This window comes from Planctomycetota bacterium (assembly GCA_021414025.1).
GTDB lineage: Bacteria > Planctomycetota > Phycisphaerae > Phycisphaerales > SM1A02 > SYAC01.
This window is the reverse complement of the sequence record JAIOPG010000005.1, coordinates 1-56,054: the sequence shown is the minus strand read 5'-3', so window position 1 is coordinate 56,054 and position 56,054 is coordinate 1. Positions and strand designations below refer to the sequence as shown.

The 56,054-nt window shown below is 65.2% G+C and carries 54 protein-coding genes and 1 tRNA gene (1 of these 55 running past the window's edge); 28 read left to right on the top strand and 27 right to left on the bottom strand.

Annotated features, from left to right (window positions below):
- Positions 1-737, top strand: the 3' portion of a protein-coding gene (locus tag K8R92_06430) for a S41 family peptidase (GenBank protein MCE9619527.1). It extends 631 nt beyond the left edge of the window; 737 of the gene's 1,368 nt are visible here — the last part of the coding sequence; the start codon falls outside the window, past its left edge; its stop codon occupies positions 735-737.
- Between the two features lie 48 nt (positions 738-785).
- Here K8R92_06430 and K8R92_06425 read toward each other — a convergent pair whose 3' ends face one another.
- Together K8R92_06425 and K8R92_06420 are read right to left on the bottom strand one after the other, a co-directional pair.
- Positions 786-2,120 (bottom strand): hypothetical protein, encoded by a 1,335-nt coding sequence (locus K8R92_06425; GenBank protein ID MCE9619526.1) that lies wholly within the window; start codon positions 2,118-2,120, stop codon positions 786-788.
- Between the two features lie 53 nt (positions 2,121-2,173).
- Entirely contained in the window at positions 2,174-2,542 is a 369-nt protein-coding gene (locus tag K8R92_06420; GenBank protein MCE9619525.1) for a carboxymuconolactone decarboxylase family protein, read from the bottom strand.
- A gap of 38 nt (positions 2,543-2,580) precedes the next feature.
- On the opposite strand from K8R92_06420, the gene K8R92_06415 reads away from it, so the two are divergent.
- Complete coding sequence (locus tag K8R92_06415; protein ID MCE9619524.1) at positions 2,581-3,093, top strand: hypothetical protein; 513 nt, start codon at positions 2,581-2,583, stop codon at positions 3,091-3,093.
- Positions 3,094-3,204: 111 nt separating this feature from the next.
- Here K8R92_06415 and K8R92_06410 read toward each other — a convergent pair whose 3' ends face one another.
- Positions 3,205-3,555, bottom strand: a complete 351-nt coding sequence (locus K8R92_06410; GenBank protein ID MCE9619523.1) for a hypothetical protein — start codon at positions 3,553-3,555, stop codon at positions 3,205-3,207.
- 107 nt (positions 3,556-3,662) lie between these two features.
- On the opposite strand from K8R92_06410, the gene K8R92_06405 reads away from it, so the two are divergent.
- Both K8R92_06405 and K8R92_06400 read left to right on the top strand, forming a co-directional pair.
- The gene (locus K8R92_06405) at positions 3,663-4,430 is read left to right on the top strand and encodes a class I SAM-dependent methyltransferase (protein MCE9619522.1); all 768 of its coding nucleotides are present in this window, start codon (positions 3,663-3,665) and stop codon (positions 4,428-4,430) included.
- Entirely contained in the window at positions 4,427-5,272 is an 846-nt protein-coding gene (locus K8R92_06400; GenBank protein MCE9619521.1) for a DUF2817 domain-containing protein, read from the top strand. The genes K8R92_06405 and K8R92_06400 overlap by 4 nt, the downstream gene beginning before the upstream one ends.
- On the opposite strand, the gene K8R92_06395 is transcribed toward K8R92_06400, so the two are convergent.
- From K8R92_06395 to K8R92_06350, 10 genes are read right to left on the bottom strand one after another with little or no spacing between them, the layout of a single operon-like run.
- Positions 5,227-5,925, bottom strand: a complete 699-nt coding sequence (locus K8R92_06395) for a hypothetical protein (GenBank protein ID MCE9619520.1) — start codon at positions 5,923-5,925, stop codon at positions 5,227-5,229. The genes K8R92_06400 and K8R92_06395 overlap by 46 nt on opposite strands.
- On the bottom strand, positions 5,922-7,343 hold the full coding sequence (locus tag K8R92_06390; GenBank protein MCE9619519.1) for an alkaline phosphatase family protein: 1,422 nt from the start codon (positions 7,341-7,343) through the stop codon (positions 5,922-5,924). The genes K8R92_06395 and K8R92_06390 overlap by 4 nt, the downstream gene beginning before the upstream one ends.
- A gap of 53 nt (positions 7,344-7,396) precedes the next feature.
- Positions 7,397-8,368 carry a UbiA family prenyltransferase gene (locus tag K8R92_06385; GenBank protein ID MCE9619518.1) on the bottom strand — a complete coding sequence of 324 codons (972 nt, stop codon included), beginning with the start codon at positions 8,366-8,368 and terminating at the stop codon, positions 7,397-7,399.
- Between the two features lie 42 nt (positions 8,369-8,410).
- Positions 8,411-9,613: a metabolite traffic protein EboE gene (gene eboE, locus K8R92_06380; protein MCE9619517.1), complete on the bottom strand. Its 1,203-nt coding sequence runs from the start codon at positions 9,611-9,613 to the stop codon at positions 8,411-8,413.
- 34 nt (positions 9,614-9,647) lie between these two features.
- Positions 9,648-10,352, bottom strand: coding sequence for a TlpA family protein disulfide reductase (locus K8R92_06375; protein MCE9619516.1), 705 nt, complete (start codon positions 10,350-10,352; stop codon positions 9,648-9,650).
- A 57-nt stretch (positions 10,353-10,409) separates the two neighbouring features.
- On the bottom strand, positions 10,410-11,084 hold the full coding sequence (locus K8R92_06370; protein ID MCE9619515.1) for a gamma-glutamyl-gamma-aminobutyrate hydrolase family protein: 675 nt from the start codon (positions 11,082-11,084) through the stop codon (positions 10,410-10,412).
- Between the two features lie 55 nt (positions 11,085-11,139).
- Positions 11,140-12,705, bottom strand: coding sequence for an MFS transporter (locus tag K8R92_06365; protein MCE9619514.1), 1,566 nt, complete (start codon positions 12,703-12,705; stop codon positions 11,140-11,142).
- Positions 12,702-13,523, bottom strand: coding sequence for a TatD family hydrolase (locus K8R92_06360; protein MCE9619513.1), 822 nt, complete (start codon positions 13,521-13,523; stop codon positions 12,702-12,704). The genes K8R92_06365 and K8R92_06360 overlap by 4 nt, the downstream gene beginning before the upstream one ends.
- Before the next feature lie 26 nt (positions 13,524-13,549).
- On the bottom strand, positions 13,550-13,852 hold the full coding sequence (locus tag K8R92_06355) for a hypothetical protein (protein MCE9619512.1): 303 nt from the start codon (positions 13,850-13,852) through the stop codon (positions 13,550-13,552).
- The gene (locus K8R92_06350; GenBank protein MCE9619511.1) at positions 13,849-15,018 is read right to left on the bottom strand and encodes a 3-dehydroquinate synthase; all 1,170 of its coding nucleotides are present in this window, start codon (positions 15,016-15,018) and stop codon (positions 13,849-13,851) included. Before K8R92_06350 ends, K8R92_06355 begins: the two co-directional genes overlap by 4 nt.
- A gap of 97 nt (positions 15,019-15,115) precedes the next feature.
- Between K8R92_06350 and K8R92_06345 the strand changes: the two genes are divergently transcribed.
- The 9 genes from K8R92_06345 to K8R92_06305 all read left to right on the top strand — a co-directional run bounded on the left by K8R92_06345 (position 15,116) and on the right by K8R92_06305 (position 24,486).
- Positions 15,116-15,979, top strand: coding sequence for a hypothetical protein (locus tag K8R92_06345; protein ID MCE9619510.1), 864 nt, complete (start codon positions 15,116-15,118; stop codon positions 15,977-15,979).
- Between the two features lie 378 nt (positions 15,980-16,357).
- Complete coding sequence (locus K8R92_06340) at positions 16,358-16,906, top strand: hypothetical protein (protein MCE9619509.1); 549 nt, start codon at positions 16,358-16,360, stop codon at positions 16,904-16,906.
- Positions 16,907-17,011: 105 nt separating this feature from the next.
- The gene (locus tag K8R92_06335; GenBank protein ID MCE9619508.1) at positions 17,012-18,772 is read left to right on the top strand and encodes a glutamate mutase L; all 1,761 of its coding nucleotides are present in this window, start codon (positions 17,012-17,014) and stop codon (positions 18,770-18,772) included.
- Entirely contained in the window at positions 18,765-19,892 is a 1,128-nt protein-coding gene (locus tag K8R92_06330) for a hypothetical protein (GenBank protein MCE9619507.1), read from the top strand. The genes K8R92_06335 and K8R92_06330 overlap by 8 nt, the downstream gene beginning before the upstream one ends.
- 22 nt (positions 19,893-19,914) lie before the next feature.
- The gene (locus K8R92_06325) at positions 19,915-20,922 is read left to right on the top strand and encodes a hypothetical protein (protein ID MCE9619506.1); all 1,008 of its coding nucleotides are present in this window, start codon (positions 19,915-19,917) and stop codon (positions 20,920-20,922) included.
- A 3-nt stretch (positions 20,923-20,925) separates the two neighbouring features.
- Complete coding sequence (locus K8R92_06320) at positions 20,926-21,624, top strand: hypothetical protein (protein ID MCE9619505.1); 699 nt, start codon at positions 20,926-20,928, stop codon at positions 21,622-21,624.
- A complete protein-coding gene (locus K8R92_06315) occupies positions 21,621-22,508 on the top strand; it encodes a hypothetical protein (GenBank protein MCE9619504.1) in 888 nt (295 codons plus the stop codon). Before K8R92_06320 ends, K8R92_06315 begins: the two co-directional genes overlap by 4 nt.
- Positions 22,505-23,566 (top strand): hypothetical protein, encoded by a 1,062-nt coding sequence (locus K8R92_06310; GenBank protein ID MCE9619503.1) that lies wholly within the window; start codon positions 22,505-22,507, stop codon positions 23,564-23,566. The genes K8R92_06315 and K8R92_06310 overlap by 4 nt, the downstream gene beginning before the upstream one ends.
- A gap of 167 nt (positions 23,567-23,733) precedes the next feature.
- Positions 23,734-24,486, top strand: a complete 753-nt coding sequence (locus K8R92_06305) for a hypothetical protein (protein MCE9619502.1) — start codon at positions 23,734-23,736, stop codon at positions 24,484-24,486.
- A gap of 7 nt (positions 24,487-24,493) precedes the next feature.
- Here K8R92_06305 and pdxA read toward each other — a convergent pair whose 3' ends face one another.
- The 3 genes from pdxA to K8R92_06290 are packed head-to-tail and all read right to left on the bottom strand — an operon-like array spanning position 24,494 to position 27,184.
- Positions 24,494-25,630 (bottom strand): 4-hydroxythreonine-4-phosphate dehydrogenase PdxA, encoded by a 1,137-nt coding sequence (gene pdxA / locus K8R92_06300; protein ID MCE9619501.1) that lies wholly within the window; start codon positions 25,628-25,630, stop codon positions 24,494-24,496.
- 38 nt (positions 25,631-25,668) lie between these two features.
- A complete protein-coding gene (locus K8R92_06295) occupies positions 25,669-26,316 on the bottom strand; it encodes an RlmE family RNA methyltransferase (GenBank protein MCE9619500.1) in 648 nt (215 codons plus the stop codon).
- 31 nt (positions 26,317-26,347) lie between these two features.
- Positions 26,348-27,184 carry a hypothetical protein gene (locus K8R92_06290; protein ID MCE9619499.1) on the bottom strand — a complete coding sequence of 279 codons (837 nt, stop codon included), beginning with the start codon at positions 27,182-27,184 and terminating at the stop codon, positions 26,348-26,350.
- Between the two features lie 28 nt (positions 27,185-27,212).
- Between K8R92_06290 and K8R92_06285 the strand changes: the two genes are divergently transcribed.
- Genes K8R92_06285 through K8R92_06275 form a run of 3 tightly spaced genes read left to right on the top strand, consistent with a single transcriptional unit; the run spans position 27,213 to position 30,431 of the window.
- Positions 27,213-28,781 (top strand): hypothetical protein, encoded by a 1,569-nt coding sequence (locus K8R92_06285; protein ID MCE9619498.1) that lies wholly within the window; start codon positions 27,213-27,215, stop codon positions 28,779-28,781.
- Between the two features lie 25 nt (positions 28,782-28,806).
- Positions 28,807-29,337 (top strand): 5-(carboxyamino)imidazole ribonucleotide mutase, encoded by a 531-nt coding sequence (gene purE, locus K8R92_06280; protein MCE9619497.1) that lies wholly within the window; start codon positions 28,807-28,809, stop codon positions 29,335-29,337.
- Complete coding sequence (locus K8R92_06275; GenBank protein MCE9619496.1) at positions 29,334-30,431, top strand: 5-(carboxyamino)imidazole ribonucleotide synthase; 1,098 nt, start codon at positions 29,334-29,336, stop codon at positions 30,429-30,431. Before purE ends, K8R92_06275 begins: the two co-directional genes overlap by 4 nt.
- On the opposite strand, the gene K8R92_06270 is transcribed toward K8R92_06275, so the two are convergent.
- Positions 30,432-31,277, bottom strand: a complete 846-nt coding sequence (locus K8R92_06270) for a tyrosine recombinase XerC (GenBank protein MCE9619495.1) — start codon at positions 31,275-31,277, stop codon at positions 30,432-30,434.
- Between the two features lie 412 nt (positions 31,278-31,689).
- On the opposite strand from K8R92_06270, the gene K8R92_06265 reads away from it, so the two are divergent.
- The 4 genes from K8R92_06265 to K8R92_06250 all read left to right on the top strand — a co-directional run bounded on the left by K8R92_06265 (position 31,690) and on the right by K8R92_06250 (position 36,580).
- A tRNA-Lys gene (locus K8R92_06265) sits at positions 31,690-31,762 on the top strand.
- A gap of 167 nt (positions 31,763-31,929) precedes the next feature.
- The gene (locus K8R92_06260) at positions 31,930-35,088 is read left to right on the top strand and encodes a DEAD/DEAH box helicase (protein ID MCE9619494.1); all 3,159 of its coding nucleotides are present in this window, start codon (positions 31,930-31,932) and stop codon (positions 35,086-35,088) included.
- On the top strand, positions 35,085-35,978 hold the full coding sequence (locus K8R92_06255) for an SWIM zinc finger family protein (protein MCE9619493.1): 894 nt from the start codon (positions 35,085-35,087) through the stop codon (positions 35,976-35,978). The genes K8R92_06260 and K8R92_06255 overlap by 4 nt, the downstream gene beginning before the upstream one ends.
- Entirely contained in the window at positions 35,975-36,580 is a 606-nt protein-coding gene (locus K8R92_06250) for an inorganic pyrophosphatase (protein ID MCE9619492.1), read from the top strand. The genes K8R92_06255 and K8R92_06250 overlap by 4 nt, the downstream gene beginning before the upstream one ends.
- Here the strand turns inward: K8R92_06250 and K8R92_06245 are convergent.
- Complete coding sequence (locus K8R92_06245; GenBank protein ID MCE9619491.1) at positions 36,556-40,167, bottom strand: PDZ domain-containing protein; 3,612 nt, start codon at positions 40,165-40,167, stop codon at positions 36,556-36,558. The genes K8R92_06250 and K8R92_06245 overlap by 25 nt on opposite strands.
- Positions 40,168-40,348: 181 nt before the next feature.
- Here K8R92_06245 and K8R92_06240 point away from each other — a divergent pair, with 181 nt between their 5' ends.
- From K8R92_06240 to K8R92_06225, 4 genes are all read left to right on the top strand, one after another.
- Positions 40,349-40,621, top strand: a complete 273-nt coding sequence (locus K8R92_06240; protein ID MCE9619490.1) for a hypothetical protein — start codon at positions 40,349-40,351, stop codon at positions 40,619-40,621.
- Between the two features lie 75 nt (positions 40,622-40,696).
- The gene (locus K8R92_06235; protein ID MCE9619489.1) at positions 40,697-41,791 is read left to right on the top strand and encodes a M42 family peptidase; all 1,095 of its coding nucleotides are present in this window, start codon (positions 40,697-40,699) and stop codon (positions 41,789-41,791) included.
- 30 nt (positions 41,792-41,821) lie between these two features.
- Complete coding sequence (locus tag K8R92_06230; GenBank protein MCE9619488.1) at positions 41,822-42,484, top strand: methyltransferase domain-containing protein; 663 nt, start codon at positions 41,822-41,824, stop codon at positions 42,482-42,484.
- A 9-nt stretch (positions 42,485-42,493) separates the two neighbouring features.
- A complete protein-coding gene (locus K8R92_06225; GenBank protein MCE9619487.1) occupies positions 42,494-43,744 on the top strand; it encodes an LL-diaminopimelate aminotransferase in 1,251 nt (416 codons plus the stop codon).
- Between the two features lie 13 nt (positions 43,745-43,757).
- Here the strand turns inward: K8R92_06225 and K8R92_06220 are convergent, their stop codons facing one another.
- A complete protein-coding gene (locus K8R92_06220; protein MCE9619486.1) occupies positions 43,758-44,735 on the bottom strand; it encodes a hypothetical protein in 978 nt (325 codons plus the stop codon).
- Complete coding sequence (locus K8R92_06215) at positions 44,732-45,760, bottom strand: MoxR family ATPase (GenBank protein ID MCE9619485.1); 1,029 nt, start codon at positions 45,758-45,760, stop codon at positions 44,732-44,734. Before K8R92_06215 ends, K8R92_06220 begins: the two co-directional genes overlap by 4 nt.
- 91 nt (positions 45,761-45,851) lie before the next feature.
- Between K8R92_06215 and K8R92_06210 the strand changes: the two genes are divergently transcribed.
- The gene (locus tag K8R92_06210) at positions 45,852-46,532 is read left to right on the top strand and encodes a phosphatase PAP2 family protein (GenBank protein ID MCE9619484.1); all 681 of its coding nucleotides are present in this window, start codon (positions 45,852-45,854) and stop codon (positions 46,530-46,532) included.
- Positions 46,533-46,571: 39 nt separating this feature from the next.
- Here K8R92_06210 and K8R92_06205 read toward each other — a convergent pair whose 3' ends face one another.
- From K8R92_06205 to astB, 3 genes are all read right to left on the bottom strand, one after another.
- Positions 46,572-47,180, bottom strand: a complete 609-nt coding sequence (locus tag K8R92_06205) for an ATP-dependent Clp protease proteolytic subunit (protein ID MCE9619483.1) — start codon at positions 47,178-47,180, stop codon at positions 46,572-46,574.
- Between the two features lie 41 nt (positions 47,181-47,221).
- The gene (locus K8R92_06200) at positions 47,222-47,857 is read right to left on the bottom strand and encodes an ATP-dependent Clp protease proteolytic subunit (protein MCE9619482.1); all 636 of its coding nucleotides are present in this window, start codon (positions 47,855-47,857) and stop codon (positions 47,222-47,224) included.
- A gap of 68 nt (positions 47,858-47,925) precedes the next feature.
- Positions 47,926-49,374 (bottom strand): N-succinylarginine dihydrolase, encoded by a 1,449-nt coding sequence (astB, locus tag K8R92_06195; GenBank protein MCE9619481.1) that lies wholly within the window; start codon positions 49,372-49,374, stop codon positions 47,926-47,928.
- Between astB and holA the strand changes: the two genes are divergently transcribed.
- Together holA and K8R92_06185 are read left to right on the top strand one after the other, a co-directional pair.
- Positions 49,373-50,398, top strand: a complete 1,026-nt coding sequence (gene holA, locus K8R92_06190; protein MCE9619480.1) for a DNA polymerase III subunit delta — start codon at positions 49,373-49,375, stop codon at positions 50,396-50,398. The two genes, astB and holA, sit on opposite strands and share 2 nt — an antisense overlap.
- Positions 50,399-50,422: 24 nt before the next feature.
- Positions 50,423-52,342 carry a potassium transporter Kup gene (locus tag K8R92_06185; GenBank protein ID MCE9619479.1) on the top strand — a complete coding sequence of 640 codons (1,920 nt, stop codon included), beginning with the start codon at positions 50,423-50,425 and terminating at the stop codon, positions 52,340-52,342.
- Here the strand turns inward: K8R92_06185 and sigJ are convergent.
- Genes sigJ through K8R92_06170 form a run of 3 tightly spaced genes read right to left on the bottom strand, consistent with a single transcriptional unit; the run spans position 52,339 to position 54,135 of the window.
- Positions 52,339-53,214, bottom strand: a complete 876-nt coding sequence (gene sigJ, locus K8R92_06180; protein MCE9619478.1) for an RNA polymerase sigma factor SigJ — start codon at positions 53,212-53,214, stop codon at positions 52,339-52,341. The genes K8R92_06185 and sigJ overlap by 4 nt on opposite strands.
- Entirely contained in the window at positions 53,211-53,753 is a 543-nt protein-coding gene (locus K8R92_06175) for a hypothetical protein (protein MCE9619477.1), read from the bottom strand. Before K8R92_06175 ends, sigJ begins: the two co-directional genes overlap by 4 nt.
- A 10-nt stretch (positions 53,754-53,763) precedes the next feature.
- A complete protein-coding gene (locus K8R92_06170; protein ID MCE9619476.1) occupies positions 53,764-54,135 on the bottom strand; it encodes a hypothetical protein in 372 nt (123 codons plus the stop codon).
- A 176-nt stretch (positions 54,136-54,311) separates the two neighbouring features.
- Here K8R92_06170 and K8R92_06165 point away from each other — a divergent pair, with 176 nt between their 5' ends.
- Positions 54,312-55,274 (top strand): acetyl-CoA carboxylase carboxyltransferase subunit alpha, encoded by a 963-nt coding sequence (locus tag K8R92_06165; protein MCE9619475.1) that lies wholly within the window; start codon positions 54,312-54,314, stop codon positions 55,272-55,274.
- A 221-nt stretch (positions 55,275-55,495) separates the two neighbouring features.
- Here K8R92_06165 and K8R92_06160 read toward each other — a convergent pair.
- The coding region (locus K8R92_06160; protein MCE9619474.1) for an epoxide hydrolase at positions 55,496-56,054 on the bottom strand (559 nt) is incomplete at its 5' end.

Genomic DNA, 56,054 nt, shown 5'->3' with positions numbered 1-56,054 from the left:
CCCGGGACATGCGCGAAGTGACCCACGACAAGCACCTGGGCGTTTCCATTGCGCCGGCGAGCGACGAAGGGGAGCATTCGATGGCCCGGGAGTCCGACGACGAGGCTCGGCAGCAGAATTGGATGTTCAAGTCGTGCGAGGTGGCGCCGGGGAACATCGGCGTCCTGCGCTTCGACGCCTTCCGGCCCGACGACGAGGCCAAGAAAGTCGTCGACGCCTCCTTCGCCTTCCTCGCCCAGTGCGACGCGGTCGTCTTTGACATCCGGGCCAACGGCGGGGGCTCGCCGGTGCTGCTCAACTACATCGCCGGATATCTCTTTGACAAGCCGACCCTGCTCAACACCATGATGGATCGCACGGGATCGGTGATCGGCGAGGGTTACTCCGACGAGGAGATCGCGGGCACGCGCTTCGCCCGGGATCTGCCGGTGTTCGTGGTCACCGGTCCGCGCACCTTCTCCTGCGCGGAGGAGTTCGCCTACGACCTGCAGTCGCTCAAGCGCGCGACCATCGTCGGCCAGACCACCGGCGGCGGAGCGCATCCGGTGAAGCCGGTGCGGCTGGACGACCGCATGATCATCCGCATGCCGCATCTTCGCGCCAACAATCCGGTGACCCACACCAACTGGGAGGGCACGGGCGTGAAGCCGGATGTCGAGGCCCCCGCGAACCAGGCGCTGGAAAAAGCCCTGGAGCTGGCGCGGGCGCGAGTCGCCGCGGCCAAGAAGCCCTCCTGAGCCGAAGAATATTTTGAAGAGCCGCGCCCGGCGTGCCGTTCGGCCGGGCTAGGGGATGGAAGGCAGGCTTGCCGCAGGCACAAGCTCCAGCGCCCGCTCGAAGGCGAGATCGCGGCCGGAGAGCCAGTCGTCGCAGGACACAGGCACCAGGATGTCCGGATTGCAGGAGTCGGGCTTGTCCTTGGCGAAGGAGGGCGCATAGAGCATGTAGTTCACGCGCAGCAGGGAGTTGGGCAGCCAGTCCCAGCGGCACTCCATCCACGAGTCGGGGCGCTGGCCGGTGGGCTCACCGATGAGCGTCGCATGAGTGCGGCTCCTGAATTCCTCGGCGTTCATCCCCGCCGAGGAGAAGGTGCCGTGACCGATGAGCACCGCCAGGCGCTGGTGATCGTTCAGCCATTCGCGCTCGCGCACCCCGTCGATGAAGGGCTCGAGCAGCCCGCTGTTGCCGCCGCCGTTGCGGCGCAGATCGAAGACCACGACGCGCGGACGAAGCCGGTCGATCTCCTCGAGCGCGGCCTTGACGAATTGCGCCACGCTCTGATCCGGCGCGTTGCTGCAGGAGTCGTACCAGATGTAGAGCGCGCGACGGTCCTCAAAATATTGTGTGCCGTAGATGCGCTTCCCCGGACGGGGCAGGCGGGTGAAGCAGATGTTGCCCGGGTCCATCCCGCTGGTGATCGTGAAGGACTCGCCGCCGCGCCGCGGATACAGGAGGACCGTGGTCTCGCCGCCGCCGCGCAGGCGCACATGGAAGGGGACCGCGGTGGGATCATCGATGAGCCCGAGGCCGCTGAGGGTGTGCGCCTCGCAGAGGGGTTGCATGGAATTGAGCCGCAGGAAGGCCTCGTTCTCATGCGGCGTGACCTTGGCGATCTCCACGAGGACTTCGTCGATGCCGTGGTCGCCCACGCCGATCACGCGGGCGCCGCGGATCGCAGCATTGTCGTCGTCGGCCGCGGCAATCAGCACGCCGTCGGAGAGCCAGGCGCAGCCGATCGGCAGCCGCCCGGGAATGAGCCGGCCCCGCTCGGTGTGGACCGCGGTGTGGCCGGAGCCGATCGACGCCGCGATCTCCTGCAGGCGCACCACGATCTGGTCGTCGCGCAGATCGGGCAGATCCTTGCGCAGCGAAGCGAACTCCTCCTCGAAGCGTTCTCGCGGCAGCACCGCGTAGAGCCCCGCGTGGCGCGAGAGCAGGATCTTCTCGAAGGCGTCGATGTCCTCGCGCCACATGCGCAGCCGTTCCTCCTTTGAACCGGAGGCAATGACGGAGTCGATGGCGGGCACCGCGGTGTCGGGCAGCGCGGGTCGCGGCGGATCGAAGGCGCTGCAGCCCGCGAGGGCGAGCGTCGCGATCACGATCAGGAGGTTTCGCGGCATGGCGTGTTCCATTGGAAGCGGGAGACGTGAGTCGCGTCAACCTTGGATTTGTTTCAGCCTTGCTTCTCGGAGCCCGGGCCCGCCACCGCCGCAAGTTCGTCCAGCAGCGCCACGGCACGGCGCAGATGGGGAATGACGATGGAGCCGCCCACGATCAGACCCACGTTGAAGATCTCCCAGAGTTCCGCGTCGCTGCAGCCCAGCTCCTTGCAGCGGATGGTGTGGTAGGCGATGCAGTCGTCGCAGCGCAGCACCATGGAGGCCGCCAGCCCGGCGAGCTCCTTGGTTTTTGCATCCAGGGCGCCGGGCTCGTAGGTCTGGGTGTCCAGCGCGAAGAAGCGGTTGGTCACCAGATCTTTCTGGTCGAGGATTCGACGGTTCATTTTCTCGCGTTCGGTGCGGAATTCGGTCAGCCTGCTCATGCGCGCCTCCTTGTTGTGCGCGATGATATGTTCCGTTCATGAGCAACATTTCCACGAAGATCAAGAAGGAATTTCTCGAGCTGATTCCGCCGACGATCTTCTTCGTCGTCGCCCTCAACCTGGTGGCGTTTGTCCGATCCCTATCGCTGCATGGAACCGGTGTGCAGGTGCAATCCTGGTTCGCCATGACCGTGTCGGCGCTGCTGCTGGCCAAGACGGTGCTGATCCTCGACTTGATGCCCATTCTCAAGCGCTACCACCGGAGGCCGCTCATCTACAACATCCTGTGGAAGACATTGCTCTACCTGATCGCGGCAACCGTCATCCACTATGGCGAGGATGTGTACGGCCTTTGGGACAAGGCGGGGAGCCTGGAGGCCGCCAACCGGAAACTTCTCGACGAGATGCTCTGGCCGCAATTCTGGGCGATCCACATTTTCATGGCGGTGCTGCTGCTGATCTATTGCACGATGCGCGAGCTGGGGCGCCGGCTGGGCGCCGCCAAGATGCGCGAGATCTTTCTTGCTCCTGCTCCGGAGGCGGTCGCCTGAGAGGTGCGAACCGCGTTCGAGTGAAGCGCCTTCATCCCGGCCGCGCCGGATGAGCGCAAAAAAATCCGCCAGAGGAAGCCTCTGGCGGATTGGAATGCAATCGTGTTGGAATCAGGGGGCCTTCGGCACACCGCCGAGTGCCTTCGAGGCGTCGCCCTGCGCCTTGGCGGCCATGTCGGAGATCATCTTCTTGACCTGCTCGATGACATTGTTGACGGCCGTCTTCTGCTCGGGTGTGAGCTTTGCGTCGCCGGCGATCTTCTGGAGGTCGGCCAAGGCGCCGCTGTAGTCGGCTTTCTTGATCGCGGTAACGGCGGTGTCGGCCGCGGACTTCAGTCCGGCCTCGGCGTTGGCGAAGCTGTGCTGCAGTTGCGTGGTGTCGATGCTGCCGGATCCATCGCAGCCAAAGAGGGTGATGGAGCAGGCGGCGACGAGGGCGAGAATCAGTGCGTGCATTTTCATGTTGTGTCCTTTTGTAAGTGGTAGTCCAATGCGAACCGTGAAGAATAGCGTGTGCGGACTACACTGCGCGCAATGCACCGCCACGCGAAGTCGTCGCCGCAGACGCAATGGATCCGTTGAAATTCACCACCATCGGGCATGGCGGCATGGCGATCTGCAATCCGCTTGGCGAAGCGGCGCTTCGGGACGCGCTTGATGCGATCGTGTCGCGCCTGCCGACGGTTGGTGCACGTGCGATCGATGTCGGCTGCGGCAAGGCCGAGCTGCTGCTGCGCTTGATGGAGCGAAGAAAGATCGCCGCGATCGGCGTGGACATCAATCCTGCTTTTCTTGCGGAGGCGAGGGCACAGGCAAAGCTTCGTGGTTGCGCACTCGAACTGCGCCAGCACTCCTATGCGGAATTCCTTGCCCATCGCAATCCGGGCGACGCGCTCTTCGACGCAGTGCTCTGCATCGGCGCGAGCCACGCCGTTGGCTCGCCGCGTGAGGCGCCGGCGATCTTGGCGAAGCTGCTCAAGCCGGGCGGCTCGCTTTTGCTGGGCGAGGGCTACTGGCGCCGTGAGCCCGATCGGGAATATCTCTCCGCGCTCGGAGCGGCGCGCGACAACTTCGCCGATCACGCGGGCAACCAAAGGCTCGGCGCGGAGGCGGGACTCAAGTGCGTTCATGCTGTGGAGACATCCGTCGAGGATTTCAATCGATACGAATCAAACTATGGCGGCGCGATCGATGCCTACGTCGCCGCGCATCCGGAGGATCCCGACGGACCGGCGATGGCGGACCGAATCAAATCCTGGCGCGAGGCCTACATGCGATGGGGACGCGACACGCTCGGATTCGGCCTCTATCTTTTTGTGGTGCCGGCGAAAAAATGAAGCAATGTCCGGTCAACATCTCCGCACTTGCCCGCGTTGCGCTGGCCATGCTGGTCGTCGCGCTGGCGGGATGCGCATCGCAGCAATTCGCAAAGACATCCACTGCGAAAGACAAAGACGTCGCGCCGCAGGTGTCCGGCGAGGTCATCGGGTTTTCCGTGAAAGGCAAGCCGATCGAGTGCGTCACGCTGGGCGACGGACCCGTGACTGTGCTTCTGCTCGCGTCGATTCATGGCAGCGAACCCGCGGGGATGCCGCTGCTGAACGAGCTCGTGCTGCGACTGCGAAAGCAGCCGGAATCGCTCAAGGGTCGGCGCGTGCTGGTGATCGCGCAGGCAAATCCCGATGGCCTGGAGGCGAAGAAGCGCCACAACAATCATGGCGTCGACCTCAACCGAAACTTCCCATCCACGAATTGGGAGGAACGACATCGGCAAGGCAAGTCGCCCTCGTCGGAGCCTGAGAGCGCCGCGTTGCGGGTGTTGATCGAGTCGCGGAAACCGGATCGCATCATCAGCATTCATCAGCCGCTGGGGTGCATCGACTTCGACGGTCCCGGCGAATCGCTGGCCAGGGCGATGGCGTCGGCGTCGGGCCTGCCGGTGAAAAGACTTGGCGGCCAATCCGGCTCGCTCGGTTCATTCGCGGGCAATGACTTGGGAATTCCCGTCATCACGGTCGAGTTGCCGGGCGCGACGACGCGGCTGGACAACGAAGCGATGTGGAAGAAGTGGGGGCCGATGCTTCTGGAAGCGATTCGGCATGAGCGAGTGAGATCGAACGCGCTCGAGGAGCGTCACCGATCCTTGGGGTCGTCAGTCTGCGCACTCTCAAGCCGGTAGAGACCGATGAGAAAAGAACCGGCACGGTAGGGCTCGACGATGAATCTTCCGCGGATGGTTCCGAAGCTGATCGAGTGCTTCGCTCCGAGCCGCATGGGCGTGACCAGCTCCGCCTCGATGCAATCAAAGGGCGTCGGCGGCAGCCCGACGCAGCACCCGTCCCAACGATTCTGCATGACCAGCAGTTCGATGGTTTCCTGGCCCCACAGCGGCGGCGCCAGATATCCGCTGATCTGCACCCATGTTCCGTTGAGCATCGACAGCCGCTTGGGCGGTATGTCGCGCGGTCCGTTGAGGTCCATGGTTTCATGGGCGCTCTTGAGCAATTCCCAGGTGATGCGATAGGGATCGAGCTCGGTGCCGGAACCGAGCACGGTGTATTTGCCGTCGATTTCGAGTTGATCGCCGTTGACACGCTTGAGCTCCGTGACCGGCGCCGTTGGTGCGGAGGAAGCGGGGGTTGAAGGTTGCGCGACTGGCGTGGTCGGCGTCGCAAGCGGCGCCGTGGGTTGCGTTGTCGCGAGCGGAGTCCTCGTCTCGACCCCTTCATTCACGGATATTTCGGTATCGAATTTCTTGGCGCTGTGCGGCCAGAATGCGGCCGCCGCGCCGATTGCTATGGCAAGGACAAGAATGGAGATGAAGAGCTTCACGCGCGCGTCTCAAAGAGATGCCGCAAGATTAGGCCGGAAATGTCCCGGCACGAAATGAAATCGGATTCGGGCATCAGGGCATTTTCCGCGAGCACAACCGGTTCGAGCCCCTGAGCAACCTGCGCGCGTCCGTGGGTGCCCTTGACCAGCGACGCATCCAGCGGCGTGAGCCGCAGCGACGAGCGAAAGCCCAAGGCACGAGCCAGTTTGAATTTCGCCACGCGCAGCGCCGGGAGCGAGATCTCCGGATCGACGAGCAACTCGCAGGGGTCGAAGCCGGGCTTCTTGTGGATGTCGACGCAGCGGGCGAAGTCCGGCGCACGCGCATCATCAAGCCACCACGGATAGGCGAACCAGGCGCCGGGTTTGGCGACCAGCACCAAGTCGCCGCCGCGCGAGTGGTCAAGACTCAGTTCAGCCTGCGCCTTTCGATCGAGCACCCTCTCCACTCCTTCAAGCGAAGCGAGCACCTTCGCCGCCTCGGGAATGTACTTCGCATTCCGCACATAGACATGCGCAACCTGATGGTCGCACAAGGCGAACGCGGGAGAGGACATCGGCTCGAGCATGTCCCGGCCCAGCTCGTCGCGCACCTCCACCAGTCCAGCCTGCCGCAGCGCCCGATTGGGATGGACCTGCTGCGTCGCCGCCTCGATTCCATATTCACTCAAGACGATCGGCCGCGCCTTGCGCTCCGCGCAAGCATCCAGCAGCGCGCCGACGATCCGATCGACCTCGCGCAGCTCCTTGTTCAGCGAAGGCGCCTGCGGCCCCTCGCGCTGCAGCACATAGTCCAGATGCGGCAGATAGATCAGCGTGAGCGCGGGATCGTGGTCGCGCATCACCCGCAACGCCGCCTGCGCGATCCAGTCGCTGGAGCGGATGCCGGCCCGCGGTCCCCAGAAATCGAAGAGCGGAAAGCGGCCGAAAGCCTGTTGCAGCGACTCCCGAAGCTGCGGCGGCTCTGTGGACACATCGGGAATCTTCCGCCCATCATGCGTGTAGATCGGCCGCGGCGTGACCGACCAGTCGCAGGTGGAATTCATATTGAACCACCAGAAGAGATTGGCGGTGGTGCACTTGGCGTTGCGAGCCTTGGCCGCCTCCCACACCTTCTCGCCATGCATCAGCGCGTTGGATTGCCGCCACAGGCGCGCTTCGCCCTGCTCGCGGTCGTACCAGCCGTTGGCGACCACGCCATGATCGCGCGGCGAAAGGCCGGTGAGCATGCTCGCCTGCGAGACACAAGTGACCGCGGGAAAGTCCGGACGCAGCGGCCGCGTCCCGCCGAGCGACCTCGCCAATTCCTTCAGCCGCGGGGTGTGGGCGCCGATGTGCCGCGCCGAAAGCCCGACGACATTGATGACGACCGTGCGCGTGCAGCCGGAAGCGTGTTCAGTGGTCGCAGTCGAGGGCATGTCCGCAAGAGTAGGGAATCAACCTCGATCCAAGCGGTGAGGTCATACGTCGATCAACTGCCCGCGATGCGGCGCTGCATCAGCGTGGTGAGGATGAAGCAGCCGATCGCCGCGTAGGCCAGTCCGGGCTGGTTGAGGATGCAGAGGTTGGCGGCGTCCATCAATGAGAGCGCCGCAATCCAGTGCATCACTCCGGCGTGCGTCGCCTTGGGACGGACGATGCGGACCAGGCCGCGGTAGATCGCGAAGCCGGTCAGTGCCAGCGACACCAGATAGGTGGCGGCCATGAAGGTGTCCATCGGCGGCAGGACGCGCATGGCGATGGCCCCGAGCGGAGCGACCGCGGCCACTGCGATGAAAGCGGTGGCGCCCATGGTGCGAAGGTTCCGCCGCCACGCGGGCCTTCCGTCGTTTCGCGACATTTCATTGCGCGCCGCCAGCGAGATGCCACCGGTCGCCAGCCCGAGCGGCATTGCGAAGAACACCAGGATGGTCCAGTCGGGCGACTGGTTGGGCGCAAGCGCGATCGCCGTGATGACCGGCACCAGCCCCCGGCAGACGCCCATGAGCAGCGGCCCGGAGAACTTCGCCAGGTGCAGCATGTTGTAGGCCAGCACGGCGCTGCCCAGGAGCAGAACCCACGGCACCATCACCGGCAGCATCAGCGTGCAGGCGAACATGCCCATCGCCAGCAGCCCGACGCCGATGAAGAGCGCGGTGTTGGAGGAGATCTGCGCGGAGGGGATCGGCCGGTCGGGTCGCTCGCGCGCGTCGACGACCTGGTCGAGGTAGTCGTTGATCGCCATGCCGGCGATGTAGATCATCAGCACGCCAAGCGTCACCGCGGCCAGGTGCGCGAGGTTTGGAAAAGTGCCCGGTTCCATGGCCGCCGCGATCGAGGCGCCCACCAGCGAGTTGGTGACGACGGTGGGGACATTGGAGATCCGGAACAGCTTGAGAAACGCCCCGATGCTGTTGCGGCCTTCGGCGGCCAAGGCAAGGGATGGAGTCGCTTTGTCGCTCATGCTCTGAGGCGGTCGGCCGCGGCGCCCGATGTCGTTGTGTCGTCAACCATGCATGGATTCCCGCGGCTCGGCGATGTTCACCGCACAGGCCTGAGCGTATCGGATTTCCTGCACGATTCCCTCCTCAAGTTTTTCCTCGACGGAGTCGCCGGCCTCATGGGGAAGCTGGGTCCAGGCGTAGGTTTCGACCTCGATCAGCGGCGCTTCGGCAAGCCGCGCGGCCGCCTCCAGTGTTCCGGCGATCGCAGCCGAGGTGGTCTCAAGCCCGTTGATCATGGCGTGGTGGATGGGCACGTGCCAGTGGCAGCGCCACTCCTCGGTGGCGGCGCCCGGGGCGGCGCTCATCTCGACGGGCGCGTCGGCGAGGAAATTCGGGATGTCCTCCCAGAGACGCCGCGCGGCGCCGAACCCGGTCGCGACCTGGTGCAGATAGCGCGGCTCGTCGAACTGGGCCAGCGCGGCGAGGTCATGCTCCGAGCGCGATCCCTTGATGGCGCTCGAGAGCTGGACGCGATTGATGGTGACGCCGGCCTTGGCGCAGCGCTCGAAGAATTCGTAGGGGGGCTCGCCCATGACCGCGCCATGGCAGACGTCCACGCACGCCCCGATGTGTCGGCGCAGCGGCGCGGATGATTTCGTGGTGGTCGGAAGGCAGTGGGCAAAGAATCCGACGAGCTCCTCGCTGGTCTGGATGGCGCAGCCCGGCTCCGGCTCGAGGTCAAGCGTGATGTGGAGCCCGGTGCTCTTCTCGATGGCGTGAAGTCGCGCGGCGATCTGCTCCAGCGCCGCGGAGGCGATGCCCACCGAGGCGCCGCTGCCGCGCGCGGAAAAAGTCGAGCGCCACCCCAGCGGCAGGGTGCTGATGCTGACGCGCTCGGCGCCCTCGGCCACCAGCGAAGGCAGAAGTTCCGCGACCGCCAAGGTGTAGTGGGCGCGGCGGCCGTCGGTCCAGTCGGGCTCGTAGACCGCGCGCTTCACGCGGCTGGCGTGGAAATTGCCGTAGGGAAAGGCGTTGATGGCGACGAACGAAAGGCCGAGGTCGCGGGCCTCGTCGCGCAGATGGGCGGCCCGGCGCGGCTCCTCCGCGAGCTCGCGAATGGTCTCGGCCGAAAGCCAGAGCGACACGGGAAGCGTGTGCTGACCCAATCGTGCGGCGATGCGGGCCATCGCTCCCGTGAGGGACTCGCGCAACTGCTCAAGGTTGCGGCCGGGATGAACGTTGGCGCAGTAGCCGATCGGCGTCATGACCTTGCGACCGGCGCCGTGGAAGAGCGAGGAATTATTCCACGCCCTTGGGAGGCGCGGGTGGCTTGGAGCCCGAATCGCTTCCACCTCTGAGATCGGGACCCTTCTCCTTGACCTTCTTCTTTTTGTGAGGCACTTCCTTGCCCAGCGCCTTGGCCAGCGGCGCTTCCATGTCCTGGGGATTGCCGATCCAGGCGAGCTTGCCGCCCTTGCCGACGATGAAGGCGCAGGGAATGGTGTTCTGCTTCGCGGCGCGCATCCAATCGCGGCTCATGGTGCCGTCGGAGTCGAAGGCGATGCGGTAGTTCATCTTGTCGCCCTGCTTGGTCACGAAGGTCTGCACCTTGGCGAGCATCTTCGCGGCCACGGCCTTCGGGTCGGACGCTTCGGCGGGATCCGCCTTTGCATCGGGCCTCTCGGAGGCGGCGACGCCGATCACCACGAGGTCCTTGGGATTCTCGTTCTGATCCGCGGTGAGTTTGGGAATGGAGGCGAGGCAGGGGCCGCACCAGGTCGCCCAGAACTCGACCACATAGACTTTTTCAGGATCGAATTCCTTGACCTCCTCGCCTTTCACCCAGGTGTCGATGGTGAGCGCGGGCGGGAGCGCTCCGGCGACGAGCACAGGGCCGGTGGCGGGAGGCGCGGTGGAGGGCGAGGCGACGGGCGGCGATGCGGCCGGGGCAGCGGGCGGCGCGTTGAAGGCGAGCAAAAGTGAGACGAGCGTTGCGATGGGCATGGAAATCTCCTGGCCATGATCCTAGCAATGAGCCCGAATCGGGAGAAGCCGGGACTTTCACAAAGCGTGGATTTTTGCGGCATCGACGAGCATTTTGACGATGCCGAGACCGAGAGCCTTGTCCTCGGTCCGCTCCGGGTGCCATTGCACGCCGACGTAGAAGGCGCGGTCGGGCATCCGAATCGCCTCGAGCACGCCGTCGTCACTCAAGGCCAGAGTTTCAAAGGGACCCGCGGCGCCGATCGCCTGATGGTGGCTGCTGGTCACCGGGCCGGCGCCGATGGAGCCGGCGATGGCGTGCACCTTGTTGCCGACGTGACGGTCGCCATCCTTGATGACATCGTGCAGATGCTGAATGAGCGGGCAGCCGCCATGCACTCCCATGAGCTGCATGCCCAGGCAGATGCCCAGCACCGGCAGGTCCGGGCGCTGGTCGAGTGCCTTGAGCAGCGCGAACTCGCTCCGCTGGCGAAGCGCCGGCATGGTCTCCGCCTTGGGATGCAGCGCTTGGCCGAGCGGTCGCACGTCGATGTCATCGCCGCCGGTGAAGAGCACGCCGTCGAGTGCGTCCAGGGTTTCCTTCGCGGTCGCCAGGTCGGGATCGGCCGGAATCAGGAAAGGAATGCCCCCCGCGTCACGGACTGAGGCGACATAGGCGCGGTGCAGCAGATAGAAGGTCTTGCCATTTTCCTCGCGCACATTGCAGGAAATTCCGATGATGGGCCGCGGCATGCGGCCAGTTTACGCAGAGCGAGCGCGGGCGTCGCGGCTTCAGCTTCGGAGGCCGTTACGCAGAGGTGTCGCGCGGGGCTTGCGGCTTGGGCATCGAGCGAAGTCGAGTGGAGGCGACGAAGGCCGCGGCCAGCGCCGCGGTCGAGATCCACCATCCCTTGGCGACGCTCTGCGAGAGCACTTCGCGCTCGAGCTGCTGCAGCGGCTGGTCCGCGCTCAGCTCCTGAATGGCGCCGCGATCTCCATGCGAGGCGCGGCGCAGCAGTTCGCGGGCCGCCTCCTGCTGCGGCGCAGACACAGCCTTGGCCACGCGGTTGGTGATGCCGGATTCGTGGGCAAGAAGAATCGTGGAACCCACCACCGCCACGCCGAGCGTGCCGCCGATCTGCCGCAGCGTCTGCACCAGCCCGCTCACCTGGCCGCGCTGCGCGGGGGCGACGCGGCTCATCGAATCGGTGTTCACCGGGCTCATGACGAAACCGATGCCGGTGCCGAGGATCGCCATGCCCAGGGCGAGCAGCGGATAGATGGAGAGCGGTGGATAGGCGCCCAGTGGCGCGGCGAAGGCCTGCGTGGCCATGCCGATCGTGCAGAGCAGCGTGCCGATGAGGGCGGGGCGGCGCACGCCGACGCGGTCGTAGAGTCGCCCCGCAAAATGAATGACCAGGATCACCGGCGCCAGCATCGGCAGCAGACTGGCGCCGGCCATGAGCGGATCGAAGCCCAGCACGCTCTGCGCGTAGATGCTTCCATAGATGACCAGTCCGGTCATGGCGAACTGCGTCGCGAAGAGAATCGACGCATCGATGGCGATGGCGGGATCGGCGAAGAGGTTGATGTTCAGAAGCGGGGCGGGATGGCGGCGCTCCCACAGGATGAAGATCGGAATCAGCACCAGGCCCACGAGCAGCGCGGCGGCGACCCAGGGATGGCTCCAGCCGCGGTCGCTTCCCTCCATGAGTCCCCAAACGAACAGCGGAAGTCCGGTCAGCAGAAGCAGCGCGCCGACGAAATCGGTTCCGCGCTTGGTGGCAGGATGATCGACCGGCCGCGCCACGAAGGTGAGCGCGATCGAGGCGAGGGCGACCGGGACGTTGAGCCAGAAATTCCAGCGCCAGCTGGCGAACTGCGTGATCGCGCCGCCGATGACGGGACCGCCGGCGAGAAAAAGCATCGGAATGCCTGCATAGACCGCCATCGCCTTGCCGCGCTCGCCCGGCGCGAAGCTGTTGACCACCAGACTGGCGCTGGCCGGCTGCATGATCGCCGCCGCGAGTCCCTGCAAAGCGCGGGCCAGGACCAGTTCGCCGCCGCTGGAGGCGAATCCGCACCAGACGCTGGCCACCGCAAAGAGCGTGACGCCGAAGAGAAAGACGCGCACGCGTCCGAAGGCGTCGGCGGCGCGGCCGCCCAGGGCCACGCAACTGGCCAGCAGCAGCACATAGGAGTTGATGACCCACTGCGATTGCAGTGGCGTCAGGGCAAGGTCGACCTGGATGGTCGGCAGAGCCACGCCGACCACGGTGGTGTCCAACAGGATCATGCACAGGCTTCCCGTCATGGCGAAGAGCGTGAGCCACTTGCGCGTGTTGACGGGATTGGCGTGGTCGTGCGTGGTCATGCAACAGTTGGACGAAGGGGTTCGGCGCTGAAGTTCTTGCTCTGCGAGAGGAAGGCGCGCGGATTGTCGAAGCTGATCTTGTGGATGTCGGCGGCGGTGTGGCCGCGGGCCCGCATCGACAGGACCGCCTTGGGCACCGCCAGCGGATCGCTGTGACCCCAGTCGCCGGCGGAGTTGATCCAGATCCGGTTGGTCCCATGCATCTCGATGATGTCGACGGCACGGGCCGCGGTGCACTTGGTGTCCGGATAGAGCGTCATGCCCGCCCAGAATCCGCGCTCCAGCACCAGCCGCACCGTGTGCTCCTCGACATGGTCGACCAGGATCCGCGCGGGATCGAGCTTGCCGTGGGCGCGGATCGCGTCAAGAATCAGCCGCGTCCCCTTGAGCTTGTCCTCCAGGTGCGGCGTGTGGATGAGCACCAGCGCGTTGTGCTTCGCGGCGATCTCGAGGTGCTCCTCGAACACCGCGAGCTCCGTCCTGCTGTTGCGGTTCAGGCCGATCTCGCCGACGCCCAGCACGTTGGGCCGCTCCAGAAACGCAGGGATCATGCTCATCACCTCGCGCGCGAATCCGTGATCCTCCGCCTCCTTGGGGTTGATGCAGATCCAGGAGTGGTGGCGGATGCCATAGGCGGCGGCACGGCGAGGCTCGGTCTCGGTGAGCTGGCGGAAATAATCCTGGAAACCCGCGGGGCTGCTGCGGTCGAAGCCCGCCCAGAAGGCGGGTTCGGTCACCGCCACGCAGCCCGCCACGGCCATCCGCGCATAGTCGTCGGTGGTGCGGCTGACCATGTGGATGTGCGGATCGATGTACATGCGTGGTCAGGTCTTGGTATTCGAGCTCAGGTCTTGGGAGTTGGATGCACGCCGCGGGCAGCCTTGCCGTCGGCGCGGGCGGCGGGCTCGGTGGTGGGATCGCTCCACGATTTCAAGATGCGTTCGGCGCGGGCAGGGGAGGTCTCCAGCGCGATCCGAAGCGCCGCGCGGATCGCCTCGACGCGGAAATCCGGTGTTGCATCGCCACCCGCGCGGTCGAGCCGGTCGAGAAAGGCCGCAATGTCGAGGACCTTTGCTCGGGCCTCGATGAAGCCGAGATCGATCAGAGCCTTGCGATCCAGGGGCGGCGTGCCGGCGGGCGTACTCATGAAGCCAGTGTACGAAGCGAAGCGACGGCTTTGCGGATGTGCTGTGGGTCGACGACCGCAACTTCCTCCGCCGATCCGATCGCGGTGAGCAGCGGAATGGAGAACATGCCGCCCAGGTGCTGCCGAAAGTGCTCGAGACCCTCCTCCAGTTCGTCCCCGTTGGCGAGCCGCGGATGCCAGATCGGAAGTTCGAGCGATGTCAGCGTGGCGATGATGCGCGTGGCGACGGAGGGCTCAAGCATTTTCATTTCAACCGCCAGCAGCGCGTCCAGCGCGATGCCGATGCTCACCGCCTGCCCGTGCGGTACGGCGAAGCCGCTCATGGCTTCGAGTCGGTGCGCGCTCCAATGGCCGTGGTCCAGCGGCCGCGCGGTGCCCAGCTCGAAGGGATCGCCCCCCTCAAGGATGTGCTGCCGATGAAGCCACGCGCTGCGGCGAATGACGGACTGCGCCAGGTTCAGGTCGCGTGAGACGATGGCCGAGGCGTGCGAATGGATTTGCTCGAAGAGCTCGGGATCCTTCAGCAGCGCGATCTTGACCGCCTCGCTGAATCCGCCCAGCCAATGTTCGATCGGCAGGGTGGCGAGAAAGTGTCCATCGCAGAGCACCGCCCATGGTGCGGCAAAGGAGCCCAGCGAGTTTTTCTGCCCGAACGCGTTCACGCCGCACTTCACGCCCATCGCGGAATCGTCCTGCGACAGCGTGGTGGTGGGGACGCGAACCAGCCTCACGCCGCGGTGGGCGATCGCCGCGCCGAAGCCGACCGCGTCGAGCACGGCGCCGCCGCCGATTGCGATCACCGCGCCGTGGCGGCTGACACCATGATCAAAAATGCTCTTGGCGACATGCTCGGTGAATTTCAAGCCATCTTTGCAAGCCTCGCCGCCGGGAATGGTCTCGATGTGCGCGAGCTTGGGTGCGGGACCCGGCAACGCGGCGAAGGCTCCCAGAAGTTGTCCGCCCAGCTCCGGCCAGTGTTCGGCGACGCCCGAGTCGATGAACGCGACGCAGTTTCGGTGGATCCCTTCCATCGCCGCGGCGAACGCGGCATTTCCCGGCGACAGAATTTGGTCCGACCACCAGACGCGGTGATCCAGCACGGTGCCGACCTGCGTGGTCCAGGCGTGCTCCGACTGCGACTGGGATGAGATCCACGGATTGGACATCACAATGAAGAGTAGGGCGTCGACCGCCGTTGAACAGCGGCCAAAGCGTGGCCATGGAAGCGTGACGAAATCCAAGCGGCTCCGCTATCGTGAACGCATGCAATTCGCAAAATTATTGGTAGCGCTGCCCCTGATGTCGCTCCTTTGCGGGAGAGCGGCGGCCCAGAACACCGGCGAGACCCAAGACCATTCCGGACATTCGCATGCGCCGGCGGCAGGTTCCGCTCCATCTTCGGGAACGGCAACCGGCGCGGCGCAAACCGAAAGTCCCGCGCTTGATCCGCTGCGGGATGCAGGCGTTCCGCAAGGAGAGCGCATCGCCGCAATCAGCGCCAAGGCCAAGAGCGCTTCCACCTCTCTCGCCGCGGCCACGCTCGCCGAAATCGAGGCATGCGACGCCTGCCTGGGTCGCAACGATCTCACCATGATTCTCGCCGCACAACCCGTGGCTGATTTGAAGGCGCTTGCCCCAACACTTGTCGCCAAAGCAAAAGATTCACCGAGCCGCATCGTGAAGGCCGCCTGCATCCGTGCGCTCTTCATGCTTCCGGAAAGCGATCGACCAAGCGAAGCTGCGAGTTGGAAACCGGTCGTTCTGAAGACCACGACCGTGCCCGGGAAAATGGCGTGGGACCCGAAGGAGTTCACGGTGTCGCATGATGCGGTCGTCGCGGTCGTAATGACGAACCCAGATTCCATGCAGCACAACTTGCTAGTGTGCACGCCGGGATCGCTCAGCGAGATCGGGGTCGCTGCGGACAAGCTCGGCGAGGGCGCGATCGGCAAGCAGCGGCAATATGTGCCCGACTCGCCGAAAGTGCTTGAAATCATGGGGCTCACCGCACCCAACACCACGGGAGAGCTCTGGTTCATCGCGCCGACGAAGCCCGGCACCTATCCGCTGATCTGCACCTATCCGGGCCACTGGCGGATGATGAACGGCAAGCTGAAGGTGCAATGATGCGATGGCGCTCCTGGCCCGCGAAAGAGCGGCCGCTTGCCGCGACGGGAGCGTGCGGAGCGCTGCTCCTTCTCACCGCGGGCGTCGCCCTGACTTCGGGCGACTGGATGTGGGGAGCACTCGCGCTGCTGGGAATGTTTCTCGCACTAATCCGATTCTTTCTGCCCAGCGATGTGGAGTTAACGGATGAGAAGATCACGCTGCGCGAGCCGCTTCGGGTGCGCACCATGCCGTGGAAATCCGTCCGATCATGTCGCGATGGTGGCGACGCAGTTCTGTTGACCGTGACTCGGTCGCGTCGATCATTTCGCGGAAGCATGCAGGTTCCGCTGGGCCGCGGTGAATCGGTCGTCGACCGCAAGAGAAGCATTTATGCGCATGTCGCTCATGCTGGCGCACAGACGCCTCTTGCCGATGGACAGCCGCCTATCGCAAGCGGGCGAGGCGGGTAAAGTTTGCCATGACTGCGGAACCGATACGCACCGAAGCACCATGATGACCACCGACCCGCAAAATGCCGGACCAAAAACATGGCGAGAGAAAATCCGCCACGCCTTCGCGGTCGATCCGCCCGGCCCGGCCGAACCGACGGAGGCGCAGCGTGAGGTCGTGGAAAATCTGCTGGGCAAAATTGTGGCCCGTGGCATGGCACAGCCCGCAGGCATCTTTCTGGAAAGCTGGCGGCCGATGGGCGTGCTGACGGGGCAGGGCATGCAGGCGCTTGCGCCCTTCGCCGGAATCGTGATGGATCCCGCAGCTTGGAAGGAAGTGGCGAACTATCTCGATCGGCGCGGCGCGATCCCCTGGATGCTCGCCCGGCTGGATGAACTGGAAGCGCAGCGCGAGGCGGGAAGGCGCAAGACAGGCGATTCGGGTGCGGAGAATCCCGCAACGAAAGCACCGCAACCCCCTTCGCCGGGCGTGTAGGCTCCAACCCTCCAAACGGTGACCCTCGTGAAAGCAGGAATTCAAAAAGAAGATCTCGAAATCGTCGTCGTCACCGACTGCGGCAGCACGACCACCAAGGCAATCATGCTGGAGAAGAAGGATGGCCACTGGCGCCAGACTTTCCGCGGCGAGGCGCCGACCACCGTCGAGGAGCCGCTGGCGGACGTCACCATGGGCGTGGTCAACTCCGTCACCGAGCTGCAGGAGCTTTCCGGCCGCAAGCTGATCGACAACGACGGCAAGATCATCCGCCGCACTTCGCGCAGCGACCCCAACGGCTGCGACATCTACGTCAGCACCTCCAGCGCCGGCGGCGGCCTGCAGATGATGGTCGCGGGCGTCGTGAAAGAGATGACTGCCGAGAGCGCCAAGCGCGCCGCACTGGGTGCCGGCGCCATCGTGATGGACACCATCGCCGGCAATGACAAGCGCAAGCCGCACGAGCAGATCCAGCGCATCCGCGAACTGCGCCCCGACATGGTGCTGATTTCCGGCGGCACCGACGGCGGCGACCAGCGCAAGGTGGTGGAAATCGCCGAGCTGATCGCGCCGGCCAAGCCGCGCCCGCGCTTCGGCGGCGAGTACCAGCTTCCCCTGATCTACGCGGGCAACCGCGACGCCACCGCGGCCATCCGCAAGGTCTTCGACGCGCCCGGCTTCGACCTTTCCGTGGTCGACAACCTGCGCCCCACGCTGGAGCGAGAGAACCTCGGCCCCGCCCGCGAAAAGATCCACGACGTTTTCCTTGAGCATGTGATGGCCCACGCCCCCGGCTACGACAAGCTCATCGGCTGGGCCGACGCGCCGATCATGCCAACGCCCGGCGCCGTCGGCGACATCCTGCAGGAAATCGCCAAGCGCCGCGGCATCAACGCGGTCTGCGTCGACATTGGGGGCGCCACCACCGACGTCTTCAGCGTCTACGACGGCGTCTTTAATAGAACAGTCAGCGCCAATTTGGGAATGAGCTACTCCATCTCCAATGTCTGCGCGGAGGCCGGCCTCGATCAAGTGCTGCGCTGGGTGCACGTGGACATGGATGAGCGCGAGCTGCGCAATCGCGTCAAGAACAAGATGATCCGCCCGACCACGATTCCGCAGACGCTCGAGGCCCTGATCTTCGAGCAGGCGGTGGCCCGCGAAGCGCTGCGTCTGGCGTTCATTCAGCACCGCGCCTTCGCCACCAATCTCAAAGGCGTGCAGCAGCAGCGCACGGTCGGCGACGTTTTCTCGCAGCAGGAGGCGGGCTCCAGCCTAGTCGATCGCATGCGCATGGACTTGCTGATTGCATCCGGCGGCGTGCTCAGCCACGCGCCGCGCCTTGAACAAACCGCAGCGATGTTGCTGGACAGCTTCGAGCCCGAGGGCTTCACCGAACTCGCCAAGGACAGCATCTTCATGATGCCGCACTTGGGCGTCTTCGCCAGCGTGCACACGCAGGCGGCCTTCGAGGTGGTGGTCAAGGATTGCCTGGTCGTGCTGGGCAGCGCGGTCTGCGCCAAGGGCCAGGGCAAGACCGGCAAGCCATGCTTCGCGTGGACCATGAAGGTCGTCAAGCAGGGCGATGGCCCGACGAAGGACGCCGACGCGAGCGGCAGCCTGAACTGCGGCGACATCGCACAGATTCAACTTTCCGCCGGAGCGGAAGCGGAAATCGAAGCCAAGCCCGAGCGAGGCTTCGACTTCGGGCAGGGCCCCGGAAAGCCCGTGACGCGCAAGGTGCGCGGCGGTCCGTTGGGTGTGGTGCTGGATGCGCGCGGCCGGCCGCTTGAGTTGCCAAAGGATCCCGCCGAGCGCCGCGCCAGTCTGAACAAATGGATCAAGGCTCTCCACGTCTATGGCTAAGGCATACACACCAGGTCTTCGAGTCAGCTCGCGCAGCGTCTACCGCACGCGCCGCGCGCTGCCCACGGCGGGCAAGGTGCAGGTTGCGATGGGCGACCGCGTGCAGGGCTCGACAGTGGTCGCCTACACGCAGCTCGAAGGCGACGTCACCCCAATGAAGGTGGCGAGCCTTCTCGCCTGCCCGCCCAAGGATCTGCCCGGCCTGATGCTCAAGAAAGTCGGCGACAGCGTGAAGCAGGATGAGCCCATCGCCCGCAGCAAGGGCGTCTTCGGCATGATGAAGACCGAGGTGAAGGCCGCGGCCACCGGGACGATCGAGAGCGTGAGCGATTCCAGCGGCATGGTGCTGCTGCGTGGCGCGCCGCTGCCGATCCAGATCATGGCCCACGTGCCGGGCCGCGTGGTCGAGGTGATGGCCAATGAAGGCGCCGTGATCGAGACCGACGCGGCGCTGGTGCAGGGCATCTTCGGCGTGGGTGGCGAGGCGCGCGGACCGATCATGTTGGCCTGCAAGGCCGCCGAAGAAGAGCTGCACGAGGATCTGATCCGCCCCGAGATGAAAGGCTGCGTCGTCATCGGCGGTGCGCGCATGACCGCCGCCTCGATCGCCAAGGCGAAGTCGATCGGCGTGGCCGCGATCGTCTCGGGCGGCATGGATGACGCTGACCTGCGCGACTTCCTCGGCTACGACCTTGGCGTGGCCATCACCGGCAGCGAAAAGTGCGGGCTCACACTGATTTTGACCGAGGGCTTCGGCGAGATCGCCATGGCGCGGCGCACCTTCGATCTGCTGGCCTCCCACAAGGGCCGCGAGGCGAGCGTGAATGGCGCCACCCAGATCCGCGCAGGCGTGATGCGGCCGGAGATCGTCATTCCCCTGGATGCCGCCGCGCCCGGCGCTGCCGAGTCGGCGCCCGACACAGGCGGGGAACTGGCTCCGGGCGTTTGGGTCCGCATCATCCGCGACCCCCACTTCGGGCTGCTGGGCACGGTGTCGGCGCTGCCCTCAAAGCCGGCGATGCTGGACTCCGGCGGCAAGGCCCGGGTGCTGGAAGTGGCGCTGGAGCGCGGCGGCACCGTGACCGTCCCCCGGGCCAATGTCGAGCGCATCGAAACGTAAATTTTTGGTTACAGTGCCCGCCATGCGGAGCACGCGAGTGATCCCTTCCCGGCGTTTCACGATTCATTCGTGGATGTGTGTCGCCTTCCTTTTCATTTCGATCGGTTTCGCCAAGGCGTCGCAGGCCTCGTCCTTGACGCACATGGCCTCGCTCGAAGCCGCCGCGGTTCTGGCCTCAGACCCGCCTCAAGCGGCGGATGCGAAGGCGCCCGAGCCTGAAAATGGCTGGTTTAATCAGGGCAAAACCGCACTTTTCCTCTGGATCATCTTCGTCGGCCTGGCGGTCACCGTCTCCGTGGCCATGGCCAAGCGTGGCCGCCCGATGAAGATCCGCCGCATCGCCGCACTCGAGGCCGTCGACAACGCCGTCGGCCGCGCCACCGAAATGGGTCGCGCGATCCTCTTCGTGCCCGGCATTCAGGACATGGACAACATCCAGACGGTCGCGGGCCTGACCATGCTTGGGCGCGTGGCCAAGACCGCCGCCGAATATGACGCCACGATCGAAGTGCCCACCAGCCGCTCGCTGGTGATGGAGGCCGCCCGCGACGTGGTGCGGGCCAGCTACCTCTCGGCGGGGCGGCCCGACGGCTTCTCCAACGACCGGATCAACTACATCACCGACGAGCAGTTCGGCTATGTGGCCCACGTCGCCGGCTACATGGTCCGCGAGAAGCCCGCGACCTGCTTCTACATGGGCTGCTTCTACGCCGAGAGCCTGATCTTCGCCGAGACCGGCAACGCGATCGGCGCCATCCAGATCGCCGGTACCGCCGAGAGCAGCCAGCTTCCTTTCTTCGTCGCGGCGTGCGACTACACGCTGATCGGCGAGGAGTTCTTCGCGGCGAGCGCCTATCTGAGCGGCGAGCCCGCACAACTTGGAACCCTGCGCGGTCAGGACGCGGGCAAGCTCGCCGTCATGGTGATGGTGGTGCTGGGTGCCATTGTTGCCACCATCGTGGCACGCTCGCCGGATTCCACCGGCGCCGCCGGCGTTCTCGATTTTCTCTACAAGATGGTGGGCGGCTAAGGCATGAAGCGCGTCATTCCACTCTGGATCGCGGTCATCGCCGGCTTTGGCATCCTCTTCAGTTCCTTCATTCCCGTGGCCGAGCGCGCCGGCGAAATGTTCGCCGACATCTTCAGCGTGATCGCCGCCATCGCATTCATTCTCGGCGCCCTCAGCCTGGCCAAGCAGCATCTGGGCAAGCTCAGCCGGCGCGAGGCGGGCTGGGGCTACAGCATCATCACCTTTGGCACCTTCATCGCCATGCTCTTCATCGGCATGAGCAAGATCGGCATCCATCCCAACACGCAATATCCGCAGGCGCCGTACAGCGGCGGCAACGACACCGAGGGTTCCGCCTTCATGTGGATGTACGAGTATGTGATGACCCCGCTGACCAGCACGATGTTTGCCCTGCTGGCGTTCTTCGTGGCCAGCGCCGCCTTCCGCGCCTTCCGGGCCAAGAACACCGAGGCCGTGCTGCTGCTGATCACCGCGTTCATCATTCTGCTCGGGCGCACCTTTGCCGGAGTCCTGCTGACCGGCTGGCTTCCCGATTGGGCCTCGGGGCTGCGCCTGGAGAATCTCAGCGTCTATGTGATGCAGGTCTTCAACACGGCGGGCAGCCGCGCCATCATGATCGGCATCGCGCTGGGCGTGGCCGCCACAGGCCTGCGCATCCTCTTCGGCCTCGACCGCAGCTGGCTGGGCGGGGGTGACGCATGAGCCCAAGCAATTCCTGGTTCGAGCGGCTGGACCGGATCGACCGGCGCTGGATCTTTCTGCTGATGTTCCTCGCTGTGTCCGGCCCGATCCTCTGGATCGGCATCACCGGCAAGACCCTGCCCGAGGCGCCGACGCTCGCCGCCAAGGCCGCCTTCGACGAGATCGACAAGCTGCCCGCGAAGAGCCTGGTGCTTTTCTCCTTCGATTACGACCCGGCGAGCTCCGGCGAGCTGCAGCCGATGGCCACGGCCCTGATGCATCAATGTGCCCAAAAGGGGCTGCGCATCGTCTTCATCGCGCTCTGGCCGCTGGGCAACCAGATGGCGCAGCAGACCATCCAGGAGGTCATCCGCACCGACTATCCGGCGATGCGCGAGGGTGAGGACTTCGTCAACATGGGCTTCCAGGCGGGCAACGAGGCGGTGATGAAGCTGCTGCTCACGGATTTCGCCATCGCCTTCCCCAAGGATTCGCGCGGCGAGGCGACCAGCACCATCCCGATCCTCAAGGGAGTGAAGTCAGTCGGTGATTTTCCGCTGCTCATCTCGGTCAGCGCCGGCTACCCCGGAAGCAAGGAGTGGGTGCAGTACGTGGTGAGCGCCCGCAACGACAAGCTCAATTTCATCGCGGGTTGCACCGGCGTCAGCGCCTCGCAGCTCTATCCCTACTTTCCGCAGCAGATTGCGGGTCTCCTGGCCGCCATCAAGGGCGCGGCGGAGTATGAGTCCATGGTCAACTCGTCGATCGGCGGGGAGATCTCGCCGAAATACCAGCAGGCACAGCGCCGCATGGCACCGCAGCTGGTCGGCCATCTGCTGATGGTGGGACTGATCATCGCCGGCAACACGATCTTCTTCGCCCGCCGACACCGAGGTGCCGCATGAGCCGCCAGCGCAAGACATGGCTCGTCATCGGGGCGATCTTCCTGGCCTTGCTGGTGGTGCGGGGCATGACCGGGCAGGGGCTGGGGCGCATCTATGTGCAGCGCTCGGAGGTCACCGCGACCATGCCCGGTGCGGGTGACGGCACGAAGGCCGCGGCGCCCGGCACGAATCCGACGGTGCCGGGTCAGGGCGCCGGTTCCAAGGACGCCAAGGTCGTCGCAGCCGCGGGAGAAACAGTCGTGTGGGCGGAGTGGAAGGAAGTTCCGCCGCGGGCATTCGCGGCCGCACAGCAGGCCAATCCCTCCCAGAGCGCCATCACGCTTTCCTGGCCGCGCACCATCGGACTTTGGCTCGCCGCCTTCTTCACGCTCGCGGTTTTCAGCTTCCTCTACGCCGACAATCCCTTCTACAAGGTCGCCGAGGCGACGGTGGTCGGCGTCAGTGCGGCGTACTGGGGCGTGATCGGTTTCTGGGACACGCTGGTGCCGAAAATGTTCGGCGCACTCACACCCGGGCTGGTGAAATCGATGGTGCAGCCATCGCTGGTCGACCCGGTGATGTCGCAGAAAATCAGCATGGCCCTCGCCCTGATCCTGGGCGTGATGATGCTGTGGCGCCTGATGCCCAAGGGCGGATGGATCAGCGCCTGGCCGCTGGCTTTCATCGTGGGCGTCACCGCCGGATTGAAGATCGTCAGCCACATCGAAAGCGACCTGATGGCACAGGCGCAGGCCACCATGAAGCCGCTGATTGTGACGGTCGCCGGAAGCGGTGGAGCCACCGACCTCTGGGCCAGCCTCTGGGCGAGCGTGGCCAACATCATCCTGGTGACCGGCGTGATCTGCTGCCTGGTCTATTTCTTCTTCAGCGTCGAGCACAAGGGCGCGATCGGCGGCGCGGCTCGCGTGGGTATCTGGTTCCTGATGATCACCTTCGGCGCGGCGTTCGGCTACACGGTCATGGGTCGCATCGCTCTGCTGGCGGCGCGGGTGGAGTTCCTCTTCGACGACTGGCTCTGGCTGATCGACCCGAACCACTTCCGAAGCTCCGGGCTGTAGGCAAGAACTTCGATTGGGCACGTTTCCCTCGCGGCGCGCGACCGCGGCGTCGTGACGCTGGTCGCAAAAATACTTTTGGAAAAAGAGGGGCGTGGTCGCGAAACGCCGCGGGCATGTCGTACAAGTGCCCCACGCGGGAATGGGCCCGCCAAACAAGGAGCAGGAAAATGTCGAATGGGAAGAATTGGCTCGCCTCGATGGCGATGGTGTTGTGCTGCGCCCGGGGCGCGGGTGCGGACGTGGTCTCGGCCTGGGATTTCAATGCATTGACGGGCACGGTGCCCGCGACGCTCGTGGCGGACACGGGCCACGGCGGTCTGTCGCTGGCGGAATTCACCGGCGGCCTGAGCGTGCTGTCGGGAACGGACATCAACGCGGTCAGCGGAGTCGCCGCTGGGCAGGGGCTCACCGTCACCGGCTCGTCGCAGAATTCCAAGTCGATGGTCATCGACGTCGACACGCAGGGGATGCAGCAGCTTCAATTGAGCGTGGCGGCGCGGCGCAGCACCAGCGGATTTGCGGGCATGCTGGTCCAGATCTGGAACGGCCAGTCGTGGCTGGATGTCGGGACGATCTCGGCGAGTACCACGCAGTGGGTGCGCCACGCGATGGACCTTTCCGCGTTCACCTTCGCCGACAACGGCTCGCTCCGGCTCCGCATCCAGCTCTCGGGGGCCACGGGCGCCAGCGGCAACGCGCGGCTGGACAATCTTCGCGTGGACGGCACGATCGTTCCAGCGCCTGGGGTGCTGGCGGCCGCCGGTGCCGCTGCGGCGGGAGCGCGGCGAGGCGCCCGCACGCTCGACAAGGAGGAAGTCGGCAAGGATGGCGACAAGCAGGCCGCCAACGATCCGTCCTCTGAGCCGGCGAAATCACGCGGTCGAAAGCCCGGGAAAAAGCCGGCGAAGGATCCGCGCTGAAGCGGGTCTATTCGGCGTCCGTGTCCTCGAAACCGATCGCATCCAGGGCCGCGTCCTTGGGGGGCGTCTCCCGGTTCTGAACCGAGGAGGCGCCCGGCTCGGCGCTTCGGGCCAGACGCACCGCCAGCTCGATCGCGGCCTTGAAGCTGTTCGGGCTGGCGGTGTTCTTTCCCGCGATGTTGAACGCGGTGCCGTGATCCGGGCTGGTGCGCACAATCGGAAGGCCGATCGTGGTGTTCACGGCGCGGTCGAAGCCCAGCAGCTTCACCGGGATCAGTCCCTGATCGTGGTACATCGCGACGACCAGGTCCCACTTGCCGGCGGCGGCGTCGATGAAAATCGTGTCGCCGGGGAAGGGGCCGCGGGCGTCGATGCCGTTGCGCCGGGCGATCTCGATCGCCGGGGCGATGACGCGCTCCTCCTCGTCGCCGAAGAGGCCATTTTCGCCGGCGTGCGGGTTCAATCCGCACACGGCGATCGCGGGCTTCTCGATGCCCAGCTGCCGGCAGTAGTTGTAGCCCAGGTCGATCGGATCGAAGACCCGTCCGATGGTGAGCAGATTGCGGATGTCCATCAGCGGCACATGCGCCGTGGCCAGCACCACGCGCAATCTTGGACTCTCGAAGAGCATCGCGTGTCGCGCCGCCTTGCACCGCGCCGCGAAGAGCTCCGTGTGCCCCGGCCATTTGAAGCCGGCGTTCGACCAGCTCTCCTTCGAGATGGGACCGGTCACGACCGCGTCCACGCGCCGCGCGTCGCCGACGGGGCGAAGAGCGTCGGCGATGGCGTCTTCGACGAACGCCTTGGAGAGCAGCCCGCCGGCGCGGCTGGGGGCGTGCGCCTGCTCCAGCGAATCCTCATGGCCGTAGTCCACCACCACCGGCTCGGCGGCCATGCCGCGCGTCGCCGGGATATTTTCCTTCGCGATGCGGAACCAGAAGGGCCGCAACCCCGCGCGGTCCGCCGCGTCCACCAGCGGCTGGTTCTGCCCGTAGACCACGAATCGCGCCAGCCGCAGAATCGCCGGATCGCAGAGCGCCTTGGCCACGACCTCGGGACCGATGCCCATGGGATCGCCCATGGTGATCGCAATCACCGGCTCGCTCCGGGGGGGAGTTTCCTTGGATGGATCGCGCGGGTTCATGTCCGCAGGATTGTAGGTGAACCGAACCGCTGAACCGCTCAGCCGCTCTTCCAACCGGGAGCGGGCGGGGGCTTCACGCGCCCCGTCGGCGTTGCGGGGTCGTTCTTCGCGCCCTTATACTTGGTGCAGACGATGAACATTTCCACGCTCTCCACCCGGCTCGACGCGGGCTTGAAGCCGCGGGCCTCGTGAAAGACATTCTTCGCCCGCAGGAGCAGTTCCGGATAGTCGCCACCCTCGAAGACTTTCATTGCCAGGCTGCCGCCGACGGCCAGGAAATCGCGGGCGCGATCCAGCAGCGTGTGGCAGAGCCGGACGCTGATCGCGGCGTCGGCGATCGGCACGCCGGAGGTGTCCGGCGCCATGTCGGAGATGATTGCGTCAAAAGTGCCGCCGAACTCCTCCCGCGCGACCGTGCGGAAATCCCCGCAGATCAGCCGCACATTCTTGGCAAGCCCCCGCGGATCGATCGGCTTCAGGTCGACCGAGACGACCTCGCCGCGCTCGCCGACCAGTTTCGAGGCGACCTGTGTCCAGGATCCCGGCGCCGCGCCCGCGTCAAGCACCCGCATGCCGCGCTTCAGCAGGCGGAATCGCTCGTCGATCGCCAGCAGCTTGTAGGCGCTGCGTGCGCGATAGCCCTCCTCCTTCGCCTTGCGGAACCAAAAGTCCTGGACTTCCTTCATGGGCGTTGCACGCAATCGGGCCGGCAGCGGCTCACGGCCAATGGAAGGATCCGGTGTCGTGCGGATCCTCGACGATGGTGATCCGGATGTCGCCATCCACGTTGCGCATCACGACCGGATTCGACCCCGAGTTCAGGATGGCGTGAAGCGAGTTCTTGTCGTTGCGGTGGTCGGCGATGTTCCATCGCCCCATGCGGCAGTAGGCCACGATGTTGCCGCCGATGGTCTCGCAGTCGAACTCGCCCGAGCTCTGGCCGCGCGAGATCCAGACAATGTCGGCGTCCTTGGTCACCATCGCGCAGGGCTGCGTGATCGGCCATGGGGTGCGCATGCGGATCTCGCCCCTGACGGTGCTGAGGTCGACGGGGCCGCGGTTGTCGTCGACCATGATCTTGCCGCGCTTGGTGTCCACGGTCACCGCCCCCAGCCGCGGCACCTCGACCTCAATGTCCGAGCCCACGAACCACGCGTCGATGTCCGTGCTGCCGACCTCGATGAAAAGCGTGTGCCCGCCATGGTCGTTGGGGTCGACGCGCGCCACCCACTTGATCTTCTCCAGCTGCATCTTGGAGTCGCCGGCGGCGCGAACCTCGATGCGCGGCTCGATGCGCACCTTGGTGTCGCCCGTGGCCTCCTCGGCCCGGCCGAGGACCAGTACGTCGCCGGAGGCGTTCTTGATCTTCACGTCCAGCAGTCCGGGCTGGTCTGGAAACTCCAGATTGATCGGGCTGTCGACCGCACCGGCGAGTCCGTCGCGCGAGCCGCTGAGCACCCGGTTGGTCAGGCGTTCCGGCCCGCTGGTTCCATGGCACGCGGCGGCCGCGGCGAGCGCCGCGCACAGAAGGATGGATGTCGTCCGCCGTCGCACCGCAGGAGTCTACCGATAGCATGGGGCGATGATCGCGATCGCACTTCTCTCGTTGCTCGCAGGAGTCGCCGGCGCCGCGCCGGAAGGCGACCGCATCGAAGTCGTCGTTCCCGCGGAGTCCCAGGAGCTGCTGGCGAAAGGTCCGGCCTCGGGCCGCCTGAAACTTTTCCTCAACGCCACCCATTCCAAGAACCGCGCCGATCCGGCCGACGGCCCCTTCTTCGAGGATCCGCAGCCCATCTACAGCGTCCCCGTCCAATCCCTCAAGGCGGGCCAGCCCATCGTGATCGATGCTTCCGCCACCGGCTGGCCCGTGCCGATCGACCAACTCTCCGGCGAGTACGAGCTGCAGGCCGTGTTCGACAACCACCACGCCGAGCGCGGGCACCACAGTCCCGGGAACCTCTTTTCCAAGCCCGTCACCATGACGTTCGATCCGCATTCACGAGACACGAGAGTCATCGAGCTCACCGAAGTCGTCCCCGACATCGCGCTGCCGAAACACGACAACGTGGTCTGGATCGACGAGATCAGCCCGATGCTGACCCAGGCCACCGGCCGGCCGACGCGCCACCGCGCCGCCGTCGTCCTGCCGCACGGCTACAACAACATCAATTTCCCGCGGCGCGTCTGGCCGACCATCTATGTCGTCCCCGGTTTCGGCGGGCGCTTCGTCGACGTTGACGCTTGTGTGCGCATGCTGGGCGCCTCAAACACGGGCGGCGTGCCTCAGGCCGTCTGGGTCATTCTCGATCCGGAGTCCCCGCTGGGCCATCACGCTTTCGCCGACTCGAAGCTCAACGGGCCGCGCGGCGCCGCGCTGGTGAAGGAGCTGATCCCGCTGCTGGAGGAGCGCTTCCGCCTGATCCGGGATCCTCAAGCGCGCCTGCTCACCGGCCATTCCAGCGGCGGCTGGAGCACGCTTTGGCTGCAGCTGACGCATCCGGAGGCGTTCGGAGGGTGCTGGTCGAGCTCGCCCGATCCGGTGGACTTCACCTGCTTCCAGCTCAGCGACATGTACCACGACGAAAACATGTTCACCGATGCGCAGGGAAAACCGCAGGGCTCCTACCGCCGGCCCATCGGTCCCAACGATGATCAGGTGCTCATGACGGTCCAGCAGGAGGTTGGCATGGAGCGGGCGCTCGATCCGGAAGGCGGATCCGGCGAGCAGTGGGATTCCTGGAACGCCTGCTTCGGCGCCCCGGGAATCCGGCAGGACCTTCCGCGCAACGCATTCGATCCCGTGACCGGCCGGATCGACCACGAGGTGATCGAAAAATACTGGAGCCCCTACGACATCGCGCGCATGGTCGCGAAGCGCTGGAAGGAGCTGGCGCCGGTCTTCGCGGACAAAGTCCACCTGCTGGTCGGATCGCGCGACTCCTTCTACCTGGAGCGCGCCGTCGAGAAGCTGCGAAAGCAAGTCGCGGCGCTGCAGGAAGCCGATGTTCGGGCCGGAGCCGCGCCGCCCGCGGGAGGCGGATTCATCGAGATCATTCCCGGCGCCACCCACGACACCGCGGCCGTCATCGCCCGCGGCCGATTCGCTCTTTCGATGCGCGACTACCTCAAAAAGCACGGGTTCAGCGAGTGATTCGCCCTTTCGTAGGATGGCCCCAATGGAAGTGACCTCGCATCCCAACCCGCTGGTCGGCGTCATCATGGGCAGCCAAAGCGATTGGGAGACGATGACGCACGCCTCCGCGATGCTGGCCAAGCTGGGCGTGCCGCATGAATGCCGGGTGGTGAGTGCGCATCGCACACCCGATCTTCTATTTGAATACGCATCGACCGCCGCCGGGCGAGGGCTGCGCGTGATCATCGCCGGCGCGGGCGGCGCCGCCCACCTTCCCGGCATGTGCGCGAGCAAGACGCTGCTGCCGGTGCTGGGCGTCCCCGTGAACACGGCCGCGCTTCAGGGGCTGGACTCGTTGCTTTCAATCATCCAGATGCCCGCGGGAGTTCCGGTCGGCACGCTCGCCATCGGCCGCGCCGGCGCGGAAAATGCCGGGCTTCTCGCCGCGGCGATCCTAGCCCACGACCATCCGAACATTCGCCAGGCGCTCGCCGCCGACCGGGCCGCGCGGACCCAGGCGGTGTTGAGCCAGCCCGATCCTTCACGCCACGCCTCCAAGGATGGCGGTCGGTGAAGATCGGCATCGTCGGCGGCGGCCAGCTCGGACAGATGCTCGCCCAGGCCGGAAAGCCTCTGGGTCACTCCTTCAAGTTTCTCGTACCGCCCGGGGAGTGCTGCGTGGAGTCGCTCGGCGAGGTGGTTCGAAGCGATTTCGCGGATCCGCAGGCGCTCGCCGATTTTGCGCGGGGCGTTGATGTGTTCACCTTCGAGTGGGAGAACGTGCCGCTGGAGACCCTCGAAGCGCTGGCTCGATTCGCTCCCATGCGTCCCTCGCCCCAGTGTGCCGCCATCGCGAAGGATCGAATCCGGGAGAAGCAGCTCTTTCAGCGCCATGGCCTGCACGTGCAGAAGCACGCGGCGGTGTCCAGCGCGGCCGAGCTATCCCAGGCGCTCGAAGGTGTCGGCTTGCCGGCGATGTTGAAAACTCGCGGGTTGGGATACGACGGCAAGGGCCAGCAGAAGATCGACGAGCGCTCCTCGGCCAGGGCCGCATTCGAGCGACTCGGAAGTGTTCCGTGCATTCTCGAGGCGTTTGTTCCATTCGATTTTGAGATCAGCCTCATCGCCGTGCGCGGCAGGGTCCAACCCGTCGATGCGCCGGCGATCCTCTTCTATCCGGCCTGCCGCAATCGGCATGTCGAGGGCATCCTGCGCCGGACGGTCGTGCCGGCCGAAGGGGTGTCGCCCGCGATTCTGGAACAAGCCCAGTCCGCAATCCGCGCCATGATGGAGACCCTGGACTACGAGGGCGTCCTGTGCGTCGAGTTTTTCGTGCAGAGCAGCGGCGCGGGCCAGATCCTGGTGGCCAATGAAATGGCGCCGCGCGTCCACAACAGCGGCCACTGGTCGATTGAGGGAGCCGAGACCAGCCAGTTCACCAACCACATCAAAGCGATCACCCGCCAGCCGCTCGGCTCGACAGCGCTCAGGGGCGCGTCGGTCATGATCAATCTGGTCGGCGCCGTTCCCTCGCCGCTGGAGCGGCCGGCGAACGCGCACGTGCACCTCTACGGCAAGTCCCCGCGGGCCGGCCGAAAGCTGGGCCACATCACCGCCGTGGGCGCGGACGCCCATCGACTGGTGGAGTTCGCCTTCAACGGATCCTGATCAGCTCGCTTCGGCGCGGGGATGCGCCTTGTCGTACACCTCGCGGGTGCGCGCCGAGGTGAGATGCGTGTAGATCTGGGTGCTGCTCAGGCTCTGATGCCCCAACAGCTCCTGGACTTCGCGCAGATTGACCCCGTCGCTCATCAGCAGATGCGTGGCGAAAGAGTGGCGGATGGTGTGCGGACTGATGTCCGGATCGAGTCCCGCCTGCAGCAGGTATTTGGCGACCTTGCGGCGGACCGAGCGGGTGCTCAGTCGGGTTCCGTTCTTGTTGACGAAGAGCGGGGCGCCTGGGGCGCGGCTCACATTGCGCTCGGAGTCCAGCATCGCGATGTACTTTTGAATGGATTCCACGGCCTTCGGATTGAGGGGCACGACGCGTTCGCGCTTGCCCTTGCCCCGAAGGCTGACGCTTTCAGAGCCGGCATCGAAGACCACGTCGCCGCGGTTCAATCCGACCACTTCGCTGACGCGCATGCCGGTGGCATAGAGGGATTCCAGGATGGCGCGGTCGCGCGCGCCGAGCAGGTCCTCGGGATCGGGCGCCGAGAGCAGCCGCTCGATCTGATCGACCGAGATCGCCTTGGGCAGCCGCTTGGGCTGCTTCGGCGAGCGGATCATGGTCATGGGATTGCTCGAGGTCAGGCCCGTTCGCTCCATCCACTTGTGGAAGGAGCGCAGGGTGGCGATCTTCCGGGCCATGGTGGCGAGCGAATACTTCTTCTCGCTTAGCGTGGCCAGGAAACTTCGAATGGTCTCCACGTCGCAGCAGAGCATCCGCGCGGTGACGCTGCGGCCCTGAAGATCGGCCTTGCGCGATTCCAGCGCCGCCTTCTCAACATTCATGTCGATGGAAATTTTTCCCTTGGTGGAAAGGTAATCCGCGTATTGGCTGAGATCCAATGCGTAGCAGCGCCCGGTGTAAGGGCTGAAGTGCCTTTCATCTCCGAGGTACGCAACGAAACGGTCTACTATGGGAAGATTTGCTTGCATGACATCACTCCTTTTATTCTTGCTCCGGCTTGCCTTCGAGAGGATCCGTCCAGTCAAACCGCAACAAGTCTTCGGACACAGTCCGATACAACTTCAAGAACTCCAAATCCAATTTCAAATATTTAGGGACGTACTTCTCTCGAATCCATTTGTTTGATAACACTTGATCGGGAGACTCTATTCTCGGACTTTAGCAAAGTCCGAGAATATTCCAAAAAATGCCCTAAAAGGTCAGGGGGATATCAAGGTATCCTTGTTCGTTCGAGATTGCGTAGCTCAATTGGTAGAGCAGCCGGCTTTTAACCAGCATGTTCTGGGTTCGAGTCCCAGCGCAATCACTTCTGTTTGACTGTTCCCATTTAAAGAATCCGCATCCCTGATGTTCGTATTGCACGCAAATTGGCACGGTGATCATCTCCATCTCTGGGGAGAGTCGAGCGCCCTATTCACCAAGCACGCCCAGGCGAGTCGCACGGCCGCCACGAGTTCCGATCCTCTGGATCACTTGAAATCGGAGACGATCCCGCATCATCCCTTCGCCTGCGGCGAAGCCGAGCTGCGGCAACTCGCTGGGGCGGCGGGATTTCAGGTCGGGGACAATTCAAGGGCCGGCTCCATACAACTTGTGCTGCCCTTCGACCATCTCGTTCCGGCACCGAGCGATCGACTGGCGGTCGCCATGGGAACGGATGCGGACAACGGAGAGGATCTGCATCTGGACGCCGTGCAGGTTCCGACGATTGCGGTTCCGCCGGGCGGGGTCCAGGAGAGGCTCCTGGCTTTTGAAACCGCGGGCGGATTGAACCACGAGCACACCGGGCATGAGTTTCAGTTCTGGTGCTCGGCCGCGCGCTTTGCGATGGAGTTGATGGAGGATCAGCGCGTCGTGCCCACGGTGCAGCAGGATCGAAGCGGCGCCGTGAAGGCGCATTGGCGGCCCTGGCTGCATGACACGGCGATCGCCGAACGCGCCGGCATGCTCCTGTCCGGCATGCCTCCGATCTGCAGGGCCGTGGCCGACGCGCATTCCGGCGACGGCTGGCTCGTGCTGGAATCCTTTCTGAATGCCTGCGTGGACTCGTTTCTGCGGCAGGTGATGGTGGTCGAAAATTACGCCGAGGCGATCGAGGACCGCGATCCCACGAGCGATCCGCACGTGGCGTGGCTCGGTGCGCTGCTGGGCAACGACATCGAGGTGAAGCATCTGGCGGTGGGGGATGTCAGCCTGGTCCGCGGCGTGCGGCAGTGGCTCGCGATCCTCGAGGACATCGGCGAGGGACGGCCCATGCACCTGCTGCTGAGGTTGGAGGAGCCTCCGAGCACGCTCTACACGAAGCAGGAGGGCGAGGAGGAAAAGCACACCTGGCGCCTCTCGTTCCAATTGATCACCATCGAGGATCCGCCTTCCATTCTCGAAGCCGAGACCATTTGGGCGCAAGCCTCGGGGCGTGGCGGCGCCAATCAGGCCGCTGAAAAAACCGCCGAGCTTCTCCTGGGCGAACTCGCCCGCGTCTCGCGCATCTGGCCCAAGTTCGAGGACGCGCTCGAGGAAACCTCCCCAACGGGACTCGATCTGACCACTGCCGAGGCGTACGTTTTCTTGCGCGACATCAAGCCGCTGCTTGAAGAGAGCGGTGTGCAATGCACGGTTCCCGAGTGGTGGGGCTCATCGAGCACGCGCATCGGCGCCAAGCTGTTCATCGAAGGCGACGGCCCGAGCCCGGAGATGCTGACCAACTCGCTCGCCGCGGGTCGCAAGGGTGGTTTCGGACTTCACAGCGTGGTGAACTACTCATGGCAGATCGCCCTCGGGGACCAACCCCTGACCATGGAGGCCTTCGAGGCCCTGGCGCGGAAGGGCACTCCCCTGGTGCGCATCAACAATCGGTGGGTCGAGATGCGCAAGGAGGATCTTGAAGCGGGCCTAAAATTCCTGAAGCAGCACCCAGGCGGACAAATGTCCCTGCTTGAGGCGCTGCGCCTGGCGCACGGGGCCGCCGACGACACCACGGGAATTCCCGTGCTCGGCATGGACGCCAAGGGCTGGGTCGCGGAGGTGTTCGGGCCGGTGGATGCGGTCGACCGCATGCCGCAGCTGGAGCAGCCCCTTCTTTTCCAGGGATCGCTCCGTCCCTATCAGCTTTCAGGCCTTCGTTGGCTCGCCTTCCTGGGGCGCTATGGCCTGGGCGCGTGCCTGGCGGACGACATGGGACTTGGCAAGACAATCCAGTTGATCGCCCTGCTTCAAATCGAGCGGCAGGATGCTCCGGAAGGGGAGAAAGTCGGGCCCACGCTTTTGGTGGCGCCGATGAGCGTGCTGGGCAACTGGAACCGCGAGCTCACCCGCTTCGCCCCCGAGCTCACCGTGCACATCCACCACGGGCTCGACCGGCCGCAAGGCGAGAAGCTGAAGGAAGTCGCCGAGAAGTCCGACGTGGTGGTCACCACCTACGCGCTGGTGGCCCGCGACCAGGAAAGTCTGGAGAAGATTGCCTGGCGCCGCGTGGCCCTGGACGAGGCCCAGCACATCAAGAATCCGCCGACCAAGCAAACCGCCGCGATCCGCGCCATCCAGTCGGATCACCGCATCGCGCTCACGGGCACGCCGGTGGAGAACCGCCTGACCGAGCTCTGGTCGATCATGGAGTTCTGCACGCCCGGTTACCTGGGAACGCTGGCGGATTTCAAGCGGCGCTTCGCCGTCCCCATCGAGCGGCACCGCGACCGCAACCGCGCCGAGAAATTGCGCAACCTGGTGCGGCCCTTCGTGCTGCGGCGCCTGAAGACCGACTTGAATGTGATCAGCGACCTGCCGCCCTTGATCGAATCGCGCGAGCATGTGCCGCTGACCAACGAGCAGATCACCCTCTACGACCAGGTCGTCGAGGAGATGCTCTCCAAGGTCGATCGCGCCGAAGGCCTGCGCCGCCGCGGCCTGGTGCTCAGCGCCCTGGTCAAGCTCAAGCAGATCTGCAACCACCCGCTGCACTTCCTGCGGCAGACCCAGCTTCCCGAGGTGGCGCCCGAGGAGGCGCTGAAACAGGCGGAATCGGATGATGTCAACGAGGCCGTGATCGAGATTCCCGAGAGCGGGAGTGACCGCCTGCTCTCCAGCCGCAGCGGCAAGAGCACGCGCCTGATCGAGATGCTCGAGGAGGTGATCGCGGCCGGAGATCGCGCCCTCATCTTCACGCAGTACCGGCAGATGGGCCACCTGCTGGTGACCATGATCCGCCGCGAGCTCGACACGGAATCACTCTTCCTGCATGGCGGCACGCCGCAGGCCAAGCGCGACCAGTTTGTGGACCGCTTCCAGGATCCGCAGGGCACCGCCCCGATCTTCGTTCTGAGCCTGAAGGCCGGCGGCGTCGGACTGAATCTGACCGCGGCCAACCACGTGTTCCACTACGACCGCTGGTGGAATCCGGCGGTCGAGAACCAGGCCACCGACCGTGCCTTCCGCATCGGCCAGCTGCGGACCGTGAACGTGCACAAGATGATCTCCGAGGGAACGCTCGAGGAGCGCATCGACCAGATGATCCAGCAGAAGATGGAGCTGGCCACGCAGATCATCTCCAGCGGCGAGGCATGGCTCACCGAGCTCAGCACCGGGCAGCTGCGCGAAATTCTTTCGCTCCGGACCACGGCATTGGAGGACGCATGAGCGTGAATCCCGCCGCCGGTCAGCCCAAGAAACCCGACGCGCCGCGGCGCGTCCGTCATGGCATCAAGTTCCGCCGCAAGAACGGCCTGGAGGAATTGCCCTGGACTGCGCGGACCTTTGTCCAGTCGGTCCAGGAGAAGGCCTCCCTCGGCGCGCAGGTGCTGGGTATGGAGTACGCGCTCAGCGGGCAGGCGGCGAGTTTCTCCGTCGACACAGGTGCGGTGGAGGCGCTGGTGCAGGGGCGGGCCTTCAAGCCCTACACCGTCCGCATCTCCCTGAAGCACCTGACCCCCGAGCAGTGGGCCGAGGTGGTGCAATTGATGGCGAAGGAGGCGGTCTTTGCGGCCAAGCTGCTTGTGGGCGAGATGCCCATCGACATCGAGGAGGTCTTCGAGGAGCGCGAGGTGCAACTGCTGCCGCGCGGCTGGAAGGACCTGAAGGTGGAGTGCGACTGCGGCGAGAAGAACCCCTGCAAGCACATCGTCGCCGTGACCTATCTGCTGGTCGAGCGCATCGAGGTCGACCCGTTGGTTCTCTTCGCGTTGCGCGGATTGCCGGGGACCAAGCTGCTTGAGCGCCTGCAGGAGGCCCGCAACGTGCACTCGGCGGGCGTGAGCCAGAGCCACCAGAGCGCGCAGCTGCCCTCGCAGAAGGCCAAGCTGCCCCCGCTGGAGTCCTGCCTGAACGACTATTGGCGCCCGGGCCGCAAGCTGGCCGAGTTCGAGGCGCTGCCGGCGCAGGAGCACATTCCCCACGCGGTGCTGCGCCGCCTTGGTGCCAGCCCGCTGGGCGGAAAGTTTCCGCTGGTCGGACTGCTGGCCAGCGTGCAGGACAGCCTGCGCGCCAAGGTCATCGAGCTTCGACAGCGCATCGAAGACGGAACCCCGTGACACAGCCTCCCCACCAGCGCTATCGGCCCCATCCCTGGCATGGGCTCGACGCCGGAACATCGCCGCCCGACCTGGTGAACGCCTACATCGAGATCACGCCCTTCGACCTGGTGAAGTACGAGGTCGACAAGCGCAGCGGATTTCTCCGCGTCGACCGGCCGCAGCGCACCAGCAGCACGCCACCGACACTCTACGGATTCATTCCCCGGACGCTCTGCGGAGCCCGGGTCGCCAAGGTCGGCGGCATCGCGACCGGAGACGGCGATCCCCTGGACATCTGCGTGCTCTCCGAGCGGCCGATCGACCGCGTGGAGGTGATTCTGGAAACGCGCGTCCTGGGCGGGCTGCTGATGGAGGACACCGGCCAAGCCGATGACAAGATCGTCGCCGTGCTCAAGGACGATGCGATCTGGTCCGAGGCCCGTGACATCGGTGACCTGCCGCCGCGCCTCGTCGAGCGCCTGCGGCACTACTTCCTCACCTACAAGATGCGCCCCGGCGAGAAGGCCACCGTGCAGGTGGGCGCGCTCTACGGCGTCGAGCAGGCCCGTTCCGTCGTCGCCGCTGCGATGGAGGACTACCGCGAGGCGTTTCCAGGCTGAGCCGGTGCCGCCGCGGCGGCGTCGGAGTCCGCAGGAAGCCGCTTCATCAAGTCGTCGACCGCCGCGCGCAGCTGCGCGTCGAAGTTGTTCGACTCGTCGATTGGATTCGCCGGCACGCGGACATTGGGCATCGCTCCGTGATTCTCCATGTCGGTGCCCTCGGGGGTGTACCAGCCGCGGAAGGGCGTGCGGATGGTGGTGCCGTCGGTCAGCGAGGTGGAGCCGGTCGAGATCACGCCGCCGTAGGTCTGTTCGCCGACCAGCGAGCCGCGCTTCAAGTTCTTGAAGGCGTGGCTGACGATCTCGGCATTGGAAAAACTCTTCTCGTTGCAGAGCATGTTCGCCGGCAGCGTCCAGCGCTGGATGAAGAGGCGGTCTTGTGGATAGCCGTGGGTGTAGGAGCGGTCGGCCCCGCGCGGAACCGTATAGGCGTGCACCGGCGCCATCAGGCTCGCCAGCACCCGGTCGGCGGTGCTGCCGCCGCCGTTGTTGCGCACATCGACCAGCAGCCCATCCCTGCCCTGCGCCGCGGCGCAGAGGTCGCGTTCGAATTCGTCCAGGCTGGCCTGGCTCATGCTCTGGATGTGCAGGTAGCCGATGCGCCCGCCGCTCCACTCGTTCACCAGCGCCGCGTTTTTCAGGGTCGCCGCCTGGTAGGCCAGCTCCGATTCCTGCGCATTGGTGCAGGGGGTGATCAGGCAATCGATGTTGACCGGAGTGCCGTCGGCCTTGTTGCGCCGGACCGACACGAGGGTTTCCAGCCCGACCCTGCCGCGAAGTTTCTGCTCCAGTGTTTCGTTGGCCGCGATTGGCTCGCCGCCGATGGCCACGATGACGTCGCCGACGCGAAGGGGAGTCTGGCTGATCGCGGCGGGGGATTTCGCCAGAACCTCCATCACTTCGAAGCCCTCCGGCACGGAGCGGGTGCGAACGCCCAGTCGACCCACGGGCTGGCGGCTCGGGTTCGGCTTGTCCGACGGCAGCGAGACGCCCAGGTGGCTCGCGTTGAGCTCGCCCAGCAGGCGGGCCATGATCCACTCAAACTCGCCGTCCGTGCGCGCCGAGCGGGCCAGCGACTGGTAGCGCTTGGAGAGCGTTTCCCAGTCGAGGCCCTTCATTGCCGGGTCGTAGAAAATCTCGCCCACCACGCGGGCGGCTTCCTGGAAGCGATGGTCGCTCCAGACGGCGGGATCGATCAGGGTGTCCGCCTCGAAGTCGACGCTCTTCGACTCGCCGCCCGACACGCCAGTGGTGCTCACCTTGCTGGCGTTGAAGAGCACCACCTTGTCGCCGGCGAGGTTGACCTGGATGACTCGGCCTGCCGGCGCCACCTTCTTCTGGTCGGTGCCATCCCATTTCACGCTGAACACTCCGGGGCCGCCGTCGTTTCCGCTGAAAATGACGCGCTCGCCGCCCGGAGTCATGTTCAAACCGGTTTCATCGCCAGCCAGGCGAGTCAAGCGGCGCACTCGCAGGTAGGCGTCGTCCAAGTCGTAGGCCAGTGCCTCCTTGGCATCGCCTGCCGACTCCTCGCCCTTGGATTTCGCATCGTCGTCCTTGTCCTTGGCGGCGTCCTTCTCGTCGCCCTCGCCCTCCGGCGCGTCCTTCTTGGCGGCGCCAGCTTTCTTCGCGTCCTTCTTGGACTTCTTCTTGGCGCCGGGAGCCTCGGGGGGCTTGCGCTTCTTCGCCGCGTCGTTGGCGTCCTTGAAGTACGCCTCGAGCTCCGCGGCGGAATAACCCTCGATCGACTTGTCCAGGTCGACGCCCCAGACATCCGATTCGTTGTTGACCCGGTCCGAAAGGAAAGCCAGCAGCTTGCCGTCGGCGCTGAAGCGCGGCGAGCGGTCGTTGTCGGGATGGCGCGTGATGTTGATTGCCGGCTTGGAGCCGTCGACCGGAGCCAGCCAGATGTCGCGGTTGAAGTCGCGGTCGTCTTGCGCGAAGGCGATCCACTTCGAGTCCGGGCTCCACTGGAATTCGAGTTCTGGATCCCAGCCGTCGCGGAAGGTCACGCTTTCGTTCGTGGTCAGGTTGAAGATCATCAAGTCGTTGCCCTGTCGATAGGCGATCCATTTTCCGTCGGGGCTCGGCGCGGGCTCGCGGTCGGGCAGGTCCGACTGGACCACAGGACGAATCTCGAAGGCCACCGCCTCGGTCCACCGCGCCGGATCCAGGCGGTGATCCGCGGGGGGTTTGGGAGCTTCGTCCGCCTTCGCGGCGTCATCCTTTTCGTCCGCCTTCGCCGCTGGCTTGTCGGACGGCTCGCCTTTGGGCGCATCGCTCTTTTCTTCCGTGGTCTTGTTCGCGTCGGGCTTCTCCCCGGCCTTCGCGTCCTCCTTCGCGGGCACTTCGGCGGGTGCCGGCTTGGCGGGCTCCGTCGCGCTCTTGGCCTCTTTGCGCAGCTCGCTGCGGGTGCGCGAGACGATGGCCTCGACGATGTCCTCGTTGCCGCTGGCGTCGGTCACGAAGTAGAGCCGGCTTCCATCGGCGCTCCAGGCGATGTCGCGCTCGCGCGACGGGGGCGAGGTGACGCGCACCACAGGGGACTTCTCGTCCATGCTGCGGACGAAGACATCCCCATAGGCGACGAAGGCCATGGTCTTGCCGTCCGGGCTCAGCGCTGCTTCGGTGACGTCCTTGCCCACGTGGCGCACCTCAACCGGATCGAGGACATCCGCCGCGGCGGTGAGCTCGATGGCCTTCGGCGTCGCGTGCGGCGCCGCCAGATCGAGGCGGTAGAGCTTGTTCCAGGAGGCGATCACCGCCGTTTTGCCATCCGCCGAGACATCGAAAGAGGTGATGTCATCCGCGAAGTCGGTCAGCTTCTCGCCGGGGGCGTCGGGAGCATCGGAGAGCTTGCGGCGATACAGGTTGGCAACGCCATCGCGCTCCGAAACCATGAGGTAGGAGTCCGGACCGCACCAGAGCGCCTGACCGTCGTTTCCCTGGAATGCCGTGAGCCGGGTGTAAGCCTGTTCCATGGGTTTGCTGGCGTCGAAGAGCCAGACATCGCGCTGATCCGAACCGCGGTAACCACGGCGCGACCAGGCGCTTCCGCCGCGCTCGATCAGGTATTGGCCGCGTCCGTTGGGCGCCGGATGCGCGCCGTAGGCCTGGTTCACGCGCTCCAATCTTCCCCCGCCCGCAGCCACCTTGTAGCTGCGCGGCACCCGGTAGAAATCCGATTCGCGGGTCGAATCGAAATAGATCGTCGGGACTCCGGAAGCGTCCAACGCAAAAGCGGAGAGCGTGCAGGGAGACTCGCCGAAGGTGATTTGCGTCGCGTCGCCCCCCTTGATGGGCATGGTCCAGATGTTTCGATAGCCGTCGCGCGTGCTTTCAAAAGCGATCGTCGCACCGTCCGGGCTCCACTCAGAGCGGGTGTCGTCGGAAGGGTGGTTGGTGACGCGGCTGGCGTTGCCCCCGTTGGTTGGTGCGAGCCAGAGGTCGCCCTGCCACGAGAAAAGGATGCTTTGGCCATCGGGGCTGATCGAAGGCCACCGAGGAAGATCGACGCCGGAGGCCGTCGCCCGGGCATTGAGGAACGCGGCAAGCAGGAGCAGGGCACAGGGAATGCGGTTTCTCATGGAATGGCGCCTTTGGAAATATGGAGGAAAAGCCAAGTTACCGACTTGGGAGGCCTCTTGAGACGAAATAGTCCATTCATTTTCCTCCGATTTCTTGCTTATCAACAGTTCATATTCGACATTGGACCGCGTAGGAGGGGCGCCTGCAATCCGCAGCACCCGACAAAAAGGAGAGGGAGTCATGGAAAATATCAATGGACCGACGAACGAAACCGGACCGCAGCCATCCAAGCTGGAGCATCTGCGGGGCATTTTGTCGAAGCTTCAGCAAGCCATGGAAAACCGTCGCGATGAAAGACTGGGCCGGAAGGCTCCGGTGCAGGTCGTGACCAACATTGCATTCCCGAAACCGGCCACAACCACCACGGGCAGCGGCAAGCCGCGGGCGACACCCAAGTCGCTGAGCGATTTCGAAGCCGCCTTCGCCCGACTCACCAGCCGGCAGGCCAGTTAACCGAGCATTCAAGGGCAATCCGAAGGGGGGTCATCCAGTCGCGGCGTAGGCATGAACGAGTACATTCCGTTCCCCATGCGCCCAGACTCCTTGACCTTCCTTCGGACTTTGCTTGACACTCCCAGCCCGTCGGGATTTGAGCGAGCCGGCCAGCAAGTCTGGCTCTCCTACGTCCGACCCTTTGCCGACCGCTGCTGGAACGACGCCTACGGCAACTGCTTCGCCAGCGTCGAGCCTTCCCAGAAAACCAAGAACCCCTTCACACTCGCACTCTGCGGGCACGCCGACGAGATCGGCCTGATGGTGAACTTCATCGACCCCAACGGGTTCGTCTACTGCAAGTCGATCGGCGGCATCGACGCCGGCAGCATCGTCGGCAAGCGCGTCCAGTTCATGAGCTCCGTCGCCGGAGTCGCCCAGCCAGTGGCGGGCCTGATCGGCGCGACCGCGATCCATCTCCAGGACAAGGCCAACGAGGGCAAGATGCGCAAGCTGCACGAGCTCTACGTGGACATCGGGGCCAAGGACCAGGCGTCGGCGCAGGCCCTGCTGAACATCGGCGACCCCGGCGTCTTCATGGACCAGAGCATGCTGATGGGCGACGGATTGATTGTGGCGCGGGGCCTGGACAACCGCGTGGGCACCTTCGCGGCCGCCGAGGGACTGCGACTGATCGCGGAGCAGCGGGCAAATCTGAAAGTGCGCGTGGTGGCGGTGAGCACCGTGCAGGAGGAAGTCGGCTTGCACGGGGCGAGCATGATCGCAGCATCGCTCCATCCCACCGTCGCGCTGGTCACCGATGTCGGCCATGCGACGGACAGCCCCGGCATCAACCATCCGCAGCACGGCCACTTCAAGCTCGGCGGCGGGCCCAAAGTCTCGGTCGGCGGGGCGGCGCAGCCCGAGGTGTCGGCCCGGATCTTCGAGGTGGCCAAGGCCCGGAACATCGTGGTCCAGCGCGGCGGCGCCGCGGGTCGCACGGGCACGGACACCGACGCCATCTTCGTGAAAAGCGGCGGCATCCCCAGCGGGCTCGTCAGCCTGCCGATCCGCTACATGCACACCACCGTCGAGATGACGGCCCTGAAGGATCTCGAGCAGATCGCCGAGATCTTCGCGGGCTTCGCGCTGGGGCTCGCCGGCGACGAGGTCTTTGCTCCGCAGCTTTGAAGCGGGCACTTTCGGTAGACTGGAACCCGCATGTTGAAATTTGTACGCGAGGCGCTTCGAGACATCAAAAACACCGGCAGTGTGTGGCCAAGCAGCGTCGCGCTCGCCAGGGCGATGACCCGCGACCTGGCCTCCCGCGCCGGAACGCGGCGGGTGCTGGAAGTGGGGCCGGGCACGGGGCCCTTCACCAAGAGATTGCTCAAGGATCTGCGCGGCGGGGACCACCTTGACGTGGTCGAGCTGAACGAGCTCTTCTGCGACGCGCTGGAGAAGGGGCTGCTGGCGCCTTTTCGACGGGCGCATCCGGACATCCAGGTGCGGCTGCATCGCGGCCGGATCGAGGACGCCAAGCTCGAGGGCAACTACGACGTGATTGTGTGCGGCCTGCCCTTCAACAATTTCCCGCCGGCGCTGGTCCGCTCCATCTTCGCGGCGCTGCTGGAATTGCTCGGCGAGGGCGGCGAACTGGTCTACTTTGAATACGCCGGGGTGCGGGTGATCAAGGGATCGCTGGTCGGCTCCAAGGGGAAGCGGCAGCTGAAGGAGATCCGCGGCATCCGGCGCGAACTCTTCCGGGCGCACGACGGTCGCGAGCAGCTCGTGCTCGCCAACATTCCCCCGGCCTACGCGGTCCGGCTGCGCAAATCCAAGACGGCCGCGGTGCACGCCCGCACGGCGGCCAAGAGCCGGTAGGTTCGCACGGTGGCGTGGATCAACGAACATTTTCTCAAGCTCGGCGCGGGCTATCTCTTTCCCGAGATCGCGCGCCGTGTGAAGGCCTACACCGAGGCCAACCCCGCCCTCGCGGCCCGGGTGGTCCGCTGCGGCATCGGAGACGTGACCGAGCCGCTCCCGGAGGCGGCGGTGAAGGCGCTGCGCGAAGGAGTCGAGGACCTCGCTCGCCGGGAGCGGTTTCAGGGCTACGGCCCGCCGACCGGGCATGAATTCGTCCGCGCGTCGATCGCCAAGAGCGCCTTTCGCGACCGCGGCGTCGACATCCAGGACGACGAAATCTTCCTCTCGGATGGAAGCAAGCCCGACGCCAGCCACTTTCTCCAGATGCTCGGCGACGGCAACACGATCGCGGTTCCCGATCCGGTCTATCCGGTCTACGTCGACACCAACGTCATGGCCGGCAACACCGGCGCCCTGAAGAACGGCCGCTACGAGGGCCTGGTCTACATGGATGGCACGCCCGCCAACGGATTTGTCCCGGAACCGCCGGCCCAGTCCGTCGATGTGGCGTATCTCTGCTTTCCGAACAATCCGACCGGATCCGTCATCAGCCGCGCGGCGCTGACGCGCTGGGTGGAGTGGGCGCTGAAGCACGGCACCTTGATTCTGTACGACGCGGCGTACGAGGCCTACATCCGCGATCCAGCGATTCCGCGGAGCATCTTCGAGATTCCCGGCGCCCGGCAATGCGCGGTCGAGTTCCGCAGCTTCTCCAAGAACGGCGGCTTCACCGGACTGCGCTGCGGCTTCACCGTGGTGCCCAAGGATGTCTCCGGGCGCACGCGCGACGGAAGATCGATTCCATTCCACGGCCTCTGGTCGAGGCGATGGAGCACGTGCAGCAACGGAGTGAGTTGGCCGGTGCAGAAGGCGGCCGCGGCGCTGGGCACGCCCGAGGGCCAGAAGCAGATGAAGGCGCTGTGCGACTTCTATCTGGCCAACGCGGCGATCCTGCGCAAGGCGGTTGCGGACCAGGGGCTCCAAGTGTGGGGAGGCGAAAACGCGCCCTACGTGTGGCTGAAATGCCCGGTGGGACTTTCGAGCTGGGACGCCTTCGATCTGCTGCTGCGCGAGGCGCAGTTGGTCACCACGCCCGGCGCCGGTTTCGGCAATTGCGGCGAGGGTTTCCTGCGGGTGAGCGCCTTCAATTCCCGGGCGAACGTCGAGGAGGCGGGCCGGCGGCTTGCCCTGTTGACCTCAGCCGCATCGAGCCGCTGAGCGACCAGCCCGACTAGAAGCGGAAGCTGGCAAAGACGCCGAGCATCAGCGCCGTGCCGCCATCCTCGCTGGCCACCAGGTTGTTGGAGCTGGTGCGCAGCTTGAGCTGGTTGAACAGCGCCGCCCCCACCACGAAGTCAATCCGGAATTGCGGCGCGGGACGCCACTCGAAGCGACCATAGAGGCTGACCTGCTGCTCCTGGCCGACCCCGTTGGGATTGGGCCCGCTGTTGTCCAGCCGGAACATCCGGTATTCCCAGGCGCCGCCCAGGGCCGCGTTGATCTGCGGCCCGAGCTCCTGCACCAGCTCGATGCCGACGAAGGGATTCGCCTCGGGGCCGCGCAGGTTCGAGATGCGCAATCCCTTGGTGATCTCCCAGTCGACCAGCGGAACCGGCACCACCAGAACCGAATTGTCCAGCTGACCCTTGACCAGCATGCCCAAGCCCAGGATGTGCGTCTCGTCGAAGGCGTAGCGGAAATTCGCCAGACCGCCGCCGGTGATGGTCTTGCCCGCGTCCGCGTTCGCCTCGCCGGAGAACTGCAGCACCGGCGCCGCGCCCACCGACCAATGGGGATCGAGGCGGATGTCGAACCGCGGCACGATGCCCAGCGAGTTCACGTTGTTCCACGCGGTCATGGCGAAGGCGCTGGTGCCCGAGAAGTTGTAGTAGTCGTATTCGTAGCCGATGCCGACCGAGAGGCTCAGGTTGTCGGCCAGGGTGTACGCGCTGGAAAACCCGCCGTAGACACGGTCGGAGGTGTAGGAACCGTTGGGGGAGATGGAGGTGTCGAATTGATGGATGTAACCGCCGGAAACCTTCATGGTGCTCGCGGGCTTCTCGGTGTCCGGCGGCGCCGGCGCGGTCGCAACCGCGGGTGTGTCCATCGTCTTGGAGGGCGCCGGCTTCGCGTCGGCTCCGACATTCTGCGCGAACGCTGAGCCGGCCAGGAGCGCGAAGGCGGCGAGGGCCATGGTTCCGCGCTTCATTTCCTGCTCTCCGCGGCGCGGTGGAGCGTGCGCAGGTCCGCGGGCGTGGTCTCGAGCAGATTCTCAAGGATGCCATCCGTGGTGCGGCCCTCGGCCTCGGCCTCGAAGTTGAGCAGCACACGGTGGCGCATCGCCGGGAGCAGGGCCTGCTTCACGTCGTCGAAGGCGACATGGGCGCGGCCCGCAAGCAGCGCGTGCACCTTTCCCGCCAGGATCAGGGCCTGCGCCGCCCGCGGACTGGCGCCGAAGCGCACGTACTGGTTGACCAGCGGCGTGGCGAACTCGCTCTTGGGATGCGTGGCCAGGGTGAGGCGGACCGCGAAATCCTGCACGGCGGGATCCACGCGCACCCGGCGCACCAACTTTTGATAGGCAATGATCTGTTCGGCACCGAGCACCGCTTCGACCTTGGACTCCGTCCCCGCGGTGGTGCGCTCGAGGATGGTGGTGAGCTCTTCGCGCGAGCTGTAGCCCACGAGCAGCTTGAAGAAGAAGCGGTCCAACTGGGCCTCGGGCAGGGGATAGGTTCCCTCTTGTTCGATCGGATTCTGCGTGGCCATGACCAGGAAGGGCGGCTGCAAGGGATGAGTGACGCCGCCGACGGTCACGCTGCGCTCCTGCATGGCTTCGAGCAGCGAGCTCTGCGTCTTGGGGGTGGCGCGGTTGATTTCGTCGGCCAGCAGGATCTGGGCAAAGATCGGCCCCTTGCGGAACTGGAAGTCGCGGCCATGTTCGCCCTCCACGACGATGGTGGTGCCGGTGACATCCGCGGGCATCAGATCGGGGGTGAACTGGATCCTGCCGAATTTGAGCTGGAGCGACTGGCTCAACGTGCGGATGAGCAGGGTTTTGCCCAGCCCCGGCACGCCTTCGAGCAGCACGTGACCTCCGGCGAAGAGGGCGACCAGCACGCCGTCGACCACGTTCGCCTGCCCCACGATGACCTTCTGGACCTCGGACCGGACCCGGGCGAAGTCGTTTCGAAATGACTCGATCGCCCGCTCGGCGTCCTTGGGATCACTCATCGCCTCATCATAGTCGGGAATAAAAAAATCATTTGTATGATCGGCGGCAGGCGCCGGCGGACGCGCCCATCCGAATCCCGGCGAATCCACCATGAACTTCATCCAAACCCTCGGATCCCGCAAGGCGAGCGCGGCGCGGCGGGCCGATCCCGCCGGCTACCGTCCGCTGCTGGCGACAGCGTGGGGCCGCGTGCTCGCGGCCGGCGTGGTCGTGGGGCTGATCCCGGTGGTGATGGTGGTGTGGCTCGCCTTCGACCCGCAGTTCGCCAGCAAGTCGAACGAGGAGACTTTCAAGAGTTTCTTTTTCTTCCGCGAGCTGGGCATGCTGGGCGACGCCCTCCCGTGGATTCTGCTCAGCGCCGTCCTCTGGCTCATCGGATTCTTCGGCAAGCGCCGCGACATCGCCAGTTGGGCGGTCTTCTTGATCCTGTCGATCGCCGCCAGCGGCATCGTGGTCAACTTGGTGAAATTCATCTTTCTGCGGACGCGGCCGAACTGGCAGGGGGTGGTGCCCGAGGGCGGCAGCTTCTCCTTCCCATCCGGGCACTCGGTGACGGTCGGGGCGATCGCGATGGTCTGCGTCCTGCGCTGGCCCAAACTGGCGCCGGCCGCCGCGGCGCTGGTCGTGATGGTCTGCGTGAACCGGATCGTCTCGCTCAATCACTATCCGACCGACGTGATCGTCGGCCTGATCCTCGGCCTCATTTCCACGCTGGCGATTGAATGGTGCTGGTGGCGGTACCAGCCCCACACGTTTGCGGGTTTGCGCTGACGGCGCGGCGATCGAATGCTCAATGGCGAACGGCCCGGCTCAGACCACGGGCGGCTTGATCTGCAGCTTTTCCAGCACGCCGTCGATCAATCCGTAGTTGACCATTTCCTTGGCGGTCAGCCAGTTGTTGCGCTCGCAATCCTCGGCGATCTGGGCCACGGTGCGGCCGGTCGCCTTGGAGTAGATCTCGTAGAGCTGGTCGCGCATGCGGAGAATGTGCCGCGCCTCGATCTCAAGGTCGGTGGCCTGCCCCTCGAGCACGCCGGCGATCAGCGGCTGGTGCATCAGGTTCTCCGCGTTGGGCAGGGCGAAGCGCTTGCCCTTGGTGCCGCTGCAGGCGATGACCGAGCCCATGCTCGCAGCCTGGCCGATGATGTAGGTGCAGATGTTGCAGGGGACGAACTTCATGGTGTCCACGATCGCCAGTCCCGCGGTCACGCTGCCGCCGGGACTGTTGACGTAGAGGTGGATGTCGGACTTCTGATCCTCGTTGGCGAGGAAGAGCAGCTGGGCGACGACCAGGTTGGCCATCATGTCGCTGACCTGGCCGCCCACGAAGATGATGCGGTCGTTGAGCAGCCGGCTGTAGATGTCGTAGGCGCGCTCGCCGCGGCCGGTCTTTTCAATCACGATGGGGACAAGAGTCATGGTCGGTGGGTCTCGTGGGTGGGATGAGCGGTCGAATTCAATTACTTCTTGGACTTGTCGGGGAACACGGCGATCTCGTCGACGAGTCCGTAGGCCTTGGCTTCGGCCGCGGTGAAGAACTTGTCGCGCTCGCCGTCCTTGGCGATCTGCTCCACCGGCTTGCCGGTGTGGCGGGCCAGGATCTCGTTGAGCGAGCGCTTGTCCTTGATGATCTGCTCGGCCTGGATCTGAATGTCGGAGGTCTGGCCGCCGACGCCGCCGGAGGGCTGGTGGATCATCACCTTGGCGTTGGGCAGGATGAACCGCTTCTTGGTCTGGCCCGCGGCCAGCAGCAGGGCGCCGCCGGAGTAGGCGCGGCCGATGCAGGTGGTGGAGACCTCGCAGGAGAGGTACTGCATGGTGTCGTAGATCGCCAGCGTGTCGTCCACGTTGCCGCCGGGGGTGTTGATGTAGAAATTGATGTCCTGTCCGCGCTTCTGGCTGTCCAGGTAGAGCATCTGCATCATGACGCGGGCGGCGCTGGAGTAGCCGATCTCCCCGATCAGGAAGACGATGCGGTTCTCCAGCAGCAGCTCGTCGATCGTCATCTCGCGGGTGCGCTGGTAGCTGGTGGAATTTGTGTTGGGCCGGAGGAGCGAAAGAACTTCGTGCGGGAGTTGGATCGATGGGCTCGACATAGAGAGTCGGATGATAACGACGACGCGGCACTTGTGACGCGGAGGAGTCCCGCTTTGAAAACCGACGATTACTCCGGTGAAACGCCTTGAAAAGGATAGATCGCGGGAAGGCCGAGCAGCCGCGTGAGCGCGTCGAGCGCGTCGCGATTGCGGGCCAGAAGTTTCGGATCGGCAAGATCTTCGGGCGCGAGTTCGTCCGGATACCAGCGCTCGATCCAGGCGCGGAGCTCGACGGCCCGCGCCGCGGTGAGGACGCAGCCCGGGTGCACGCCCGCGAGTCCATCCGCGCCCAGCGGCACGCGCAGGCGCAGGCAGGCCGGACCGCCGCCGTTGCGCATGCTCTCGCGCACGTCCAGATAAAGGACGCGCCGGATCGGATTGGCCGGATCGCGCACGATGCGATCGGCGAAGGCCCGCGCCCGGGCTTGGTCGCGCACCTCGAGCGGACAGACCAGCGTCATCCCGTCCTCCGGAGTCGAAAGCAGCTGCGAGTTGAAGAGGTAGGTCGAGACGGCTTCCGCGATGGTGAGCTCGTCTCGACAAACGGCGATCGGGCAGAATGAATTCCCCACGCTCTCGGCGAGCGCGGCGATCACGCGCTCGCGATCGAGCCACGCATCCTGGTGGTGGAGCAGCGTCGACGCGTTGCCCACGGCGGCGACATCGTTGTGAAAGACTCCCTGGTCGATGGCGTCGGGATGCTGCTGGGCGAAGACGCAGCGGGCGGGATCCAGTTGAAGCAATTCGGCGACGCCCCGGCTCGCCTGGAGCGTCTGCCGCGCCGGGTGGATCTTCGGCCGGACCTCCGCATGCTCCGCGTCGGCGCCGAACACAAAAAAATGCGCGGCCGGCCGCGCGGGATCCGCCGGATCGAAAAGCCGGGTGTGGTTGGCGGCTCCCTCGTCGCCCAGGTCCGCGGCGGCGGGCAGCGCCTTGTGCACCGCGAATCGCGCGCGATCGGGAAAGACGGCGCTCAGGATGCGATGCGTGCTCGCGGGCTCGATGGCGCGGTGGGGCATCGACTTCAGATTGGCGACCACCAGGTGCGTGCGTCCGTCGCGGGCGTCGGCCGCCGGCGCCACCGTCGCGGCGTTGGCGCTCCACATGAAGCTGGAACTGCAGCACTGCGCCAGCAGGTGCGGTTGCTCGGCGCCGGCGCGGGCCAGCACCTGCTCGTCGCCGCCGGTGAATCCGTGGGCGCGCAGCGCCCAGATCGCGGGGCGCTCATGGGGGGGAAGAAAGCCTTGCGGCATGCCCAGCGCCGCCACCGCCTCCATCTTGGCGATCCCCTGCAACGCCGCGGATTTTGGCCTCGATAGGCGACCCGCGTTGCTCTGGCTCGCCATGTTTCCCGCGGAAAGTCCGGCGTAGTTGTGGGTCATGCCGACCAGGCCGTCGAAGTTGGCTTCGGCCGGAATGGAATGGGTTGGCGCGGCGCTCACGCGCCGGAGAGTAAGCGATGGCGCGGCCCGTTGTCCCGCGGCGCCCTCCGGATCAACGGTTACTCTTTCGCCCATGGCCAAGCGCGCGAATGCGGACTCCAGCCCGGTCGACGCAGAGATGCGCGTGGTGGTGCTGACCGGGAAGGATTCCCTGCTCCGGCTCGAGCGCTCGCACGCGCTGGAGGCGGGACTGAAGGAAAAATTCGGCAGCGTCGACCGCTTCGACTTCGATGGTGCCACGGTGTCGCTCGCCACGGTGCTGGACGAGCTGCGGATGTTCGGGCTGCTGGCCGTGCACAAGCTGGTGGTCGTCGACCAGGCCGAGGCCTTCATGGGCGCCGAGGAGCGCCGCCGCGCCATGGAGCGCTACGCGGAGCAGCCGCAGGGGGAATCGACCCTGCTGATGCGCAGCGCCTCGGGCTGGCGGCCCGGCAATTTCGACAAGATCGTGGCCAAGGTCGGCGCCGTCATCAAGTGCGACTCGCCCGGCGAGGAGGAGGCCCTCGCCTGGTGCCTGAGGCGCGCCACGCAGACGCACGGAGCGGACCTCGAGGAGGGAGCTGCGGCGCTGCTGGTGGAGAAGATCGGATGCGACCTCGCCCGCCTGGACGCCGAGCTGGGCAAACTCTCCGCCGCCGCGGCCAAGCCCGGCGAGAGCGGGGCGGCCATCACCCGAAAGCTGGTTCAGGAATTCACCGGCCTCAGCCGCGAGGAGCAGGCGTGGGAAATCCAGCAGCCGGTGCTGGCGGGCGACGCAGCGGGGGCGCTGCGCCTGCTGCACGAGCTGCTGACGGTGAGCCGCGTTCCCGAGGTGATGATCGGCTGGAGCCTGGTGGACCTCACCCGCAAACTCCACGACGCGAGCCGGCTGCTGGCCGCGGGAAGGAACGAGGGCGATGTCGCCCGCGCGCTGAAGTTGTGGGGACCCGGCGCGAGCACCTTGACGCGGACCGCCCGCAAGCTGAGCCCGCGCGTCGCGGCGCGGATGTTCGCGGCCGCCATCAACGCGGACCAGTCGACCAAGAATGGAACGTCGCTCGACCCGGCGCGCACCTTCGAGATGTTCGCCGCGCAGGTGGCCGGACAGATCGCCCGGTAGAATCCTCCATCCTTCGGCCCCACCATGCAGGCCATCCCCGCACCATCCCCTCCGCCAGCGCTCCATGCGGAGCCGCCAAAAAAGCTGCTTTCGAAGCGCACCGCGGCGCTCTCCGTGACGGCGCTGGGAGTCGTCTTCGGCGACATCGGCACCAGCCCGCTTTACATGATGAAGGAAACCTTCGGCGGCAGCGGCTCGATGGGCCTGAACGAGACGTCGGTTTACGGCGTCTTGTCGCTCGCCTTCTGGTCGCTGATAATCGTGGTGTCGATCAAATATTGCTGGTTCATCATGCGGGCCGACAATAAAGGCGAGGGCGGCGTGCTCTCTCTCGCCTCGCTCGCGTTGCGCACCGGTCACGCCGCACCGCGCCGCCGCCGGATGATTTGGTTCCTCGCCCTCGCGGGTCTCGCATTGTTTTATGGCGACGCCCTCATCACGCCGTCGGTCTCGGTTCTCTCGGCGGTAGAAGGCCTCAAAGTGGCGACGTCGGCGTTCAACGATTTCGTTGTCCCGTTGGCGACCATGATTCTGATCGCGCTTTTTTTCTTTCAAAGCCGCGGCACGCATACGGTCGGCAGGCTTTTCGGACCCGTGATGTTGCTCTGGTTCGCCACGATCGGCGCACTCGGCCTGGTCGAGATTTTCGAACGTCCGCAAGTTTTGATGGCGATCAGCCCGCATTACGCGTTCCAAATGATCGGCGTCCAACCCTGGGCCGCGTTCGTAGCCCTTGGTTCGATAGTGCTGTGCGTCACCGGCGCCGAAGCGCTCTACGCCGACATGGGCCATTTCGGCAAAGGTCCCATCCGGACCGCGTGGATCGGCGTCGCGGTCTGCTTGGTGCTGAACTATTTCGGACAAGGCGCCTTGTTGCTCAACAACCCGCGCACGCTGAGCAACCCGTTCTTTTTGCTGGCGCCGGGTTGGGCGTTGTATCCGTTGGTGGCGCTCGCCACCTGCGCCACCGTAATCGCGTCGCAAGCTGTGATCTCTGGCGTTTTTTCGCTCACCCGCCAAGCGATTCAGTTGGGCTACCTGCCGCGCATGGACATCCGCCACACCTCGGCGACCGAGATGGGCCAAATCTACATCCCTCAGATCAATTGGTTCCTTATGATCGGCGTTGCGTTCATCGTCGTCTGGTTCGGTTCGTCGAGTGCGTTGACCCACGCCTACGGCCTCGCCGTGACCGGCGCCATGACGATCGACACGATCCTCGCCATCATTGTCGCCCGTTGGCTGTGGGGCTGGAACCGTTGGGTAACGTTTGCCGTCTTCGGCGGCTTCCTCGTCGTCGACGTCGCCTTCCTATCGTCCAACATGCTGAAAATCCCGACCGGCGGTTGGCTGCCGATCGTTGTCGCCATGGCGGCCTACACCGCATTTTCGGTATGGAACCGCGGCCGCGAAGCCCTGATCGGCAAGCTCTATCGCGACGCCATGCCGATCCGCGAATTCCTCGACCACTGGGATCGCACGACGGAGCGCGTCAGCGGCACGGCCGTGTTCATGACCTCGAACCTCGCCGTCGTACCCACCGCGTTTCTGCACAACCTCAAGCACAATCACGTCGTGCACGAGCGCGTGGTGCTGATGAAGGTGGACTTCGACGATTTCCCGCGCATGTCCGACGAAAAGCGCATCGCGGTCGAAAAGCTCGGCAAGGGCTTCTACATGGTCACCGTGCGTTACGGTTTCATGGAACGGCCCGACGTGCCCCGCGCGCTCGAACTCTGCCGCCAATACGGCCTCTCGTTCGATTTGATGCAAACGACGTTCTTCCTCGGCCGCGAAACGATCATCCCGGCAAGCCGCTCGGAACTCCGCCGCTGGCAAGCGCAACTCTTCATCGCCATGCAAGGCACCGCGCTGTCGGCGACGCGCTTCTTCCGCATCCCCGCCAACCGCGTCGTCGAAATGGGCACCCAGGTCGAGCTTTAGTGCAGGCGCAGATGCGCAAGCTTCTCCGGATTGCGCACGATAAAGATCGACTGGATTCTTCCGTCGTCGATTTCGAATTGCGTGACGGTTTCGAAGCCCTGACCGTCGACCGACCACAGCGACGGCACGCCGCTCAACGTCACGAAGCGCAGCTCGCGCGGGCCGCCTTTGGCGCCGGCGAGATGCAAGATCAATTGCGCCACCTCTTCGCGTGAGTTCACGACCCGCAGCGCCGCCGGTGCCTTGCCGCCGCCATCGCTGACGAAGCGCACGTCGCTCTTCATCATCGAAACCAGCGCCGACGGATCGTTCGCGGCGACCGCCGACATAAACGAGGTCAACAACCGTTGATGCGTTTCCGGTTCGGCGCGAAAGCGCGGCCGCTCGGCCCGCACGCGATCGCGCGCCCGCGAAATCAACTGGCGCACGGCCACCTCGCTCTTGCCCAGCGCCGCCGCGATCTCGGCGTAGGAACTGTCGAAGGCCTCGCGCAAAATGAACGCAGCCCGTTCTTCCGGCCCCAAACGCTCGAGCACGACCATGAGACCCAGCGACACGTCGTTTGCAAAGGATTCCACGTCTTCGTCGCGCCGCTCGCCGCCTTCCGGCGTTAGCACCGGTTCCGGCAGCCAGGGCCCGACATAGACTTCGCGCGCCGCCTTTGCCCGCCGCATGCGATCGAGGCACAGCCGCACGACGACAGTTGTCAACCACGCGGCCGGCGTCTCGATCGCGTCGTGGTCGGCCGCCTGCCAACGCAAATACGCGTCCTGCACCGCATCCTCAGCCTCCGACCAGCGCCCCAGCATGCGATACGCGACACCCGTCAAACGCTTGCGCTCGGTCTCGAATATGGACGTGCCGCCGCTCATGCAGCCTTCGCCGTCGCCGTCACGCGGTCTTCGACCACGACGCGCTCGCAGGTGTGCGCAAAGCCAAGCCCGCGCTTCAGTCCCGGATAGAACCGCGCCGTGGCAATCAGGAACGCAAGTTCGATCAAGCCTTTCTCGCCCCACAACTTGCGAATCAGCTCGCGCATGTCGTCCGTCCTCTCGCCCTTCGCGACCGCTTCGCCATATCGAAACGCGAGCGCCACTTGCGGCGGCACGCTTTCCAACCTCCGCGCTGCCAGCAGCCGAAGCACGTCGCCCTTCACACCGTCTTTGAGCGCCAGGTTCACGTGGATCTGCACGCACGGCCCGCAATCTTCCACCATCGCCGCCGCCATCCCCGCGGAGTGATAGACCTCAGCCGGCGTATACTTACGTTGGCCTTCGACGAGCTTGATCATTGAGAACCGCCACAGCCACGACGGCGCGACATCGCGCAGATGATAGGCGAAGTCCATATTCACGTCGCCGATCTGCGTCTCCCCCCACGCGAGCATTTTGGTCAAAAGCCAACGGTTCATGAGTTGCCCCCTACGCCTGAGCGCGGCGTTGCAAAATGGAAATCGCAATCGCGAGCGCCGCCGGCAAATGCACCGCCGCAAGTTCGTTCAAAATCACATCGTGATGATGTCCCATGAACGTCTCGCCGACATGCAGCAGCGAATGCAGCCCGATAAACATCGCGCCCAAGGCGCTCGCCCGCCACCCGGCACCCAACTCGCTCCACGCCAGCGCCGCCCCGGCGGTCAAATAGGCGAGGCCAATATCGCGCACGAAATGAAGGTTAAGCGGCCCCGTGTCCGGCACGCCGGGCACCGCCGCGTACCAGGCGGGAGGTTCCAAAAACATATAGACGCCGTTCCCGGCCATCAGCGCGGCAAGGACAAAAGTCAGGATTCTCATGGGACTTCTTGCCTCCTTTGCCATATGACGCATCTCGCCCGGCCAATGTGACAGGGCACGAAAGTTGACAACCCTAGACTTTATCGGGCAACTCTCGCGACACAACGCCGCAACGACTGGGTTAAAGCCTTGGATTGCTTCTTCTTTCTGCTCGCAGCGCCGCTGAGGGCGACCCCATGACTGCCTATCTCGATTTCGAAAAACCCATTGCCGACCTTGAAGGCAAAGTCGAAGAACTGCGCCGCGTCGCCGCTCAAGGCGAGCATGCGGTCTCCATCGACGAAGAAGTCTCGCGTCTTGAGGCCAAGGCCCAACAGCTGCTGCGCGACACCTACGCGAAGCTCACCCCGTGGCAAAAGACGCAAGTCGCCCGCCACCCCGAACGCCCGCACTTTCTCGACTATGCGCACGCGCTGATCCAAGATTTCACGCCGCTTGCGGGCGACCGCGCCTACGCCGACGACAAGGCGATTCTCGGCGGTCTCGGAAATTTTCGCGGCCGCCCGGTCATGTTGATCGGTCATGAAAAGGGCAACGATACCAAATCGCGCCTGCGCCACAATTTCGGCATGGCGATGCCCGACGGTTACCGCAAGGCTGTACGTCTAATGACGCTCGCCGAACGCTTCGGCATCCCCGTGATTACGCTCATCGACAGCGCCGGCGCCTATCCCGGCATCAGCGCCGAAGAACGCGGCCAAGGCGAGGCCATCGCCCGCGGCACGGAACGCTGCCTCACGCTCGCCGTGCCGTTGATTTCGCTGATCATCGGCGAAGGCATGTCGGGCGGCGCCATCGCGATTGCCGCCGGCGACCGCGTCATTATGCTGGAACACTCGATCTACTCGGTGATCACGCCCGAAGGCTGCTCGTCGATCCTCTGGCGCAGCGGCGCCAAGGCGCAAGAAGCCGCCGCCGCGTTGAAGATCACGGCCCAAGACCTCTTCCAACTGCGCATCATCGACTCGATCGTGCCCGAACCCGTCGGCGGCGCCCATCGTGGCCGCGAACGCGCCATGGAAGACGCCGGCGACGCCATCGATCTAGCCCTCACCGAACTCGACCGCATGCCGCCCGAGCTTCTGAAAAAAACACGCTGGGACAAATACCTGGCGATGGGCCGCGTGGGGTTGGCGTGAGGTAAGTCCATGCGCCGTGCTTTGCTCGTTGCACTCTGCGCGGACGTTTGGACCTAACGTCAATTGCGCCTTCCGCTCATCTAAAGATCTCTCGCCAGCGCACGACGTTGTACCCGAGCGCAGTCTGGGAGCGCGGGCGTCCCGCCCGCCCTTAAGCACATCGCCGACGCGAAAGCCGTGGAGATTCAGAAAGAGCGGGCGGGACGCCCGCGCTCCCAGACTTAGCGAACGCTGCGAAAATGCTCCCGCACGTCGTCGGCAAACAGTTTCGGCTCTTCCATCGCCGCGAAGTGCCCGCCGGCTTTCATCTCGCGCCATCGCACGATGTTGTAACCGCGCCGGCCCCAGCTCTCCGGCGTCGGCGGCAGGTCGTCCATGGGATAATCGGAATAGGCGGTCGGCACGCTCACGCGCTCGCCGGGTTTGAGCAACGCGCTGCGTTCGGCGGGACCGGCACGATAGAGCATGTTCGCCGAATTGATCGTGCCCGAATACCAATAGATCGAAAGCTGCGTGCACATCGTGTGCATCGGAAAGCGCGCCTCCATGCCGTCATACGGATGATCCTTACGCGTATCGCCGAGCCGCCAATACTTGTCGGCGAGCCACCCGGCCAACCCCACGGGCGAATCCATCAACCCGAACGCCAGCGCCATCGGCTTCGTCGACTGGATCGAGCGATAGCCTTCTTCTTGGCGCCACCACGCCTTCATCTTTTCGATCCAGGCGCTTTCCTCGGCTGTCACCGGCGGCTGCGACGGATGCTTCAAATGCGGCCGC

What these genes read in the sequence shown, in the direction of transcription:
- K8R92_06400 (MCE9619521.1), top strand. Translation starts at nt 4,427, where the DNA reads ATGAAGCAATGTCCGGTCAACATCTCCGCACTTGCCCGCGTTGCGCTG.
- K8R92_06365 (MCE9619514.1), bottom strand. Translation starts at nt 12,705, where the DNA reads ATGACCACGCACGACCACGCCAATCCCGTCAACACGCGCAAGTGGCTC.
- K8R92_06425 (MCE9619526.1), bottom strand. Translation starts at nt 2,120, where the DNA reads ATGCCGCGAAACCTCCTGATCGTGATCGCGACGCTCGCCCTCGCGGGC.
- K8R92_06350 (MCE9619511.1), bottom strand. Translation starts at nt 15,018, where the DNA reads ATGTCCAATCCGTGGATCTCATCCCAGTCGCAGTCGGAGCACGCCTGG.
- K8R92_06335 (MCE9619508.1), top strand. Translation starts at nt 17,012, where the DNA reads ATGCTGGAGAAGAAGGATGGCCACTGGCGCCAGACTTTCCGCGGCGAG.
- K8R92_06220 (MCE9619486.1), bottom strand. Translation starts at nt 44,735, where the DNA reads ATGAAGCGCGGAACCATGGCCCTCGCCGCCTTCGCGCTCCTGGCCGGC.
- K8R92_06320 (MCE9619505.1), top strand. Translation starts at nt 20,926, where the DNA reads ATGAAGCGCGTCATTCCACTCTGGATCGCGGTCATCGCCGGCTTTGGC.
- K8R92_06390 (MCE9619519.1), bottom strand. Translation starts at nt 7,343, where the DNA reads ATGCCCTCGACTGCGACCACTGAACACGCTTCCGGCTGCACGCGCACG.
- K8R92_06205 (MCE9619483.1), bottom strand. Translation starts at nt 47,180, where the DNA reads ATGACTCTTGTCCCCATCGTGATTGAAAAGACCGGCCGCGGCGAGCGC.
- K8R92_06170 (MCE9619476.1), bottom strand. Translation starts at nt 54,135, where the DNA reads ATGAGAATCCTGACTTTTGTCCTTGCCGCGCTGATGGCCGGGAACGGC.
- K8R92_06310 (MCE9619503.1), top strand. Translation starts at nt 22,505, where the DNA reads ATGAGCCGCCAGCGCAAGACATGGCTCGTCATCGGGGCGATCTTCCTG.
- K8R92_06420 (MCE9619525.1), bottom strand. Translation starts at nt 2,542, where the DNA reads ATGAGCAGGCTGACCGAATTCCGCACCGAACGCGAGAAAATGAACCGT.
- K8R92_06385 (MCE9619518.1), bottom strand. Translation starts at nt 8,368, where the DNA reads ATGAGCGACAAAGCGACTCCATCCCTTGCCTTGGCCGCCGAAGGCCGC.
- K8R92_06375 (MCE9619516.1), bottom strand. Translation starts at nt 10,352, where the DNA reads ATGCCCATCGCAACGCTCGTCTCACTTTTGCTCGCCTTCAACGCGCCG.
- K8R92_06340 (MCE9619509.1), top strand. Translation starts at nt 16,358, where the DNA reads ATGTCGCTCATGCTGGCGCACAGACGCCTCTTGCCGATGGACAGCCGC.
- K8R92_06200 (MCE9619482.1), bottom strand. Translation starts at nt 47,857, where the DNA reads ATGTCGAGCCCATCGATCCAACTCCCGCACGAAGTTCTTTCGCTCCTC.
- K8R92_06330 (MCE9619507.1), top strand. Translation starts at nt 18,765, where the DNA reads ATGGCTAAGGCATACACACCAGGTCTTCGAGTCAGCTCGCGCAGCGTC.
- K8R92_06255 (MCE9619493.1), top strand. Translation starts at nt 35,085, where the DNA reads ATGAGCGTGAATCCCGCCGCCGGTCAGCCCAAGAAACCCGACGCGCCG.
- K8R92_06235 (MCE9619489.1), top strand. Translation starts at nt 40,697, where the DNA reads ATGCGCCCAGACTCCTTGACCTTCCTTCGGACTTTGCTTGACACTCCC.
- K8R92_06305 (MCE9619502.1), top strand. Translation starts at nt 23,734, where the DNA reads ATGTCGAATGGGAAGAATTGGCTCGCCTCGATGGCGATGGTGTTGTGC.
- K8R92_06245 (MCE9619491.1), bottom strand. Translation starts at nt 40,167, where the DNA reads ATGAGAAACCGCATTCCCTGTGCCCTGCTCCTGCTTGCCGCGTTCCTC.
- K8R92_06410 (MCE9619523.1), bottom strand. Translation starts at nt 3,555, where the DNA reads ATGAAAATGCACGCACTGATTCTCGCCCTCGTCGCCGCCTGCTCCATC.
- purE (MCE9619497.1), top strand. Translation starts at nt 28,807, where the DNA reads ATGGAAGTGACCTCGCATCCCAACCCGCTGGTCGGCGTCATCATGGGC.
- K8R92_06165 (MCE9619475.1), top strand. Translation starts at nt 54,312, where the DNA reads ATGACTGCCTATCTCGATTTCGAAAAACCCATTGCCGACCTTGAAGGC.
- K8R92_06230 (MCE9619488.1), top strand. Translation starts at nt 41,822, where the DNA reads ATGTTGAAATTTGTACGCGAGGCGCTTCGAGACATCAAAAACACCGGC.
- sigJ (MCE9619478.1), bottom strand. Translation starts at nt 53,214, where the DNA reads ATGAGCGGCGGCACGTCCATATTCGAGACCGAGCGCAAGCGTTTGACG.
- K8R92_06355 (MCE9619512.1), bottom strand. Translation starts at nt 13,852, where the DNA reads ATGAGTACGCCCGCCGGCACGCCGCCCCTGGATCGCAAGGCTCTGATC.
- K8R92_06360 (MCE9619513.1), bottom strand. Translation starts at nt 13,523, where the DNA reads ATGTACATCGATCCGCACATCCACATGGTCAGCCGCACCACCGACGAC.
- K8R92_06175 (MCE9619477.1), bottom strand. Translation starts at nt 53,753, where the DNA reads ATGAACCGTTGGCTTTTGACCAAAATGCTCGCGTGGGGGGAGACGCAG.
- K8R92_06315 (MCE9619504.1), top strand. Translation starts at nt 21,621, where the DNA reads ATGAGCCCAAGCAATTCCTGGTTCGAGCGGCTGGACCGGATCGACCGG.
- K8R92_06415 (MCE9619524.1), top strand. Translation starts at nt 2,581, where the DNA reads ATGAGCAACATTTCCACGAAGATCAAGAAGGAATTTCTCGAGCTGATT.
- astB (MCE9619481.1), bottom strand. Translation starts at nt 49,374, where the DNA reads ATGGGCGAAAGAGTAACCGTTGATCCGGAGGGCGCCGCGGGACAACGG.
- K8R92_06325 (MCE9619506.1), top strand. Translation starts at nt 19,915, where the DNA reads ATGCGGAGCACGCGAGTGATCCCTTCCCGGCGTTTCACGATTCATTCG.
- eboE (MCE9619517.1), bottom strand. Translation starts at nt 9,613, where the DNA reads ATGACGCCGATCGGCTACTGCGCCAACGTTCATCCCGGCCGCAACCTT.
- K8R92_06185 (MCE9619479.1), top strand. Translation starts at nt 50,423, where the DNA reads ATGCAGGCCATCCCCGCACCATCCCCTCCGCCAGCGCTCCATGCGGAG.
- pdxA (MCE9619501.1), bottom strand. Translation starts at nt 25,630, where the DNA reads ATGAACCCGCGCGATCCATCCAAGGAAACTCCCCCCCGGAGCGAGCCG.
- K8R92_06370 (MCE9619515.1), bottom strand. Translation starts at nt 11,084, where the DNA reads ATGCCGCGGCCCATCATCGGAATTTCCTGCAATGTGCGCGAGGAAAAT.
- K8R92_06210 (MCE9619484.1), top strand. Translation starts at nt 45,852, where the DNA reads ATGAACTTCATCCAAACCCTCGGATCCCGCAAGGCGAGCGCGGCGCGG.
- K8R92_06295 (MCE9619500.1), bottom strand. Translation starts at nt 26,316, where the DNA reads ATGAAGGAAGTCCAGGACTTTTGGTTCCGCAAGGCGAAGGAGGAGGGC.
- K8R92_06215 (MCE9619485.1), bottom strand. Translation starts at nt 45,760, where the DNA reads ATGAGTGATCCCAAGGACGCCGAGCGGGCGATCGAGTCATTTCGAAAC.
- K8R92_06345 (MCE9619510.1), top strand. Translation starts at nt 15,116, where the DNA reads ATGCAATTCGCAAAATTATTGGTAGCGCTGCCCCTGATGTCGCTCCTT.
- K8R92_06285 (MCE9619498.1), top strand. Translation starts at nt 27,213, where the DNA reads ATGATCGCGATCGCACTTCTCTCGTTGCTCGCAGGAGTCGCCGGCGCC.
- K8R92_06240 (MCE9619490.1), top strand. Translation starts at nt 40,349, where the DNA reads ATGGAAAATATCAATGGACCGACGAACGAAACCGGACCGCAGCCATCC.
- K8R92_06270 (MCE9619495.1), bottom strand. Translation starts at nt 31,277, where the DNA reads ATGAATGTTGAGAAGGCGGCGCTGGAATCGCGCAAGGCCGATCTTCAG.
- holA (MCE9619480.1), top strand. Translation starts at nt 49,373, where the DNA reads ATGGCCAAGCGCGCGAATGCGGACTCCAGCCCGGTCGACGCAGAGATG.
- K8R92_06405 (MCE9619522.1), top strand. Translation starts at nt 3,663, where the DNA reads ATGGATCCGTTGAAATTCACCACCATCGGGCATGGCGGCATGGCGATC.